Raw genomic sequence first — 57,671 nt, 5'->3', positions numbered from 1 at the left:
GTGGTTACGGTGACGTTGGTAAAGGTTGCGCTCAATCATTGCGTGGTTTGGGAGCAACTGTTCTTATAACAGAAATCGACCCAATTTGTGCTTTACAAGCAGCAATGGAAGGTTTCAAAGTTGTGACATTGGACGAAGTTTGTGATCAAGCTGATATTTTTGTAACAGCGACAGGAAACTTCAACATCATTACTTATGACCACATGAAAAAAATGCGTGATCAGGCAATTGTTTGTAATATTGGACACTTTGACAACGAAATTGACGTTGCAAGTTTGGAAGAAAAATGTCAATGGGATCAAATCAAACCACAGGTTGATCATGTGATTTTTGAAGATGGCAAAAAAATCATCTTATTGGCGAAAGGTCGCCTAATCAATCTGGGTTGTGCAACCGGACATCCCAGTTTTGTAATGTCCAATTCATTCACTAATCAGGTTTTAGCTCAAATTGAGTTATTCTCAAATGGTGAAAATTACCAGAACCAAGTTTATGTTCTTCCTAAAAAACTGGATGAAAAAGTTGCCAGACTTCATTTAGCCAGAGTTGGTGCGAAACTGACACAACTCACTGAAAAACAAGCAGCTTATATTGGTGTTACAACAGATGGACCGTATAAACCGGAACATTATCGTTATTAATTGACACGACACGAAGTGAGTAATATCACTTCGTGTCTTTCAACTTGAATGGTGTTAAAGTTATGAGAAAAGCAAAAATCAGTTTTGAATTCTTTCCTGCGAGAACTGACGAGCAAAAAGTTATTTTGCAAGACACTCAGGAGAAGTTGCGAAAACTCGAGCCTGATTTTTTCTCAGTTACATTTGGTGCCGGTGGTTCGACGATTGATGCAACGATTGAAACTGTATTGGAATTAAAAAAACACCCCAATCCAATCGTTATTCCACATCTGTCGTGCATGGGTGGAACTCCGGAATCTATAAAGAACCTGCTACAAAATTATCTCGATCATAACATCAATGACATTTTGGCTCTCAGAGGTGATGTTCCATCTGGCATGGGTTCTATTGGTTATTTTCGTCATGCAAATGAGTTGATTGAATATATCAAAAGTGAATTTAACGATCAATTCAGAATCACTGTCGGTTGTTATCCTGAAATTCATCCTGAATCAGAAACCATGGAAAGTGAACTCAAATTCTTTAAGAAGAAAGTCGATGCCGGAGCCACACAAGCAATCACACAATTCTTTTTTAATGCCGATTCCTATTTCGCATTTGTTGATGAATGCAGTAAAAAGAATATTGATATTCCAATCATCCCTGGAATTATGCCAATAACAAATTTCAGCAATATCAACCGTTTTTGCGGATTCTGCGGAGCAGAAATGCCACGATGGTTGAGGTATAAATTACAAAGTTATGGAGATGATAGAAAATCCATTCAGCAATTTGGAAACGATTTTATTACCGGGCTTTGCGAAAACTTGCTCAATCAAGGCGCCCCCGGACTGCATTTTTATACACTAAACCGTTCAAAAGCAACTTTGGATATTGTTGAAAATTTAAAACTTTGAAGTAAAACCGGGAATAATTTTAGGTTCATTTAAAAAATTTAACTCTGGGAGTTGCTCTGAACTTTGCAGATTGAATCAAAACTCTAGTCAAAAACAGTCCCAGAACAAATCCAATCACTCCGCCAATATCGCCATTCAATCCAGAAATTGAAAAGACGGTATATCCGCTAATCAGAAAAAATACGATTGCTAATATGGGCATTCCATAAAGCATCAATGCATATTTAAGCAGTTGAAACTCCTGTAATTCAATTCCGATGATGTCATTATTCTTGAAAGAATTTTCAGCAAAAAAATGCTCATAGTCGTACAAATGCGAACTTAGAGTGCTATTTTCTGAGTGTTTACCGACTTTCAGGATTCCGTCTGAATCTTTTTTGAAGAGAAAACTTAAAAAGCCATCTGAGCAGCCGTTTTTACAGTCTGCACATTTGGCTTTTTTTTCAAGTTTTAAAGTAACAATCTCAGAATCTATACTGAGAATTTTAGCAAGTTTTATCACTCACTAATATCCTTGACTGTCATTGGTGTTTGTTGATTATTATCTTTTCCTTGCTCATTTTCATCAACGTAGAAAATATATGAAACCACTGCCGGTTGTGAAAAATTATGCGCATAAACATTGTTTGAACGCGTAGCAGAAACAGATGGAAAACGACTTAAAGACGGAGGAGGAACCAGAATTTGTCCACCACTGGCAGCTGCTAAATTAGCCGAAATATTTGTATCCGGGGCAGTCAACCCTTCTGAGTTTTTATCATTAACGACAATGATATTGTTCCCGTTTACTTCTAACTCATTAATTCCGTTATTTATCGTACGATTTTGAATCATCATCACTGATAGAAATGCCACGCTGGCAGCTATTCCCATTCCCAAAACAGGTTTAAATGACTTCATCCATCTTCTTTCTTTCACTTGAGCTGTATCATGGCCAGTTGTGCGTTGTTCTCTTCTCAATATATTTCCAACTTCTGAAGCTATATCAAAAAATAACGGCTCATCCTTTTCTTTTTGTAAACAAGATTTAATCAAATGATAATTATTCCATGTTTCCGATAATGAATCATCGGCAGCCATGCGTTTTAACAGAAATTTACTGGCATTAATTTCTAATTCGCCATCCATTAAATTGGAAATCTGTTGTTTTGATTTATCTGACATAATTTGCTCTCTGTTGTTCTTTTTGTAACACAGGCTTGAGTGCTGCTTCAATAGCATCTCGCGCCCTGAATATTCTGGATCGGACGGTACCGACCGGACATTGCATTTTTTCAGCTATTTCCTCATAACTCATACCATCAACTTCTCTGAAGATTATGGCGTTCTTTAAGTTATCAGGTAAGGAATTGATTGAATCATGAACGACTTTTTCGACCTCTTGGCGTTGATATTCAGCTTCCGGAGTTGCGAAGTTTTGTTTTTCAAAACCACCTGAATAATTCTCCGCTTCAGTAGGCTCGATATCACTGTTTTGAATGCGTCTTCCTTTAGCCACCAAATGGTTCTTTGCTGTGTTAATGGCAATTCGATAAATCCAAGTGTAAAAAGCCGAATCACCGCGAAATTTTGGTAGTGCTTTATAAACCTTAATAAAAACATCCTGCGTGACATCCTGAATCTCATGGTAATCCTTTATCAGTTTCGAGACAACGCCTGCAACTTTCTGTTGATAACGCTGAACCAACAACTCAAAGGCTTTAATATCGCCTCTTTGAGCTTGTTTAACCAGTTCTAAATCCAGTGCCTTATCAGACATATCTTCAACTTGTTCCTGTTTTTCGTTCATGTTTGTGTGCTAAGACAGTGCCCTCGGTAAAAAGTTTAATATTTCGTTAAATTTATAGTTGTTTTTTGAAAAAATTGAAGAATTAACCCATTAGTTCAATCTTTTCTTGTAGGATTCGATCAATTTCATTTTCTGGCAATGGTCTGGAGAATAAAAAGCCCTGAAAATACTCACAGTTTCTTTCTAACAGGTACTCTCGTTGCTCCTCTGTCTCAACACCCTCAGCAATCAATTTTCTGTTTAACCTTTTGGCGATACCGATGGTCGCATCCAAAATGGCTTCATCCTCAGGATCAAGACCGATATTTGCAACAAAAGTTTGATCAATTTTGATAAAAGTTGCAGGAATTTTCTTCACATAATCCAAACTGGAGTGACCTGTACCAAAATCGTCAATGGACAAAGTACAACCAGTTTTTACTATTGCATTTAGTGTCTCAACCAGATTCGGTACCGAGTTGATATCAATAGTTTCGGTGATTTCAAAATCAATATTGCCCGGCATGATACCTGTCGAGTTTATGATTTTTTCAATTTTCTTAGGTAAAGTTTTATCTTTAAGTTGTACAGGTGATACGTTTATTGAGCAATTCAAATTCAAATTAAACCTATTCTGCCATTGAATCAGTTTCTTACAAACTGTTTGAATAATAAACTCACCTATTTCATTAACGAGTCCTGTTTCCTCAGCCAGAGGAATGAAATGCCCGGGATTTATCATTCCTAAAGTCGGATCAATCCAACGCACCAATGCCTCAAACCCGATAATATCCTCAGAAAGAGCATCAATTTTAGGTTGATAAAATACTTTAATATGGTTGTCTCGAATCGCTTTCTTAAGGTTCTCCTCCATTTGGATTTTTTTCTGAAGTGCTTTTCCGGTTTCTGAAAACTTGAAGATTACAAAATTGTTTCTCCCTGACAATTTCGCATCATACATTGCCAAATCTGCATTTTTCATCATGCTGGAAACGGTTTGACCTTCATCCGGGAAAATGGAGATTCCGATATTCACATCGACTTTCTCCTCTTCGCCCGAGCTCATTAATATCGGTTGACTAAATGATTTGATAAGAGCTTTTGCCAATGCTTCAGAGCGACTCTTTTCATCATGAGGATTGAGCATTATCATAAATTCGTCACCGGATAGCCGATAGGTCACACCGGCTGAGCGAACTGTTTTGCTAATGAGTTGTGAGAAACTACGAAGCAGTTGGTTGGTTAAATCAATACCAAGACTTTTGTTGTAAACATTTAATTTATGAAGATTGATTATCATCAACGATATGTATTTATCGTCTTCAACTCCATGCTTGTTTAGTTCAGCAAACTTCTTCGTTGCTGCATTACGATTTGGCAAACCGGTTAACTTATCGAGCATGCCTTCCATTTCTTTTTGCTCGATGATTTTTTTCTGAAACAGCTTAAATTTACAGCGACCGACCAAATTATTGATCACAAAGCGAGTTGACAACCAGTCAACTTTGTTTAATTTACTTCCAACAACTATCGCTCCATAAGGAACTGTGCTATCAACAATTGGGAAGAATCCAAAACTTTTAAATTTCAACCCCTCAAGCATGTGAATACTAATTTCTTCATTTTCAGCTTGTAAAGGATAAATGACTTCTTCCGCGCTTTTCATTAGCTTAAGCAACTCCATATTATTCGCTTTGATAAAGTCAATAATCTGTTTGGTATCACCGGCAAATGACGGTTTCAGGAGCTTATTGTTGTTAAACTCAAAAAATAAAAGAAAATCTACAGCTAGAAAGTTCCTAATTTCTTCAAATAATACAGTCGCTTTTGTCGATAAAACATCTGTGCTCTGAATTTGTTCAATCAAATCAAAAATTTCATCTGAGACTGATTTCTGGGCGCAATTATTTATATAACCATGATAAACAATTTCAGAATTCAAAATTCCGGTTTGATATTCGACATTGTAATCCTCAATTTTTCCATTAACAGGGAATGATGTCTGAAAGCTCGTTTTTTCATTGACAGTTAACTCCCTGGTATATTCGGAATAAGATGCTTGATTTTCTTTGATATCTAATTCAAACCACTTTTTACCTACCAATGTGCTTTTGTCTGTCTGTAAAAGCTCACATAGCGCCTGATTAACATGAGTGACTTTTTGGTTTTCAGCTTTTACAATTATTTGTGCTTTATTGGAATCTGTAAACAATAACTCCCAGACTTCATTACTTTGCAATTCAGGTTCGGGGTTTAAGAGCTTTACTGCCTGCCGGCTTGGAGGGCTTTTTACTTCTTGTTTAACACTCGGCTGTTTATCCGGTGTACTTGACTCCTTCAAGCAAGCTAGCAATTGCTTCTGCTCTAATGGTTCATTTATTATTGCATTAGCTATCTGCTGATACTGTTTTAGAAAGGCTTCTTGAACCGGGTAATTTTGTTTAATAACCAGTATCACTCTAATATTTTTAAACTTATGAGTCAATCGGTGTAACTCTTTAGGGTGATTGACAAACACTTCTGAACACTCAATGACCAACAAATTAATCTCTGCTGTAGACAATATATCTTTGACTTCGTTGAGGTCTTCAGCCGTTTGCGACTTTAAACAACCTGCTTGTGATAATGTATCTTCACATATTCCAACAGAATCACGGTCAGTCAGACAAATCAAAGGGGTCAATGAATGTAAATCAGTCATCTGCGGGAACCCATTTTGAATCTCTCAGTTTATATCTTTGCATTCCTTTACTTGAGAGCTCGACTTCTTCGGCATGTTTAAAGAGGAAATTTAGTTGGCTATCTTCATCAACCAAAAACAAAAGGCGAGTGTTCTGATCCGTTTTCAGCCACATCATGGCTGATGGCAGAGTCATTTTTATTTCATTAAAATTTTCTTCTGTGTAAGCAGGAAAAACATAGACTGCGAAATAGTGGTTACGCTGAGCATATTTTAAAGCTTCCAGCAACCCTTTGGTTCCCGGAAGTGGAGCCTCACCGGATTTGATATTTTTTAACCCCGAACCAAAAGTCCAAACATAAATAGTCATACCTGAGTGAACAGACATCACTCTGAGGGTTTCAATGAGTTCTTCAGAACGATCACTGATAATGTACTGACAAACATCCGCCTCGCGAAGACTGTTTTCGATTTTTTGCGAGACTGAAAGCGGGAAGCGTGACATATTTACATTGTTTCGGTTGGAAGGTTGTCTCCTTTATAAGGGGCGAGCATTGTTTCAATCTTCGTCCTGATTTGTTCCATATCCGCATTATCTGCAAACTGAACTCCGATACCTGCATGTTTCATTCCACCGGAACCTAGTGGTGTAATCCACACTACTTTTCCGGTTACCGGAACTTTTTCCTCTCCTAACAAGGACAATAATAAAAAAACATCGTCACCTAAGTTATAAGAGTTTTGAGTTTTTATAAAAATTCCGCCATTTTCAATAAACGGCATGAACAATTTATGCAGTTCAGCAACATCTTTTATATCACAGGATAATATTCCTTTTTTTGCCATCCCGGCACCCATAAATGCCATATCAAAAATGTCCTCTCATTGGTTTAAAACAATACATTAACTTACGTATCATATTACTTTTATGGTTATTGCACAACTTGTGAGGATTGAATACTTTCAGAAAATAACCTTTATGTTGGAAACGATTGCTTCCAACTAATAAGTAGTTCTTCAATAAGTAACTCGGTCTTAAGGGATTTATTATTCAATTTTAAAAATCGGAAAAGATTTTGAACCAAACTATATAATTGTTGATTGCTGAATTGAGTGAATTTGTCGATTGTTGTTGTATCAGCAAACATTTTAGTTTTTATAATCTGCATAAGATGATTTGCAAGATAAGGTAACATTTGTAATGCGTCTTCTTCAAGCCAGTTTTTGGTAACTTCAAGGATGTTTTTTGCTCCTTGAGCGAGCGCAAAAAGCTCTTCCAACATCTGTTCACACTTTTCCAAATACTCAAGCTCAAGAAATTGTTTTGTCGCGAGTGGTGCCGAATTCGTATAACTCAATGCTTGTTCAATTTGTCGCTCATGGAATTTTGTGCAATCCAACAACCATTGCTTTGAGATTAATCTTTGAGGCAAATCAATATTAATTTTCAGACAACGACTTTTAATCGTTGGTAGCAAACGACCTGTATCATCAGTAGTTAAAATGATAACTACATTTGCCGGAGGTTCTTCCAAAGTTTTCAACAAAGCATTAGCTGAGGCCGAATTCATTCGCTCAGCGTTTTCAATAATTGCAAAGCGATAATGTCCACGGGACGAACTCAAGATTAGATCTTTTGACAACTGGCGAATCTGTGCGACTTTGATTACATCATCTTCGGTCGAAATTATCTTCAAATCAGTATGGTTGCCGGCATTGAATAACTGACACGATTTGCAGGATTCGCAAACCTGGATTCCCTGCAAATTATCACACAACGCCATTTTTGCCATTTGATAAACCAAATTTTTCTTGCCAACTCCTTTTGAACCACTCACCAATAAAGCATGCGGAATTTTATTCCCAACAAGCAATTTTTGCCATTGTTCAATTCGCTCAACAAGCCAAGGAAATTCATTCATAACAAATGCCTTTTGTGCTTATCAAGAGCTTTCTGGATTAAGGTTTTAACTTCAGGAATTGACTTTGCAGCATCAATGACGGCATACCTTCGAGGATGAATCTTCGCTTTTTTGCGATATCCTTCGGCAATTCGGTGAAAAAACTCAATGCCTTCTTGTTCAATACGATCAGCTTGGCCTCGTGATTTGATTCTTTTAAGCCCAATTTCAGGGTCGATATCCATTAACAAAGTCAAATCAGGCTGCACATCACCAACGATAAAGTCATCAAACCATTTAACTACTTCGAACCCAAGTTGCCTGCCCTCTCCTTGATAAGCGTAGCTGGCATCCACATAACGGTCAGAAACCACCCATTGTCCTCGTTTTAGTGCCGGTTTAATCACATTTTCAATATGTTCATTTCGTGATGCAAACATGAGCAATAACTCTGTTTTTGGGTGTAAATGCTCAGAATGAAGCAATATATCACGAATTTTTTCCGCATTTTCTTCACCACCCGGCTCTCGTGTAACAATATAATCCACGTTCCATTCATCCAGCGTTTGACAAAGAGTATTGAGAGCCGTGGTTTTACCCGCTCCTTCTGAACCTTCCAAAGTAATCAAGCGGGATTTCATAACTTTTGCCCTTTCAAGTATTTTTCAACAGCTCTCAAATGCTCTTCGTAAGTGTCCGAAAAATAATGACCGCCTCGGTTATTAGCAACGAAATAAAGTTCTTTTCCATCCGCAGGATGGGAGCTGAAGTGGATAGACTCAGCACTTGGCATTGCAATCGGCGTTGGCGGTAAACCGTGACGGGTATAAGTGTTATAAGGTGTATCGGTTTTCAAATCCTTGCTTTTAATATCACCATCGAAATTCGGACCAATTCCATAAATAACCGTTGGATCCGTTTGCAAACGCATATTTTTCTGCAATCTACGAACAAAAACTCCGGCGATTTTATCTCTCTCATTTGCATGTGCACTTTCTTTTTCAACGATGGATGCCAAAGTTAGCAGTTGATAGGAGTCTTTTATCGGTATATCCGGTTTGCGATTTTGCCAATTCTCTTCTAATACTTTGGTTAATGCTGAATGTGCCCTTTGCAAAATATCAACATCCGAGTCACCTTTCACAAACTGATAAGTTTCAGGCAAAAACATTCCTTCGGGAGATGGAGCGTCAATTGACAGTTTTTGCAAGAGTTGCTCGTCAGTGAAATCAAACAGTGTGTGAATTAACACCGAATCATCAAGCAATTTTTCTTTCAATTCCCACCAATTGATACCTTCAACAATGGTAAATTTATATGTGATAACATTGTTTGCCTTTATTTTTTGCATCATTTGCAAAGGCGTTAATGTGTTATCAATTTCAAACTCTCCAACCGTTAACCAGCCTCCGGTTTTTTCAATTTTTGCAAAAAGCATCCATTGCCAATTTTCACCATTGGCATTAAGTTTCTTGATATTTTTGGTAAAATTTTGAAAATGCTGACCTTTGGCGATTTCAACGATGGTTGTTTTTGAGAAAACAGGATTTTTTATAAATTGCTGATATTGTTGAAAAAAATAACCACCAACAAGCAAACAACCCGTGCCAAAAATAACAAAAATCAGAAATATTTTTTTCTTCAAAACTTAAACAGCTGTGACCAAGAGGATTTTATTTTATCAGCAATTGGTGATTTGTGTGAGAATTGAACTTGATTATCAACATTTTTAATTAAGCTAAAACCCTGAATACTATTGCAGGTCATCATTGCTTGATAGTCGCTGAGTTCAGATAATTTGATTTTCTTCCACTTGAATTCAATAGAGTTTTCAACACACCAGTCCTCAAGCCAAGACAACGCAACACCGTGCACACCCGAATTATTCAACTTGGGAGAATAAATTTTATTGTTTTTTATAAGCACAATATTTTTATAAGTGGTTTCAATAATATTTTTACCATCAGTCAAAATGGCATCAGAGTAGTCGCTACTATTCAATTCGTTAGCTGCAATAACCTGTTCCAAACGATTGAGGTGTTTAATTCCTGCCAGAGTTTTACTTCGAGATAATTTCACTGAGCTAACAGTTAATTGATCACATAATCGGAATGATGATATCGGATTGATTGTTATGAAATAATCACATTCCTTGGATTGTGAGGAATAGCCACGATGATAATCTTTACGAAACACAACTAATTTGGCAATACAGTCGGCATTATCTTCTGCTAAAGCCATGATTCTATTGTGTATTTCTTGGGTGTCAGGAGGTGTTATTCCCAACCTTTGCAAACTGCTTTTTAATCTTTTTGCATGATAGTCAAATAATGGAATTTGTCGGTTAACAACCCGAAACGTTTCAAAAACACCGTCGCCATAATTGAGTGCACGAGACAATAATACTTTCTCAGGGGTCATTGAAAAAGTGGAAAAAAACTTCACGGTTTTCTCAACTATTCTTATGCTTGAATGTGATGAGATAAGTACAAATCATTGACAAAATCACATATACACTAAAATAGTAAATACCAATTTGTAAGTTGGCGTCAGTTTGCCCATTAGTTTTGGTCGAAAAATAAGTCACTATAATCGCAACCACAAAAACATCCAGCATTGACCATTTGCCAATATGAGTCAGAAACTTAACTTTTCTGACAGATAAATGCAGTTTTTTCTGAAAACTGAGAATAAGTAATAATATTGTTTTAATGATTGGTGTAACAACCGTAAATAACAAAATGATTCCCGCAATAGCGTATTGTCCTTTGTCCATGATTTTATACAAGGCAGAAACAATACTTTTGGATTCATATTGAAAAATAGTATTGCCAAGAACCGGAATATCTTGATAGGCAGTGATTTCAAGTATGGGTGAGAACCAACCAACCACCAGACTGGTGATTGAAAGAAAAATCATACTGAGCAATACAACTTGCTGGCCGGATATGAAATAAATCACAATGACTAATAAAACAATTCCAACAAATGCCTTCGTGAAACGGTAAGCATTAGTATCATATTTTTTACTTTTGGCTTTGAGTTCTTTTAATTCGTTGACACTTTCTGTATAGCCCTCGTAAAGACTGAAAGTGATTGTTTCCAGAATTTTCTTACCGGAGTTCTTCAAATTATCTTCCATGTGAAGTTTTTCGGTTATTTTATTGACTGTATGCGAATATCCAACGGCATTTCCCCATGATTCATAGGCGATTGCTGCTGCCACACAAGCAATAAAAATAAGATAAACTAGTCCTGCAATTTTAGCTTTCATCAGATATTTCTTCTGTCTCAATAATTTCGATATTGGGTTGATCCCAAGTTCCGGTGACTTTATATACTATTTTACCTACGTTTTTCAAACCTTTGTTAAACATTCCCTGAAATAGAAATCCGGCAGCAGCTCCAACAGCTCCACCGGTGATGGCACCAATTGTTGGAAGAATTTTTCCCACTCCAGGAGTTACAATAACAATTTGATCATAGTCCTGCTGTGCCAATCCGGTACGGCCCTTGATTGAAATCTTCGCACTTGCCGCATCAATGATGAATTCTTCACTATAGGCATTCCCGTCATTGAGTGTAAAATCACCCTTCATCGACTTAAAGTGCAATCCCTTACCAAACACATCTTTAAAATCAAGAATCAATCTTCGAGGCAAATTCGTCAAACTGAATAACCCCAAAATTCGACCAACTCCGGGTTTTGCATCAACCACCTCACCCTCACCAACTTCGATGTGCAAGTTTCCGCTAATTTTTCGCACCTCGAATTGACTAGGGAAACCGCTCCAATTGGCTTTCATATCAATAATTGTGTTTGCCTGACTGATTGGAGCTGAAAAACCAAGACTCACCAAAAACTCGGCAATGTCCTGAGATGTGAGAATGATATTAAACTCAGAAGTTCCCTTGTCTCCTTTATTTTTATACCAAATACCGTTTATATTGAGCTTTAGTAAATCTGAGTTGGTAACAAATTTCTCAATACGTAAGCCTTCAACAATTGGTCTGACTTCAATTCGGGATTCTCCCAATGGAATTCCGTCATAGATGAAATCTCCAATCCAAACATGTAATGCCAGATATTTTTCAGAAACTTTTTCAGCTTTTTTTGCGGCGATTTCATCGTCAATTCCATGCCAGTGTAAGCGCTCCAGTTGCACGATAATGCCTCTGTTTTCAATATCGTTCGGCACAACAACACGACCTTCGACCTCTTCTCCCTTAATATCAAAATTCAACCCGTCTCTGTCATGAGTAAACTCAACCTCAATATGATTCAACCGACGACTCATGAAAATCAGCGAACCAATATCCAACTTCATATTCTGAAATGGAATTTTATGCTCTTTGTGATTGCCTTTATCTTTGACTAAAAGTTCAAGCCATTCATCGAGATTGAGCTCATCAATCTTTCCGCCAAAACTATCTTGCAGTTGATTTCCAAAGTTGAGTGATTTAAGTACAAACTCACTCTTATCTGTTGCCAATGAAAAATCTGTTTTCAAACGATTATCAAAGTCCATCGACCAATTAGAATCCAGACATGGCAATTCACATCGAACTGAAAATGGTGCAACTTCCTCTGATGACTTGTTGAATGGAGCCGGAATATTCAACTGAGTTCCTTCGAGATTAGATTTTGCAGTAAACGCTAATTTTGAATCATTTTCATCATCGCTTTCAGCATTTGAAATTTCAAAGTCCCAGTTAGATTGTCCCTGAGCGGGTAACGCAAAACCAGTTAATGATTCAAAATCAACAGTGCTGTAATTTCCTTTCAACAGTATATCAATTTTCGGTGATTGATTTGGTTCATTGATAATGCTTCCATTCAGAAAGGTTTCCTGGTTGAGAAAAATCGCTTTCAAGTTCTCCAAGTTAATAGAAAAACCTTTATAATCAATTTTTCCTTTCATATCATGAAGTTGGAATTGGTTCATTTGAAAGTCGGTTTCATGAAACTCAATATATCCTTGAGGAATAGCTTTCGCCTGTGGGCTATTCAAAGGTAATGACAAATCCACTTTGACGTTCTGTCGTCCTTTAAAATCAATTTGATTGGCCAATGCCGGAATTTCTTTACTCATTCCTGATTTTTGCAGAATATCCAGCAGGAAATTATCTTTACCCGAAGCCCAAATATCAGTTGTCAATACCGGGTTTTTCAAGTTAGATATTTGAGAATGCACCTTATTGATATTTGCTTGCATCACTTTGGCTTTAGAAACATCAACCCAAAGTTTGCGGTTTTCGGTTTCTACCAAAGCATTAAAGTCACGGGATACAGGCCACTCTTTCTGGTATTTAATTGTCGCATCAACCAAGTTGGAACGGGTTCGAAACACACCTTGTTTAGATCTGAAAGGATATTCATTAACCAAGCCATGATATAAAATCATTCCTTCTTTCACAGCTCCATCAATCAAAGCCGTATCGAGATAATCAAGAACCTTAGGTTTCCATTTATTTGCCGGCCAATATTTATGCAATTGATTCACCTGAGCCTGATAGACACCGAATGTTAAATCCAGAAACAAATTCTCGTCGTAGTTAGCCCGAGCCGCTCCGTCGAGGATAAAGTCCTTGCAATCACACCAAAGTGAATTGATTTTAATATCCAGGTCATCATCTTGCATGGAGGTTTGAGCAGTCAATAACAATTTGTCCCAATCTGCAATTCCTCGAATCACTCCCGGAACTTCTGCTGTTCCGGAATCTGAATCAATGAGCAAACGTATTTGTTCATCTTTGAGGCTGATTTCACCCGATATATTAGATAAGTTTGCCCATGGAGATTTGATATCTAAATTTTGAAAATTCAGACTCGCATCCATAATCCGTCTTTCTTTGAAGTCATAAACTATAGAAACATCAGACAAATGTCCGTCTATGTTGAAATCTTTCAACGGCAATTCATCTGAAAACTCCAGAGTTTCAAGTAAAGCATTCAATAAAGGAATATCCAAAGCATCAGCATTAAATATCAATCGGTTTTGGATTCTGCGTATATCAATTTGTATGTTTTCCTGAGAAATATTATTAGTTTCAATATCAAATAAATATAAACTGGCTTGCCAGTTTTGAGGCTCGCCGGAATAAACCAATTCAGCATCGCCCGTGATATCATACTTCTCTGATTCTGAAGCAAAAAACTTATCTTTGAGCTTTGCCTGAGCAATCAACTGAACGATGTTTCCATGTTTGGTCGAAAACCACGACTTCACATCAATCAACGCTTTGGGAAGATTTTCACGCTGAACGAGGTTCCCTAAATTTTGTAATGATAAATTCTTACTTTCAACATACCAATTTGCCTGACGACTGAAATCATAATCTTTTTCCGCAACTGATAGTATTTTAAATTCATCAGCAACTTCTTTGGCATTCAACTGCAATTCAAAAGCTCGCTGCAAATCACTTTGTTGTACTGTGATTTTAGATTTCAATTGATAATTTTGATTCAAGTCTTTCGATTTAAAATTGAGTGATAAGTTATCAATTGACAAAGACCCACTGGATAATATTTTATCCAGTTTTTCGGACAGGCTTTCATGGGTTTTACGCTCGCCGGCAAGAACGATTTTTCCGGAGTCTTTTTGCTCAAAATCAACATCAATCTCATTGACACTCAGATTGATTCCGGTTGAGCCTTTGGGAATGAGATATTCCAGCAAATTAACATTTAAAGTCGCCTGACTAATTGTTACCTCATCTTTATCCTTAATTTTCAGTCCTTTGATTGCAAATCTGGGACCAAAGCCTTTCCAACTACCGGAAATTTCTGAGATTTCCACCGGTTTATTCCATTGTTTGGACAAAAATCCACTCAGGTGTTGCTTGTAAAGTTCGCCATTGGGAAGCACCAAAGAAACCAAACCAACAAATATGCCCAAAATGACAATAGTAAGTGCCAAAAATCCCCTTACATGAACCCAGATTTTAAAAAACAGAGAATGTTTGTCCGTTTTGGTCATAATTGATTACATCAAAACCACATCAAACTGTTCTTGAGAATATGAACTTTCTGCTTGCAAGCTGATACGTTTACCTAATTCTTCTTCCAGTTCAGATAATGACTCTGTTTGCTCTTCGTAAATATACTCAATGAGCTGAGTTGATGCCAGAACCATAATTTGACCTGTTTTAAACTGCCTGACAGTTCGTATGATTTCACGAAACAACTCATAACAAACCGTTTCAACCGTTTTAACCAATCCCAAACCATAACAATTTTTACATTGCTCCGAGAGCATGTGTTGCAAACTTTCAGTCGTTCGTTTTCGGGTAATTTCCACAAGTCCCAGTTTAGTAATTCCATGAATGTGTGTGCGTGTCGGGTCTTTGCTAAGGCATTCTTCCAGGCTTTCCAAAACCTGCTGTTTATGTTCCTCTTCTTCCATATCAATAAAGTCTGCAATGATAATTCCGCCTAAATTTCGTAAACGAATCTGGCGAGCTATCATTTGCACCGCTTCCAGATTGGTGCGAAAAATTGTTTCTTCCTGATTTTTGAAACCGATGAATTTTCCGGTATTAACATCAATGGTCGTCATGGCTTCATTTTGGTCAATAATCAGATTCCCACCCGATTTTAATGGAACAAACTGTCGAAAAGCCCGATTAATCTCATCATCAATATTGTGATAATCGAAAATCGGTCTCACTTCCTGATAATGAATGAGTTGCCCCTGCCATTCAGGCACATAATCAACTATGAATTTATTCAGCTTGGTGTAAACTTCGTGAGAATCTGTCTTTATCGTTCTAACTTTATCGGAAATAAAATCACGAACGACCCGAACCGGTAAATCAAATTCATGATAGACAAGTTGTTTAAACTGACCATCTTTTATGCGTTGTGAAACCACTCGCCATAATTTTTGTAGAAACTTATAATCACGAACCAAGTCTTCTTCACTACTGTCTTCGGCATTGGTCCGGGCGATAATTCCGTGTTCGCTGTTTGAGTTGATTTTTTCCAATAACCCAATCAATCTTTGTCTTTCGGTTTCATCAGTAATGCGAATAGATAAAGTGTTGACATCCGGTTCATTCGGCAACAACACCAAAAAACGACTCGGCACACTCAATTTACATGTCACTCTGGCTCCTTTAGAACCGATGGCATCCTTATAAACCTGAACAACGACTCTTTGACCTTCGTGAATGATTTTTGAAATTGGTTGAAAATTATTTTGCTCGGAAATCGCTTCGTCATCAATGCCGTCAATTCGAGCAATTTTCTTTTGCGAACAGATATCCGTGACATGCATAAATGCCGAACGTGACATGCCAATATTAACGAATGCAGCTTGCAAACCGGGAAGAATTTTTTCAACACGCCCGATATAAATATTGCCGACAATCGAGCCATTGCGATTTCGCTCCATGAAAACTTCTTGCAACACACCATTTTCAACTAAAGCCACACGGGTTTCATTGGGAGTTGAGTTAATCAATATTTCTTCATTCATAAAAACTCCTCAATATTTTCCCGGTTTCAAACAAAGGCAGACCCATAATTCCTGAATGACTACCGGTGATTTTCTTTATCCATAATGCCGCATGACCCTGTATCCCATAGCTTCCGGCTTTGTCCATTGGTTCACCGCTTTCAACATACGCCTTTATTTCATCGACTTTGATATATTCAAACTGAACTTCGCTGATTGAGTACTCTGTTAGTTGCTTTTCTGCAAACACCACCGCAACTGCTGTAATCATCTGATGTCTCCGACCTGATAATTTAGACAACATTTCTATCGCGTGCTGTTCATTCTTCGGTTTTCCAAGAATTTGGTCATCATAAACCACAACTGTATCTGAACCTAAAACCGGTAAATTCTTCTCTGATAGCAACCAACCCGATTGAGCTTTTTGCAAAGCCAAACGATTGCAGTACTCCAAAGGCATTTCATTGAGATAAACGGACTCATCAATATCAACCGGCATACAAACAGGTACCATTCCAATTTGTTCCAGTAATTGCTTTCTTCTTGGAGATTGAGACGCCAGAATTATTTTTTGACCATCAAAAATCATGTTATTCTCTGTGGTATGGATGGTTGGCTAACAAACTGTAAGATCGGTAAATTTGTTCCATAAGGATTACCCGAACTAAAGGATGTGGAAATGTCAAAGCACTCAATGACCAAGTATTATGTGCCTGTTTCTTAATGCTTTTATCAACACCATCGGCGCCACCTATGATGATAGCGATATCGTCTCCATTCATTTGCCATTGGCTAATCGATTCCGATAAATTACGAGTGGAAATCATTTTGCCTTTTTCATCCAGCAAAACAATTTTTTCATTGTTTTTAACAGAGTCCAAAATAGACTGAGCCTCCAATTGTCTGGCTTTTTCGGTCGATACGGACTTACTTCTGTGAATCGGTGCAATTTCAACCAGTTCAATTTGTTGCTTGAGCGGAAGTCTGCCATTATATTCAGCAAAAGTCTGTTGCACCCAAGTTGGCATTTTTTGACCGACTGCCAGAAGTCTGATTTTCATTGGTGATTTTAGCTGTCTTTAGGATGTGAAGAGATTTCCCATAGCCCTTCAATATTGTAATGTTCTCTGGCAGCGGGAGACATCACATGCAATACCACATCAACAAAATCCACAACCACCCACTCAGAATGACCAAGTCCTTCTGTTGCCGGTTTATCATAACCATTTTCTTGTGCTTTCTTCATCGCGAACTCAGCAATGGTCTGAATATGACGACTTGATGTCCCAGAGGCAATAATCATATAATCCAATAATTGCGTGTGATGAGAAACATCAATCACTTTGATGTCATTACCTTTTGCATCATCAATTGCTGACAATACAAGCTCTTTTAAACTTTCCTGATTAGCTGCTGTTGCTTTCTTTTCAGATGTTTTTTGCAAAATAGACTCTTTAAAAAAATTAAAACGAGTCCAAATTTTAACCTATGAATGCAAAATAAGGAAATTTATATGAGTTTTCATAAAGTGGAAAACACTGAATAATGCTCGTGAAAACATCAAATGGAAGGAGTTAACTATGCCATTAGTCACTTTTTATAATAATTTTTTGAATACATAGCACTTTTTGACAATACCATTGTCTTTGCAAAGTATCTTATTTAATTAATTTTGGAGATTTTTAATTATGTTCAAAAATAAATTTCACTCAATTATTTTTCTGACCTCATTGGTTATATCTCAAGCAGGATTTTCACAGAAAAACAATCTGCCGGATTTTACATCTTTAGTTGAAGAAACCGGCGCGGCAGTTGTAAATATCGCAGCCCGACAAAATGCAAAAGAATTAACACGTCGTGAGCGAAGTCAAAGAGAAGATATGCTGGAACGCTTTTTTGGAGTTCCACAATATCCACAAGAAAGAGACAGCGTCGCCGGTGGTTCCGGATTTATTATTTCAGAAGACGGCTATATTCTCACTAACAGACATGTGATTCACGATGCTGATGAAATCTTGGTGACATTAATCGACCGACGTGAATTTGATGCTAAACTCATTGGTGAAGATGAAGCCAGTGATGTCGCATTACTGAAAGTCGATGCAAAAAATCTTCCGGTTCTGAAAGTCGGAGATTCCAATAATTTAAAAATTGGTGAGTGGGTTATGGCAATTGGTTCGCCGTTGAGTTTTGAGCATTCGGTCACCAAAGGAATCGTATCTGCCAAAGGCAGAGACTTGGGAAGACAGCAATATGTTCCTTATATCCAAACTGATGTTCCTATCAATCGCGGAAATTCCGGTGGTCCGTTAATCAACATGAATGCCGAAGTTGTCGGTATCAACACCATCATTGTTTCCAACACTGGCGGGTACATGGGATTATCGTTCTCAATTCCAATCAATACAGCGATGTCAGTTGCTGAACAATTGAAATCCGGCGGAAAAGTACAAAGAGGTTTACTTGGTGTGAATATCGAACCGGTCACTCAAAAAATGGCGGATTATTTAGGTCTGAAGAAGCCGCAAGGGGCACTCGTCAACAATGTCAACAAAGGTTCATCTGCTGAAAAAGCCGGAATCGAAGTGCAAGATGTCATTGTTAAGTTTAACGGACAAAAGGTTGAAACATCGGCTTCATTACCACCACTTGTTGGCTCAGTGATGCCCGGCACTAAAGTTGAAGTTGGAGTGATTCGTGATGGAAAACGTATCAATCTCGAAGCTGTACTTGATGGTTTGACTGATAACGAAGTTGCTCTCTCATCCAATGGAAATTCACCAACAAGCAAATTAGACTTAGGCTTTGAAGTGGCTAATCTGAATGATGATGAAAAAGATGATAATGATGTCAATAACGGAGTTCTCGTCAAAGAAATCACCAACAGGGACATAAACAGGTCTGGCCTTAGAGAAGGCGATGTCATTATTAAAATGGGCAAAACTCCGGTAAAAAATGTCAAACATTTCAAGAAATTGCTATCTGAACTGGAAAAAGACAAGCCAATTGTGCTGTTAGTGAAACAAGCAGGTGTAAATCGTTTTATTGTGATTGAACGAAACTAAGCCATTAGGTAAAATAGCTGACCATTTTTTACATAAAAATCCCGCTCCTCTGGGCGGGATTTGTTTGAGAACTAAACTTAATGCAAAAACACATTCGCAATTTTTCAATTATCGCACACATCGATCATGGTAAATCCACTTTGGCGGATCGCTTCATTCAACATTGTGGAGGCTTATCCGACAGAGAAATGGAGCAACAAGTACTCGATAGCATGGATATTGAAAGAGAACGTGGCATCACTATCAAGTCACAAGCAGTCACTCTCAACTATACAGCGAAAGACGGCATAACCTATCAATTGAATTTTATTGACACACCGGGTCATGTGGACTTCTCTTATGAAGTTTCACGCTCGCTTGCAGCTTGTGAGGGAGCTTTATTGGTTGTTGATGCCGCACAAGGTGTGGAAGCACAAAGCGTTGCCAATTGTTACACAGCGATTGATCAAGGTTTGGAAGTTCTTCCTGTGATTAATAAAATTGATCTGCCATCAGCCGATGTGGATAAAGTTAAACAGGAAATTGAAGACATCATTGGAATTGATGCCAGCGAAGCCACATTAACCAGTGCGAAAACGGGATTAGGCATTGAAGATGTGCTGGAAGCCATTATTAAATTCATTCCGCCACCGAGTGGAGATGCCAATTTGCCATTACAAGCATCAATTATTGACTCCTGGTTTGATAATTATCTGGGTGTTGTTTCATTGATTCGAATTTTTAATGGCACTTTGACTAAAAAGGACAAAATCAGAATCATGTCTCTGAAGACTGACCATGTTGCTGATAATATTGGCGTTTTTACACCAAAAAGATTGGAGAAAAACTTCTTAACTGTCGGACAAGTTGGTTTTGTTTCAGCTTCGATTAAAGACGTTCATGGTGCTCCTGTTGGTGACACAATCACCTTAACAAACAATCAGGCACAAAAACCTTTACCCGGATTTATGGAATCCCAGCCTCGTGTTTTTGCCGGTTTGTTTCCGACATCAGCCGATGATTATCAAGATTTGCGTGAAGCTCTGGAGAAATTACGCCTGAATGATGCTGCACTTCATTTTGAGCCAGAATCTTCATCCGCCTTAGGATTTGGTTTCCGTTGTGGTTTTTTAGGAATGCTTCACATGGAGGTTGTTCAGGAACGTATAGAGCGTGAGTTTGACATTGACTTGGTTACAACTGCTCCAACGGTTATATATGAGCTTATCACCAAAAAAGGTGAAACTGTCATGCTCGATAATCCGGCGGATTTACCTGAAAATTATCAAGAAATTCGTGAACCAATAATTACTGCAAATATATTGTTGCCTAGTGACTATGTCGGGGCTGTCATAGGACTTTGTATTGAAAAACGCGGAGTCCAGAAAAACATGCAATACTTGGGTTCGCAAGTTTCCTTGCAATTCCAAATGCCGATGAGCGAAGTCGTTCTGGACTTTTTCGACCGCTTAAAATCGGTTTCCAGAGGATATGCCTCTTTTGATTATGAGTTCAGCCACTTCGAGCCGGGTGACTTGATTCGCCTGGATATTCTGATCAATGGAGAATTAGTTGATGCCCTTTCAATTCTAACACACAGAAGCAACTCCAGAAAACGTGGTAAAGACTTGGCAGATAAACTCAAGGAATTAATACCAAGACAAATGTTTGATGTTGCCATTCAGGCTGCTATTGGTTCACAAATCATTGCCCGAACAACGGTTAAAGCACTTCGTAAAAATGTAACCGCAAAATGTTACGGTGGCGATGCCACGCGTAAACGCAAACTCTTGGAAAAACAAAAAGCCGGGAAAAAACGCATGAAGCAGATTGGAAGAGTTGAAGTGCCGCAATCAGCATTCCTCGCTGTACTAAAAGTAGATTAACAGGAAATTATTATGAATGAACTCCATTTCGATTTTGAGGCCTTTCTCACTTTAGCCAGTTTAATTACCGGTCTATTGTGGGCTTTGGCAAAGTTTTTACGAAAAAAAGAATCTGTTCCCAGTAAAAAACACAGCGTGGTGGAGCAAATTGGTTCATTCTTTCCGGTATTGTTTTTTGTTTTGGTTGTTAGAACATTTGTATTTGAACCATTCCGGATTCCATCATCTTCAATGATGCCAACTTTATTGACGGGTGACTTTATTTATGTGAATAAGTTTTCATACGGTCTAAAACTACCTGTCTTCCATGACACTATTATTGAAATCGGACACCCTGAAAGAGGCGATATTGTGGTATTTCGATTTCCGGAAGATCAATCTGTTGATTATATCAAGCGTGTCATAGGTTTACCGGGAGATCGAGTTCGTTATGACGTTCGTAAAAAAGAAATCTATATTAATGACCAATTGGTTAATCAGGACTTGGTTGGACCTTATGAAGGTTTAATGGATAATGTCAATGACAAGGGTTTGATTGAAAAGTTGGAGCAACTGGGTGATAGAAAGCATAAAATGTTCACCCAAAACTATGCCATGCGCCCTCCGTATAAATATCTCGATATCACCGTTCCTGATGGTCATTATTTTGTTATGGGTGATAACAGAGACAATAGCTCCGATAGCCGGGTTTGGGGGTTTGTCCCTGAGCGAAATTTGGTCGGTGAAGCAAAATTTATCTGGATGCATTGGCGAACTGATCATTTTTGGCAGGGATTGAAGAGGATTGGAACCAAATTAATCTAGAAATTCAGTTTTAACATGCTAGAATATTGCAAATTGATTTATTGAGGGTGATTTCATTATGAAACTAAAAAACAAACAAAAAGGAATGAGTATGATTGGTTTGCTCATTGGTATGTGTATCTTGGGTTTTATCGTTTACACTGGCATTCGAATTGGTCCTATTTATAGTGAATACTACTCTGTTGTAAAAGCAATGAAAGCCGTTGCTGGAGAGCCCGGTGCTGCTAACAAAACTCCCGGACAAATTCAGGAAGCTATGTTAAAACATTTCTATACCAGTTACGTTGAAAGAGTCAAAAAAAATGACATCAAGGTTCTCAGAGGCCGTGGTAAACAATTACAAGTTAAATATGACGTGCAAGAGCCTTTCATAGGCAATCTTGACCTATTAATGCACTTTGAGAAAACAATTCCTCTCAATTAAGATTGTATCTCTCTAGTGAAAATACTTGGGCAAAAGATTGAGTTCAATCAACCTGAATTACTTGAAAGAGCCCTGACACATCGTAGTGCCGCCAAGAAAAACAACGAACGTCTGGAGTTTCTTGGCGACAGCATTTTAAGTTTTGTTATTACCAAATGGTTATACGACAACTTTTCACATCTGCCGGAAGGTAAATTATCACGGATGCGTTCCACATTGGTAAAAGGAGCTACCTTAGCTGAAATTGCTAAAGAATATGATTTATCCAACCAACTTATTCTTGGTGCCGGAGAACTAAAATCCGGTGGTTTCAATCGTTCCAGCGTGCTGGCTGATGCCGTTGAAGCTGTTTTTGCAGCCGTGTTTCTGGATCAGGGAATTGAAAAATCAGAGAACTTTATACGAACTGTCATGAAAAAGTGGTTAGACAATGTTGATCCGGATGTTACAGACAAGGATGCAAAAACTCGATTACAAGAATATTTGCAGAAAAACGGACACAATATTCCTGAGTATAACTTGCTCGAAACTTCCGGCAAAGATCATTTGCAAACCTTTAAAATACAATGTCTGGTTCAAGAACTTAATTTATCGACAACTGCAATTGATCGCAGTCGTAAAAAATCAGAACAAAAAGCTGCCGAACAAATGCTCAATCAAATCACCAAATCAACCTCATGAATAAATGTGGATATGTAGCAGTTATTGGCAAACCCAATGTTGGCAAATCAACGTTAATAAACAACATTGTCGGTGAAAAAGTCAGTATTGTGACTGCCAAACCACAAACCACACGCCATCAAATATTAGCCATTGCTACCAGCGAACAAGGACAGATTCTTTTTATTGACACACCGGGAATTCATACCGGTCATAAAAAAGCCCTCAATAAATTCATGAATCGAACCGCATCAACCGCTGTCAATGACGTTGATTTGATTTTATTTGTGGTTGAATCATTGAAGTGGAATAAAGATGACGAAAAAGCATTGTCTGCTCTCAAACATTGCACAGCACCGGTTTTATTAATCATTAACAAAGATGATTTAGTTAAAAAGAAAGAGACTTTATTAGCTTATGCTAATGAGCTCTTTGCCAAATTCAATTTTACTGAAGTTTTTTATCTCTCAGCATCCAAAGGCAAAGGTGTCGAACCATTAATAAACAGCATTTACCAACATCTTCCGCAATCAGAGAATTATTTTTCGGATGATTTATTAACTGACAAACCAACAAAGTATCTGGTTTCTGAATTAATTCGTGAACAATTAATGCTTCGTTTTCACCAAGAACTTCCCTACAGCCTGACAGTTGAAGTGGAGTCATTCAAAGATCAGGGAAATATTGTTCATATTCACAGTGTAATTTGGGTCGAGAGACCGATTCAAAAAAATATGGTAATTGGCAAACAGGGAGCTTCTCTGAAACATGTTGGTATTCAATCAAGGAAAGAAATCGAAGATTTACTTGGAAAAAAAGTCAACCTCAAGCTCTGGGTTAAAGTTAAATCCGCTTGGGCAGATAACGATAAACTCCTCCAACAGTTGGGTTATAAAGACGAATATTAATGTCTTCCTATCGAGAAACGACCGGATATCTCATTCATCAAAGAAAATATCGTGATAGCAGTCTGATTTGTGAGTTTTTTTGTAAGGATTCCGGTCGCCTCAATCTGATTGCAAAAGGTATCAGTAAAAACAACTCGTTAAAATCACAGCTCAAACCATTTTGCCTGCTTAAAATCCAATATTTTGGCAAGTCAGAACTTAAAACTTTAAATAGCTGTAATGTGATTATGAACAGACATTTCCAGAATCTCAAAGACAAAACGACTGGATTATACTTAAATGAGTTGTTACGCTATTCGCTTTTTGAAAATGATACCGCTCAGGAACTCTTTACAATCTATGATTCTGCGCTCAATCAAGTGGGTGTTGAAAAACTCTCGAAACTTTTAAGAAGATATGAACTGGCAATTTTGAAGCAAAATGGTTTTCAATTATCACCCGAAAGTTATAAATCATCAGACTGGTTATCCATTCAGGAAAACAAAGGGGTTTATGTTTCTGAAAGCGAAACCACTGAATCATGTTTGGTATCTGATTTAATCAAGTTACACAACTTTGAAAATTTAGAAAAAATCGAACTGATTCGAGTCAATAGATTTATGCATAAAGCGATTGATATCTGCTTTTCAAACCGAACTATCTACTCCAGAGAACTACTGAAAACCTTATAAACAAAACCTCTACAGGTTGTATCAATTGAAACTTCTGTATTATAATCAGAGAAAATGCCTGACAATCGTGGGATCAAGTGAAAAAGAATAAAGACCAAAGAAGTCCGCAGTCAAAAATGTTATTGACGCTGTCTATGGGTACTGCGATTGGAATTCTTCCCTTTGCCATATACAGAATGATACACAATGATTGGTCGGTTGCCATTCTTGACATTATAGTTTCATTTTTTATGTTAGGAATTTATTCCTATGTGTATCAAACGGATAAGGTTAAAAATGCCGGTGTGGTACTCGTCATTGCTGCATTATTAGCAAATGTGATTTCTTTTCATCTCAAAGGAATTAATCAGGTTTATTGGGTTTATCCGGCGATGATGTTTGCTTATTTCATCACACAACCTTTAAGAGCCGTACTTATCAACTCAATAATGCTGCTATTTTATATACCTAAGCTGGTTGTCAGCCACGAATCAGTCAGCACCGCAACCGTCATTGTCACTATTATTGTTACAAATATTTTTGCCTATCTTTTCGCGTCGGGACTTAGAAAGCAAGAGAAAAAATTGATAAAACTAGCGTCAGAAGACTATCTGACCGGAGCGGGAAACCGCAGGTCTTTGAGCAATCATTTAGAGAATCTCCACACCGTATTAAAGAATCACGATAAAACAGCATCTATAATGCTTATTGATTTAGACCATTTTAAAAATGTTAACGACATGTATGGACATATCAAAGGCGACGATGTATTGGTTACCATTTCTAACAATTTGAGAACATTTTGTAACGAATGCAGCAAGCTGTTTCGTTTTGGTGGTGAAGAGTTTTTACTAGTGTGTCAAAATGTTGATATTGATTTTGCTTTTGATAAGGCCGAAGAATTGAGAAAATATATTAAACGACAAATCATCGTTCAAGGCATTGAATTAACTATTTCTATTGGAGTTGCAGAGTACATCAAGGAAGAAAGTATCAGCGACTGGATTCACAGAGTCGATTTGGCTTTGTATCAGGCTAAAAACGAAGGTCGCGACCGGGTGATTAAAGGCTGATTATAAGGTTACTCACAAACAATGCTTAGGTTTAGGTAAACCGGCATATTTACTGGCAAGCCTGACAGGACCATCAGGAAACAGACGATAAAGATATCTTGAATTTGCTATATCTTCCGAAAATTCTTTTTTCATCAACTTAATCAAAAGCCTCATCGGCGGAGTGGTTTCTGTTTCAAGATAAATATCCCTAACCAAATTGATAATTTGCCAGTGCTCTTTATTCAATTCAAAACCATCATTTTCTGACAAAACTTTTGCAACTTCCAAATTCCAAAATTTGTAATCACTCAAGTGACCATTGGCATCCAGCTGTAAATCTGTTATTTCCATGTGTATATTTTCTCGAACTTCTCAGTTAATTCAACCCACTGCTGATGCGAAATCGTTGGAATGTTTCCAAAATTATTAACTAAAATAATAGATACATTGATTTGATATTTTGAAACTGTTTTCATAATTTTATTATAGCCATCCGAACAAATTTCATCGGCATAAATCAATAATTCATCTTTTTCCACATCAATCAACTGACAATAGAAACTAAAGTCAGATATTTCATTCCAATTGCACTGATGAAGGGTTTGCTTTTTCATATAACAATATCTGCCTGAGCGATTAGCTCTTTGATTTCAGAGATTGTTATCACCTCATACTCAAGGTGAGTATCAGACTCAACTTCCTTTTCTACTACATACACCTGATTAATTTCCATTAAATTCAAGATGTTCCACATTTTACTTTGCAACTGCGAAACACCCTCATTCATGAAAACCAAACTCACATCATAATCATATGACAGTAATGCCATCACCCTGTCATATTGCCATTGAGCGTTAGGACCCAAATGATGTTCTGTAACAAATATCAGGGCTTTCATGAAAACTCAATCATCTTATCAGAGCTTTCGATGGATTCAAGCCATTGACCCAAACCTGCTAATTGAAATCCTTCAGCTACTTGTTTTTTTTCAGACAAATAATCATCCGCAATCGTTGAGCATGCTAATAGTTTGACACTCTTCTTTGACAACTTAGACCACTCGGGGCTGCTTTCAAAAGCATATTTCACAGCATATCCATGAAAAAAAACACTCACAATCTCATGGTTCAACTCAAACAATGCAGTGGCAAACTGTAAACATTGCTGTGCAGCGATTGAGTTTTTACTAAGAGGACTTATAATTAATGAATATTTCACAGTTATAATGCAATTTAACAATTTTTTAGCTGTCTGAATTATAAAATAGCTCAATGAGATTTGAAATGATTAAGGCGTATTACTTCATGAAACCTATTTACGGTTTAGTACAAATTCAAACAAAATCGATCAAGGCAGTGATAGCATTGGTATGCTTAGCCTTCTTTCAATCAAATTACGCTTATGACTACAATCTCCCTGATTTGGGAACACCTTCAGATGCGGTGATGTCACCGGTTAAAGAAAAGGAAATACGCGATCAAATTGTTCAGCAGATTTATGAATACAATTTGGTCATGTCTGATCCGGTGGTCATGAGTTACATCGAACAAATTGGTTTCCGACTAGCTGCCAACTCAGAAAAACCAAGCTCTTCATTTGATTTTTTCATGATAAATGATAATACCGTGAATGCTTCAGCCTATCCCGGTGGATTAATTATAGTTCATAGCGGTTTATTTCTGCGAACTGAAAATGAAAGCGAACTTGCAGGGGTCATTGCACACGAAATTGCCCATGCAACTCAAAGGCATATTTCGCGTTTTTATGCCGATGCCAAGAAAAATACTTTGCCAACAATTCTTGGAATGCTTGGAGCAATTGCGGCCTCACAAAGCAGTAATTCGGGTGATGCTCCAATCGCTATATTAGCGACAACAACAGCGATGCAACAACAGGCAATGATTAATTACACGCGCTCCAATGAATACGAAGCCGATCGTGTAGGAATCAATACGCTTATTAATGCGGAATTCAATCCCAATGGAATGGCGGGATTCTTTGAAAAACTAATGCGTGAAACTCCGATTGATGAAAGATATCAAATGCCTGAATATAATCGAACTCATCCTCTTTCAATCAATCGTGTTTCAGAAGCGAAAAATCGCGCCCAAAATGTTCAGAATAAAGATTTCCACGAATCTGATTTATATCCTTTTCTGAAAGAAAGAGTGAGAGTTTTAACAAAGAACACTGAAATAGACAGCCTTAGTTATTATCAAAAACTGTTTAAAGAAAAACTGAGTGCTGATATTACCAATGCCGAAAAATATGGTTATGCGCTTTCCCTATATAATTCAAGCGACTTTGATAGCGCTCTGAAAATTATTAATCAAACCAAGTCAACAGCTCAAACCATGTTGCTCGTGGCTGTTCTGAAAGCACAAATCATCTGTGAATTGGACTTTCAAAGTGGAAGAAAGCAGTTTGAAGAACTCTATAAATTTTATCCTGAAAGCCCGGTAGTATTGGAAAGCTACATTCAATCTTTATCAAGAAACGGAAGTTTTCCCAGTCGTGAAAAAGCAAGAATGTTGGCTCGAAAACTGGTCTTACTATTCCCGGAAAATGCTAACTACTACTCTTTGCTGGCAATATCCAATCAAAACCTTGGAAAAAGCATTGAGGCCAATGAGGCACTGGCAATGAAAGAACATATCGTCAACAATAATTACCGCGCTGTTCGTATATTGAAAAATATTCTCAAAGAAGACTTGGATTACTATCAAAGAGCAAAGATTGAGTCAAAAATTACACAATATGAAGCATTGATAACACACTCTGAAAGAGACAGAGAAATTCAACAAGAACGAGAAAGCCGCCGGAGAAATTAATACATTGAGAGTTTATCAACTTGATGACAATTATGCCCAATTGCGCAAACGGGCATGGCCAAAGGCATTTAAGTTTGCATTGGTTTTTACCGGAATCTTATGGAGTATATTTTTCATTGATTGGCTGATTTCATTCTTCAATCCTTTTTTTACTCTTCGTGATTTTGGCGTTCATCCACGAAGAATCGAATATCTTTTTGGGGTTATCACAACAGTTTTTTTACATGGCAGTTTATCTCACATTGTGAGTAATACCCTGCCCTTATTATTGGCAATGACCGCTTTATTTGGGAACTATCCCAAAATAGCAAGAAAAGTTTTTGTTTATGGAATTTTGCTGACAGGAATTCTGGTCTGGAGTTTTGCCCGTGCAGCAAATCATATCGGTGCCAGTGGTCTGCTCTATTGTTTGCTATCTTTTTTATTCTTTAGTGGATTTATCCGCAAAGATGTACAATCTGTTGGGATATCCATTATCATCGCATTTGCCTATGGTTCCCTCATATTCGGCGTGATACCGGACAAGGAACACATTTCATGGGAGTCTCATCTATTTGGGTTCATCACCGGAATTTTATTGTCATGGTATTTTCGCAAGACAGAACGACCAGTTTTTAAAACTTATGAAGACTGGGATGATGAAGATTGAAACGGCGAGTGATAGAAAATTATAGAAATAAAAAACCCTCATTCCTGAGGGTTTTCAATATTTGGTTCGGTAAAAGATAGAATTATCTTTGACGCGCTTTCAGTTTTGGATTTGATTTACAAATTACAAAAACTTTACCACGACGACGAACTACTTTACAGTCGCGACTGCGTGTTTTAGCTGATTTCAATGAAGATAAAACTTTCATGACAGTACCTTATCTGTTTGTTTAAATGATTTAAGGACGAGGATTATACGGATTTGAACCATGAAATTCAACCAGATTATTAAATTATTTTGGATAATATTCAATCCACCGCATGATATAATTTCACCAGACTGTAATTGGAGTTCTCTGTGAGCGATACCTGGTTTTATTCAACACTGAAATTTTTTGTTCTGCTTTTTGTATTTATCATCGGATTGATAATTTTGACATCAATCATTTTCTACATTATTGATAAAACTCAAACCAAACATACCATCCGAAGAAACTTTCCCGTCATTGGTCGTTTTCGTTGGTTATTTGAATATTTGGGTGAATTCTTTCGTCAATATTTCTTTGCACAAGATCGAGAAGAACTGCCTTTCAACCGTGCACAACGAACATGGGTCTATAAATCGGCTAAGGGAAATAATAACACCGTTGCCTTTGGTTCGACACGGAATCTGGATCGACGAGGAGCGATGATTTTCTTGAACTGTGCCTTTCCGGTGATGAAAAAAGATTCAGTTGAAGCCGAACACATGATTATTGGACCTTTTGCCCGAAATCCTTTTACAACAAGCAGTTTCTTTAATATTTCAGCGATGAGCTTCGGGGCTTTATCCAAGCCGGCGGTTCAATCTTTATCACATGGCGCAAAAAAAGCCGGAATCTGGCTCAATACCGGCGAAGGTGGATTGTCACCTTACCATCTTGAAGGTGGTTGTGATATTGTTTATCAATTCGGAACAGCAAAATACGGTGCTCGAACAAAAGATGGAGAGTTTGATTTTGATAAGCTCAAAGAAATAGGAAAAATTCCACAAGTTAAAATGATTGAGTTGAAACTAGCACAAGGTGCTAAACCCGGAAAGGGAGGAATTCTTCCTGCCGAGAAAGTCACTGAAGAAATTGCCAGAATCCGTGGTATTGAACCCGGAAAACCCTCAATCAGCCCAAATCGTCATCCGGAAATTAAATCTGTAACCGAATTGCTAGACATGCTCAACAAAATTCGCGAAACCAGCGGTTTACCCGTAGGATTTAAAATGGTTATGGGTACAGATGAGTGGTTACATGAATTATTTACTGAAATCAGGCAAAGAGGCATTGAATCCGCTCCTGACTTTATTACTTTAGATAGCGGAGATGGCGGAACCGGTGCTGCTCCACAGTCACTGATGGATGATGTTGGAATGGTTATCAAAGAATCCCTACCAATGCTGGTCGATTTACGCAACGAATACGGCCTCAAAGACAGGGTTCGAATTATTGCTTCGGGTAAACTCATCACACCCGCAGAGGTTGCCTGGGCTTTGTGTGCCGGAGCGGATTTTATCAACAATGCCCGAGGATTTCTTTTTTCCTTGGGTTGCATTCAGGCTCTTAAGTGTAATAAAAACACCTGCCCAACCGGAATCACTACTCACGATCCCAAACTGCAAAAAGGACTGGTTGTTGAGAATAAAACCGAAAGAGTTGCAAACTTTGCCAAACACATGATAAGTGAGGTCGGTATCATAGCTCATGCTTGCGGTGTCACCGAGCCTCGGAAATTGAAACGCTCGCATGTTCGTATGGTTTTTTCAAATGACCTTTCCAAGCCATTGAATATTTTATTCCCCGATAAACAAAGCAAATATGATTAAACTCGCAGTCAGTGCCTGTCTTTTAGGACATGATGTTCGTTTTGATGGAAAAAGCAAAAGGATTGACTTGAGTTTACTTTTTCCAGCAGACGAATTTACGCTAACCGCTATATGCCCTGAGGTGAATATGGGAATGAGCATCCCCAGAAAGCCAATTCAAATCATCAATCACAACAATCAACTACAATTAACTCAGGTCGAGAACCCGAAAATTCATTTTGAAAGCCAAATGCAAAACTGGTTTAATGAAAACATTGAGTTTTTTAAAAAATTTTCAGGCTTTATTCTGAAAAGCAAATCTCCCAGTTGCGGAAACCAAACGACTCCACATTTTCAAACAGATGGAGAGTCCAATATTGGAGATGGTTATTTCGTTTATTTACTCAAAAAAATCAATCCACAAATCGCCATAATTGATGAGAAAAATCTCCTGCAAACTGAAACTTTGAACAAATTTAAGAGAAGCCTACTTCATTTGTAATTAAACTCATATTACAAATGAGTTTCAACTCAAAACACAATTCACAATATCAAACAAAAAGTAATTTATTGATTTAGAAGATAAATATCTGACTTTGTCTCAATTCTAACAATACTTGTCCTATTTTAAGAACTATTATTCCAACTGGTTTTTATAATGAACACATAAATAATTTAACTTATTTGATAAAGTTTTTGAATATTTTACGCGTATATAGATAAGAGCAATATTTGATTATATTAAATCCCATTCTTCTCTTTGACCCATTTAATTTGACTAAAGTCTGTCCTCCCAAATTGATAATTTGGCCAAATGGGAGGATAGGCTTTTTTAATTTCAACTAAGGCTTTCACAAATCGCAGGCAAAAAAATGCAACCTTCCTTGGCTGCATAGGGGACACATCTTGGGCAAATGCCCTAATTTGTGATTAAGCGGCTTTCTTGTTCAATTCTTTTACAAGAGTATCCACTTTAGAAGTCAGAGCTTTGATATCTTTAACTGAAGGAATTTCAAATTTTTTCAGTGCTTTTTCGATACGAGTCTCAAACAAATTCTCAACTTTACTGAACTGTTTATCAGCAACTTTACGAATTGTGTTTAATTTCTTCTCAGCTTTACCTGACACTTCTTTAACAGTTTTCTTAGACTTAGTTTCCAAGTTTTTGCCTTCTTTCAATAAAGCGTCATACGCTTTAACAGCTTCTTTTTGTGCTAAAGACACAACACCTAAGCCAGCTAACCAAATATTATTGATTGAATTTTTGAGTTCTTTTTTCATCTTATCCACCACTAATGTATGTGTTTATTGTTTCGTTGTGGTGTATATTAAGGAGAATTTCTAGAGCAAACACACTAAAAAAGAAATTATTTCATTTTTTAAAGAAACTGGAGTTTTTATACTTGAATAATTAAGTTACAACTCGATTTTATCACCCACTTTTGCAATATTATATCCTTCTGATTTGACGTGATTGCTTTCGGGACTTTCTGAGTTAAGTAGTGGATTTGTATGGTTCATGTGAATAAACCAAACTTTGCTTTTGTCGCTTTTTGGTAGGTGTTGAAGTGTTTGCATCGTTTCTGTCACAAAAGGATGTGGAATTTGAGACATGTCCCGACCCGGAATTTCACCATTTGCATAAAAAGTAGCATCAAGAAGTGCATAATCAACTGACTGAATCAGTTCAGAAATACTAGTTTTCCAAATATTCCATTTGTTTATATCCGGTATAAAAATAGCGGATTTATTAGGGCCTTGTATTTTATATCCAACTGTTTCTGAATACTCATCACGATGAGGAACCAGAAAAGGAGTCACTTTTACTGTATTTAAATCAACTTCTTGCTGATGCAGAATTGGTTTGATTGCAATATTCTGATAGCTGACTAACTGACTCCAAGGCCCATTTGTTTTCAAGAACTCCGACATTTTAGGCATTGCAAACACAGGAACTTGAGTTGCTCCCATTGATTCATGCCCTAAAAACATCAAACCGGTATAATGACCAATATGAGCGTGTGTCAGGAAGATTCCAGAAAATTCATACTCACGCGTTGGAGCTTCGACTTCCAACTCGTACAATTGCTCAGGGAAATTAGGTGTCGCCTCGAACATGTATTTCTTTTTTGACTTCGGGTCAATTAGTCCCAATGAAACCACTGGTTTACGAAGTTCTTTATCTTTCCAACCGGGAATACAATGAGGTTTATAGCAACCAGCTTGTGGATATCCAGCGTCCTGAGTAACTCCCAGAACATATAAATAAGGCACTGTGTCGCTATCTGCTAAACAACTACCATAAAACAGATAACATAATAAGATACAACTATAAAGTTTGTTTTTCATCGTAAATCATTATCTGATTTTTTTGAATAAAATCAATACTAATAAGTACCGAATAATCCCTTTCCTGAGTTGGCCTTACATAAATCACATATTCACTTTGGTTCAGATATACAAATACTTTTTCTTTATTTTATATCTAACAGTACTGTTCATCTCAAATATAACAATGTACTTACAACTGAGTGAGTTGCTCTTTTGTATAGTGTTCTACAGCATCTAACAATACTTGATGAGATGGTTCATTAAATTGGGTGCGTAACAAGCGGATTTTTTCAAATAACAATGCCGCATTTTCTCCAAAACGATACGTCATTCGGGTTTGAATATCATTTAGCCATTGACTGGCTTCTGAACTTGTCAGGCCGTCAGGACAATTTCTGGCCCGATAACGAAACAATAACTGATTGGCTCGCTTATCTTTGAAATTAAACTTATATTTTTGTAGCTCGCTGATGTTAATTCCTCGAATCTTGTTAAACTCACTTTTGTCCTGTGGTGTGAAAAAGCCCGAATAAAGCATGGCGTCGACGTCTTCGTTATCAGAATCAAATGGCTGATTGAAAACTTCTGCAACTTTGGCCGAAATATCACCAAATTCCTTAAACTTCTCCAAGTTTGCTTTATTTGCCGGATAATCAAGTGAAATTCGTTTTAAATCCACATCCTTTAACACACTTAAAGGAGCCACAAATGGAGATTTATTGGCATGAATGGTTTTTAAAGAGATACGAGGACAATCTTCGGGAAGTTCGTCTTGAGGTGTGAAAATACGATCCCGAATATCTTCGATATCCAATTCAAATAAATCCTCAGGATCAAAAGCTAAATCATAACAAATGATTCCATTGGAATTGGTTGGATGAACAGCTAACGGCAACATGATTGCCAGACACCCTCTTTCAGCAGGAATTTTATTGGAAACATGGACAATCGGTTTCATAAATTGCCAGTTCAGCAGGCTTTTCACATAATTTTTATCCCTGAGTTTCAGACCATAGGCAAACAAATCAGGCTGGTGTCTTTTAACCAAACCGGCAACCTGAATAGTCGCTTCCACATCACTCAGTGCATCATGTGCGGCGGTGTGAGTCAGCTGATTGGATTCTGTTAAATCGGTTAATTTAAAACTCGGTTTACCGGCTTCATGTTCCGGCCAGTTGATACCATCCGGTCTTAAAGCATAACAGGCTCTGAGCAAATCAATCACGTCCCAACGACTATTACCATTCGCCCATTCTCGCAAATAAGGATCAATCAAGTTGCGATAAAAACCATAACGAATAAATTCATCATCAAAACGCATGGAATTGAATCCGGTCACGCACGTTTTAGGTTGGCTGAAAATTTGATTGATTTTTTCAAAAAAATCTCTTTCGCTCATCCCTTTGGAGTTACATTCTTGCGGAGTGATTCCGGTGATTAAACACGATTCGGGATCAACAAATGTATCCAGAGAGGTTTTACAGTAAAACATATCCGGTTCTGATATCGGATTGAGATTAATATCGGTACGAATTCCGGCAAATTGAGCCACTCTATCATACTGCGGACTGATACCGAATGTTTCCAAATCGTACCAGTAAAACGAACTCATGAATTAAACTTTATTTCGATTAATTTTGTCTCAACAGCATCCTCATCCTCTTCCTTGTGATAAGTTCTTACAGGAAGACATTGACGAGTCTTATCGAGCCAGGTTTTGGTTACTCTGGATGGTTTTGAATGAACTCTATCTATTTCAACAATTCCGTTTTCTTCACTGATAATTTTGAATTGATACAAGCTGATTTCACCATTCTTCAATATTGGATAATTCAACTCGGTTTTACCATCACAAATATCATTTGCTAAGTTCAAACTCACTAAATTTGGGGTGCTATAAGCATCCTTTGGAATTTCTAATTGCCACTGGTTGTCTTTTGTTATTCCTTGAATGGTGTTGGTTTCAACATCAACATGGTATTCTGAGGTGCGTTTGTTAAAAGCCACTTTTTGAGTCATTTTGTAGGATTTTGGTTGGAAAACGCCTTCCGCATCTAAAAATACAGTTTCTTCTGAGCGTTTAAACCCAAGAAATGATGCCATTCCGTGAGTTCCGTCTGTTTTATCAGACATGACAAAATCAACTCCCTGTTGACTGAGCTGTAATGTGTTGTAGCCAATTTCTTTTCCATCTTTAAAGACCTTATAATCGGCCTTGAACAAATCCAAAGCTGATAATGAGAAAGACTGAAAAAGAAATAATATGAGTATTGGTTTATTCATTAAAAATTACCGGTTCCGTTAATTTTTCACCATCAAGGTACAATTCATCATCTTGCCATGTTACACGATTGGCAGCAATAAGCCCTATTGTATAAGGGAAAAGTGAATGTTCCCTGACTAAAAGCCGTGTTGCTAAAGAATCTGCATCATTACAGCCTTGTGTTTCAATAATAGTTTGTGAGATTCGTTGTCCGGCATCCAGTTCTTCATTGACATAATGAACTGTTGCTCCGTGAAATTCATCACCATTGTCTAGTGCTCTCTGGTGAGTGTGCAATCCCGGATATTTGGGTAATAAGGAAGGATGAATGTTGATAATTTTATTTTTATACGCTTTTGTGAAAGCTTCGGGCAAAATCTTCATAAAACCGGCTAAAACAATCAATTCACATTGCTGTTGGGAAATTTGTTCTTGTAAATGCTGAAGCTCTTTATCTTCTTTATCCCATTGAAATGTATAAAAAGGAATATTGGATTCATGGGCAAAGTCCAAACCTTTGGCAGATTCTTTATTACTGACAACCAAAACCACTTGATAGTTGTATTTTGACTGATTACGAATAATCGATCCCAGATTACTCCCTGTTCCTGAGATAAAAACAGCAATTTTAAGCGGAGAAGACATTAGTCTTGTAATTCCACTTCGGCTGTATTTGATTCATGAGAACGAACGAAGCCAATTTCCCAGCAATCAATTCCTGATAAGAGGAGTTGTTTCATACACTCTTCACTATCCGATTTTTTGGTAATAACAACCATTCCGATACCACAATTGAATGTTCTTAGCATTTCAGTTTGTGATAAATTGCCTTTTTCCTGTAACCAGTTAAAAATTTCAGGCATTTGCCAAGACGATAAATTCAACGTGATTGCTAAACCATCGGGAATTACACGAGTGATATTTTCCAACAATCCACCACCGGTGATATGAGCAATGCCATTGACTTCAACGGCTGAGTCTAATAACTCCAGGATGGGTTTGACATATATTTGTGTCGGTTGCAGTAACTTCTCGCCAATTGTGCTATCACCCATTGGAGAGTTTAAATTGGTATTATTGACTTCTAATACTTTTCTGATTAGCGAATAACCATTGGAATGCGGACCGGATGAAGCAAGTCCAATTATCACATCATCTTCTTCAATGTTTTCGCCGGTAATTGCGTTGTCTTTTTCCACAACTCCAACTACAAATCCTGCTAAATCGTAATCTCCTTTGGCATACATCCCCGGCATTTCTGCAGTTTCTCCACCAATCAGGGCACAACCCGACTGTCTGCAACCATTGGCAATGCCTTGAATCACAGAAGCCGCCTCATCAGTGTTCAACTGACCACAAGCATAATAATCAAGGAAAAATAGCGGTTCAGCACCTAAAACTACAATGTCATTGACACACATTGCTACTAAGTCAATTCCAATAGTTGAATGATCATTCATCATTTCTGCTAGTTTTAATTTTGTTCCGACACCATCGGTCCCGGAAACCAAAACGGGGCTTTTGTAGTTCAGTTTGGATAAATCGAACAAACCGCCAAAACCACCTATGCTTCCCATGACTCCTTCACGGTTTGTGGTCTTGATGGCCGGTTTAATCTTTTCAACCAGCTCATTCCCTGCATCTATATCCACACCGGCATCTTTATAACTGAGAGATTTTTTATTCTCGTCGCTCATATTTTGTATTTTTAATAAAAAAGCAAATTTTACCTTTTAGACTGATGGATGGAAAGCCAAGTAACTATCTAATTGGAAAAACATAAACAATTTCACCAAAGCAACTCATGCTTAAATGTAATTTACCAAGCAATTTGGTATTATGCCGCTTGATTTATTTTTGATACTAATTTTATGACTGTTGTGACCCGATTCGCTCCTTCTCCAACTGGATATTTACATGTTGGAGGTGCCAGAACCGCATTGTTTTCTTATCTTTTTGCCCGAGCAAACAAAGGAAAGTTTATTTTGCGTATCGAAGATACCGATCGTGAGCGCTCTACTCAAGAATCGGTTGATGCGATTTTTCAAGGAATGGAATGGTTAGGTTTGGAACATGATGGTGAGGTATATTTTCAAACACAGCGATTCGACCGTTATAAAGAGAAAATTCAACAATTGTTAGACGAAAGTAAAGCCTATTATTGCACTTGCAGTAAAGAAAGACTGGACGAAATTCGTGAAAAGCAAATGCAAAATGGAGAGAAACCTCGTTATGATGGCAAATGTCGTCACTTAAACTTGCCAAACAGTGATGATGCGGTGGTTCGGTTTAAAAATCCGACTGACGGCGATGTGGTCTTTGATGATTATGTTCGTGGAGTGATTACTACATCTAATAAGGAACTGGATGATTTGATTATTGCTCGTCCGGATGGCACACCGACTTATAATTTTACAGTGGTTATTGATGATGTGGACATGCAAATTTCACACGTCATACGAGGTGATGATCATATCAATAACACTCCAAGACAAATCAACATTTATCATGCCTTGGGCGCTGAATTGCCGAGATTTGCTCATTTACCAATGATTTTGGGTGACGATGGTGCTCGTTTATCCAAACGTCATGGAGCAGTGAGCGTGATGGAATATGCCAAAAACGGTTATTTACCGGAAGCGGTATTGAATTATCTGGTGCGTTTGGGTTGGTCTTATGAAGACAAGGAACTGTTTACCAAAGATGAAATGATTGAGCTGTTCGACTTGAAAAAAGTCAATCGAGCTCCCTCCTCTTTCAACACTTCCAAACTGGATTGGATTAACCAACAATACATCCAAAATGCTGACACATCTCGTTTGGCGGAGTTATTGAAAAATCGTTATAATGACTCAGGAATCCAAGTTCCTCAGAACTTAAATCTCAATCAAGTTGTAGAAATGTTCAAAGCTCGTTCAACAACTATCAATGCGATGGCGGATTCTTCGCTTTTCTTGTTGCAGGATATCACCGAATACGATGAAAATGCGGTTAAAAAAGTTTTCAAAGAATCTGCTATTGAACCATTACAAACTTTAATCACAAAGTGTAATGAGATAGACGATTGGAGCAATGCAGACTTGCATGGATTGATTGAAGAAACTGTCAATGATTTACAAGTTGGTTTTGGTAAAGTCGGACAACCGCTTCGTGTCGCTTTAACAGGACAATCATCCGGACCTGCCAATGATGAAATCATGAAAATTCTTGGTAAAGAAGAAACATTGAAACGCATTCAACAAGCGTTATCTGTTGTCAAAGAAAATATCACTAATCAATGATTGCAATGAAGCCCGATACAATTTCTGACAGAACTTGTCCAGAAAGCGAAACTCTAAATGAAGTTCTTGATTTTGATAACAAAAACATTTTGGAATTGGGATGTGGAAAAGCTCAAATCACTCGTCAGATTGCCACTACGGGTTTTGACAGAAAGATTGTTGCCACTGAAGTTGATACTATTCAGCATGAAAAAAATCTGGAAATTTCAGATTTGCCAAATGTTGACTTTATATTGGCTGGTGCTCAGGATTTGCCATTTGATGATAATAGTTTTGATATTATTTTAATGTTTAAGTCATTACACCATGTTCCACAAGAGTTAATGCAAAAAGCTCTTTCTGAAGTTTCTCGTGTATTAAAGCCAAAGGGAAAAGCCTATATTTCCGAACCGGTCTTTGCCGGCGATTTTAATGAAATCCTCAGGCTTTTTCATGATGAAGAAATAGTCAGAAAGGCTGCTTTCGAGGCGATTGTGGAAAGCATTAATAAAAAAGAACTTTCACTCATTAAACAAATCTTTTTTAACACTCCCAGAGTTTTTAAAGACTTTGAAGAATTTGAGCAAAATGTCATCAATGTCACTCATACCGAGCATCAAATCTCCGATGAGTTGATGCAAAAAATCAAATCCAAATTTAAAAATCACCAGACTGAAAAAGGTGCATTTTTCACCTCGCCTATCAGGGTGGATTTATTAACAAAGTAGATGTAATCATTATCGGTGCCGGAGCTGCCGGTTTGATGACGGCAATTTCTGCCGGCAAAAGGGGCAAAAATGTTCTGGTACTCGACCATGCCAATAAAGCCGGAAAAAAAATTCTGATGTCCGGAGGTGGTCGATGTAACTTCACCAATCTGGATATTCAGCCGGAAAATTATCTTGGATCGAATCCGCACTTCCATAAATCTGCATTATCACGATATACACAATGGGATTTTATCTCTTTGGTGGAAAAACACAATATTCCCTATCATGAAAAAACTCTGGGGCAATTATTTTGTGACAACAAATCCAAGGACATTCTGGAAATGCTTTTATCCGAGTGCGAAGATGTGCAATCCAAAATCAGACTCAATTGCAACGTGCTTGAAGTTGTAAAAACAGACAATCAATTTGAGCTCAAAACATCACTTGGTTTATTTACCTGCGAATCTTTGGTGATTGCAACCGGTGGGTTGTCAATACCAAAGATGGGAGCCAGCGGTTTTGGTTATGAAATTGCCAAACAGTTCGGTCATACTGTTATGCCAACATCAGCAGCTTTGGTTCCCTTTACGATCACAGACCAACTCAAACAATTTCTCAATGAATTATCCGGAACGTCTCAGGATGTTTCTGTCACTTGTAACGGACAAAGCTTTCGTGAAAACATGCTTTTTACCCATCGTGGTTTAAGCGGACCGGCAATCTTGCAAATTTCAAGTTACTGGAATTCGGGAGATACTATTGAAATCAATTTGCTACCTGATGAAGACGTTTTAGCGTTTGCTGAAAACAGTTCGAATAAATCGTTGGAACAAATTCTAAACCAACTTTTCAGTAAAAAGCTCTCCACTATTCTTTGCGAATTATTTTTCAACCAAATCCGCTCGAAAAATTTTGCAGAAATTTCAAAACAAAAAAAAGCAGAAATCCACAAACAAATTCATCATTGGCAAATCAAACCTAATGGAACGGAAGGCTATCGAACTGCTGAAGTCACCAAAGGTGGAGTGAACACCGATGAGGTCTCCTCAAAAACTTTTGAAAGCAAACTCGTCAAAGGTTTATTCTTTGTTGGTGAAGTTCTGGATGTCACCGGACATTTAGGCGGATACAACTTCCAATGGGCCTGGTCATCAGGGCATGCTTGCGGTCAGTTTGTATAAGTGAATTAACACATTCATTTGACTTGATAAATTATCGCAAACTATAATGTTTATTCAAATTTTAGGGTAGAAAAATAATGACAGAGTTAATTGCTTCACAGGGGATTAATTTCACTTCCATTTCTCGTGGCATTATTGGCATGATTGTTTTGATTGTCATTGCTTATATTTTTAGCTCCGATCGCAAATCCATTTCATGGAAAGTCGTTGGCATCGGGTTATTTATGCAGTTGCTAATTGCTGTCGGCGTGCTGTATGTTCCATTTGTTGCTGCATTTTTTGATACCGTCGGACAAATGTTCGTTAAAGTAATGGATTTCACCAAAGCCGGAACCAGTTTTTTATTTAACTCTTTCACATCCGGTCAAATTGAAAGTCCGCTGATTAATTTTGCAATCATGATATTGCCAACCATTATTTTCTTCTCTGCGTTAACATCAGTGCTTTTCTTTCTGGGAATCATTCAAAAAATCGTTAAAGCATTAGCTGTAGTATTAACTAAAACTTTAAATATTTCCGGCGCTGAAAGTTTATCGGTCGCAGGTAATATCTTTCTCGGTCAAACGGAAGCTCCTTTGATGATTAAAGCGTATCTGGAGCGTATGAACCGTTCAGAAATACTGCTGGTTATGATTGGTGGTATGGCAACCGTTGCCGGTGGTGTATTGGCTGCTTATGTGAGTTTTCTCGGTGGGGATGACCCAGTTCAACAGGCTTTTTATGCCAAGCACTTGCTCAGTGCATCAGTTATGGCAGCTCCTGGAGCCATTGTGGTTGCTAAAATTCTCATGCCACAAACTGAAAAAATTGACAGCAACATTGAGGTTTCAAAAGAAAAAGCCGGTTCTAACTTTTTGGATGCTATGGCATCAGGAACAACTGATGGTTTGAAATTAGCTGTAAATATCGGTGCGATGCTTTTGGTGTTCTTCGCATTTATTGCTATGGGTAACTATATTTTACAAGTCTTGGGACATTTTACTTCATTCTTGCATTGGATTGTCGCTGCCGTATTCGCAGCCGGCGTTAGTTATTACAAGCGTGAAAATATTCCGGTATTCAGAAACTTCTTCATGAACTTCTTTGGAGTTTTAGTTGCGGTCGTTCTCTATCGCTACATCATGGTACTCAATGTTGATGGTTACACATTTGGAAATTCTATCAGTCAATGGATTGCTACTCATACCAACTATGACAAGTTGTCTATGGAGTTTATTCTTGGATATACTTTTGCACCTTTAATGTGGCTGATTGGCGTTGCCAAAGAAGACATTACCATTCTTGGACAGTTGCTTGGTATTAAATTGATTGCTAGTGAATTTGTCGGTTATATCAACTTGGCTGAGTTTAAAAATGTAGCTTCAGCCATGCATTTGTCTTATGAAAAATCAGTACTGATTGCAACGTATATGCTTTGCGGTTTTGCCAATTTTGCTTCTATCGGTATTCAAGTTGGCGGAATCGGACATTTAGCTCCAAATCAGCGAAAACGTCTTTCTGAGTTTGGCATTAAGGCTTTAATCGGTGGAACATTGGCATCATTACTTTCTGCCAATTTCGCAGGAATGTTAGTCGGATAATTTATCAGTTAATCTGTAATGTCGGAAAAGCAAGCCTATCTCATTGATGCTAGTATTTATGTTTTTAAAAGTTATTACGTCAATTACGGAAACTATACTGCCAGCAATGGAGAAAACATCAATGCGGTTTATGGTTTCACACGATTTCTGACAGATTTCATACACAAAACAAAAGCACAGCATATCGCCTGTGCTTTTGATGAATCTCTGGAATCCTCTTACCGCAACGAAATTTATCCTCCGTATAAAGCCAATCGTGATCCGGCTCCTGAAGATTTAAAGCGTCAGTTTAAATTGTGTCAGGAAGTTGCCAATGTTTTAGGCATTAGCACTTATAGTGATGGATATTACGAAGCCGATGACCTGATTGGAACTTTGGCACATCACCACCAGAAACAAGGTTTTCGTAACCACATCGTTTCAGCCGATAAAGACTTAGCACAATTAGTTGGCGAGAATGATACTTGGTGGAATTATGGAAAAGACGAGCCTATGAACCCTGATCTCATCAAACAAAAATTTGGTGTTTATCCACATCAAATTGCAGATTATCTGGCACTTTGCGGAGATAGTGTCGATAACATTCCCGGGGTCTCAGGCATTGGCATTAAAACAGCAATTCACTTAATCAACCATTTCGATACTTTGCAGGATGTTATGGACAGAAACAAAGAAATCGCTTTTTTAAGTATTCGGGGAGCTAAATCCTGCCAAAAGAAAATTGCCGATAATCTTGATCAGGCAAAACTGGCTAAATCACTGACTGAAATCAGAACGGATATTCCACTTGAGAACATAGACATTCGCCGTAAGCGAATTAATACTGAAAGAATCAATCAGCTATTCGATTTTCTACAACTCGGGCCAATGTTGCGAAGACGAATTTTGGATTTGCAAAAAATTTAGGTTTTAAAAACTAACATCATGCAGTAAGATATTATATTAAGCAATATTCACTCAAACAGTATGTCAAATGTTAAGATTTTAGTTGTCGATGACGAACCGGATATTTTGAAGCTCCTTGAGATGACCTTGAATAAAATGGGTCTGACAGTTTATACGGCTCCAACTCTGGGAGCTGCAAAAAGTGTGCTTGAGAAAAACACTTTTCACTTTTGCTTAACTGACATGAAATTGCCTGATGGCAATGGTATCGAACTGGTTGAGCATGTACATAAAAACTTTCCTAAAACTCCGATTGCTGTAATCACTGCTTATGGAACCATTCATCATGCAGTTGAGGCATTAAAGAAAGGTGCTTTTGATTTTATCAGCAAACCGATTAGTTTGCAGGTATTAAGGAATTTGGTTGCCAATGGCATCAAAGAATTCGAGTCACCAACAAATGAAAACTCAACACCCAAAGGAAAAACCAAACTGGCAGGTTCTTCTGAATATATTCAATCCATTAACAAATCCATTGCAAAATTAGCAAAATCACAATCGACTGTTTATATCGAAGGACCCAATTGCACATCTAAGAAATTCATTGCTCAGTGCATCCATAATTTATCTCGAAGAAATGATAAAGAGTTCATCAGCTTTGATTGTATAGAAGATCAAAATGATTCTCCTGAGATGAGTGAATATGAACGCTTAATTGCTGTTTTAACCGAAGCGAATGGCAGTACCTTGTTTATGGAAAACATTGGATTTCTCAAAATTTCCACGCAATCGAGTTTAGCTAAAATTCTTCATGATAAATCATTTACCAATGAGGACAACGAGAAAGTCAATCTGGATGTCCGCTTCATCGTCACTTGCAACCATAATATTGATGAAGCAGAAAAGCTGGATAAATTCAACAGTGAACTGATGGAGAGAATGACCGTCATAAAACTTTTCACTCGACCATTGGCTGATCATAAGGATGATATACCTGGATTGTCTAAAGCCATTCTGACTGAATATGCTGAAAAATGGCAGCAACTTCCGTGCAAAATTGATTCTCAAGCGTTGCATACGCTGTGTTCTTATAATTTCCCCGGGAACATACTGGAACTTAAGAGTATTCTTGAGCGAGCGGCGAATGTTTGTGAGAATGATATTATTCGCGAAACTGATCTTGGGTTCGATGATAATCAACAACCTAAATTGCTTTCACAAAGACATAATAAAAATCTTGAAGAGTACATTAACGAAATTGAAATTCAGGAAATCACCAATGCTTTAAAACTGACAAACAACAATAAAACAGCAGCAGCTAAGGTATTGGGAATTAGTTTCAGAGCTTTAAGGTATCGTATTAAAAAACTGGGACTGTGAGAATAAGGCATCCCATTGCTGAAAAACAAAATCTTCATTGAAGTTTTCTTTGTATTCAACTTTTGGCAAGTCATTTTGCCAGCTTTTCAGCGTATTAATAATTTGTTGTGAGTTTGTTGCATCAATCAAATTATTATTCGAGTGCAAAATTTCTCGTGCTGAACCGATATCATGTGCCAATACCGGTATGCCAAGAGCATTGGCTTCGGCGTAAATCAGCCCAAATGTTTCCGCAAAAGTGTTTTGTGGATAGAAAATACAGAGTGATTCTGCAACATGTTTCATCATTTCATGATAAGGCAGTGAACCTAAGACAATAATATTCTTATTCTCTGCTTGAATATCAGAAGTTTTATAACCTGGATTAGCTATGAAAAGTTTCATTTCCGGCATTTCCCTGATGACTTCGTTAAAACAGTTGATGACCTGTTCCAAACCTTTATTCGGTGATGAAAAAAACAACAGCTTATTTATATCTCTCGTTTTTTTCGGTGATTCTGGTTTAGTTATTGGATTGTAGCAAAATTTAACATTTGTTTTTTTACAGATTAGTGTAAAAAATTTACCTAATATATTCTGATTTAATATCCTGTTAATACTTTTTTTGTGAGTTTCTGAATTACAAATTACAGTAACATCATTTTTGGCAAATCCACATCTCTTAAATATATATTCAAAATTTTTATATGTATGAATCCACAAAAACAATTTGGCGTGAGGAAATAATCCTCTGATTTCTTTTAATACCTGATATTTCCGTAAGACAACCACATAGTCTGCATTGTGCTGAGAAATACTCCTTTTCGAAATAAATGCCAGAGAATCACTAACTACCTCATCTTCTTCCCTGTATTTTTGAGCTACGAAAACTTTATATTTATTTGATAGAATTTGTGCTGTTTTTATGATACTGGCTTCTGTTCCTCCAATCGCTTTTTCTTGAAGTGTTTTGAGGTTATATGCCTGTGGATAAGTATTATCTAAAAATAAAACAGTTTTCATATCAATAATTTGGGTTCTATCTACTCCAAACAAAAAAGGCTGAACACAATAAACGGTTCAGCCTTTTTAGATTAAGTAAAAAGTAACTAAATCTCTTTGTTATTTTCTTCAGATTCAAGAGTTTTCTTAGTTTTTTCTTCAAGTTCAAATTGACTTTTTTCCAGGTCTTCAATCAATTTAATCTCTTGTAAAGTATGCTTTTCCCAAGCTCTCGCATCTTTCAAAATCGATTTTGTTTCTTTAGCTTGTCTGAATGCCTGCAATGCATTGTGGTGTTGTTTCAGATTTGAATACGACATTCCCATTAACAAATAATTGTTCCCGGGATTCTTTAATCCACCTTTCTCTGCCGCTTTCTTAGCTGCTTCGGCTGCTTTTTTATAATCGCCGGCATCAAAATATACACCTGCTAAGCGAGCAAACAATTTTCCGCTTTCTGACAATCTTGCTGCTTCTTCCAAAACAGGAATGGCTTTATCATGCTGATTCGCTTGTGCCCATGCATTACCCAGTGTTTCGATATTCTTCTGTGTTTTCTGGATAATACCGTCATTCATGCCTTTTTCTATGATTTTTGCAGCTTTGTAAGGAACTTCAGCACCAAGAAACATGTAAGCCAGATTGAGGATTTCATTTTCTTTTTTCAAAGAATTATTTAAATAGATTGAATCGAAAACAGTCAAGCGACGCATGTCTTTACCCATCTCTCCATACATTCCTGCAAGCTGTTTTAAATAATCAACTTTAGGATAATATTTAACGAGATCTTCGTATGTTTTTGCCGTATTTGGATAATCCCCTTTGTCATAATATAAAGCTGATTTCAGACGTAACCAATTTTCCTTGACTTGTCTTCCGGCGGCTTTTTCCAGCTCAATCGCTTTATCAACATTAGACAATGCCAAATCAAAATTTCTTTTCTGATAATGCGCCTGAGCTAACATGATATGCGCTGTTGGAGTTGGCTTTTCCACGCCTTTTAGCCATTCGTTCATGTATTTAATGCATGAGTCATAATCTTCTAACTGAAAATAGAGCTGTGCTATGGTGTACTTTGCCTGAAGAACCAACTGATCGGGAGTTTCCTCAATTGCAATCACTTCCTTATAGGCTTTAATAGCATTTGCATAATCTTCTTTGGAAGCATAGATGAAAGCATAAAAGTTCCACATTTGGGCTTTACCATAACCTTCAACTTTGCCACGGTTTTTAATCCCATCAAGAACTCCCAAAGCTTCATCATGATTACCAGCTTCTGTTAGTTCTTGAGCTTTCATCAACTTCTCAAAAGTCTGAGCATCAATAGCACCAGTCGCCTTTGATTTTTCATCCCGAGCTGCCTGTACACTAAATACAGTTAAAAAACAGGCTATTAATAATACTTTGATTGATTTCATAGACTACTCCGCCAGTTTAAAGACGATTCGGGTTCTGACACCATGAACTTCTTGTGGCACTCCGTCAACAACACGAGGTTTGTATTTGTAACGAAGAGCAGAACTGATTGCAGAACGATTAAAAATACTTGCCGGTTCTGCTTCAATCACTACAGGATCTTTCACTGTTCCTTGTTTTGTTACTGTATATTCCAGTATTACATAACCTTCAATCCCACGAGATGCGGCACGTTGTGGATATTGTGGAGCCACTTTAACAATTGGTAAATACTCTCCATCAGAAGCCGACAAACCGGTTCCAATACTCAAATCCAAGTCTGCTTTCATATTTCCCGGAGCACTGATCGCACCAATATTGGAGTCGGCATCAATTTGATCGAAATCCTGTTGAGGAATCTCCGGTGGTGGTTGTTCATCCGGTTTTGGTTTTTCAGGTTTCTGAACCTCACGGTTCGCCATTCTTTCAGCCTCAGGCATTAGAATTTCCGGAAGCTTGATACGAGCTTCTTTATCCAATGGTGAGTCACTGAACTCAATCAACGCAACCATCAAAGTGATTAAAGCTGCTGTTACAGCAAAAGCTACAGGAAAAGTAATTAAGGCTCTTTTCATTACCATCTTATTCTCCTCTTACTTTTTATCGACTGCGAGTGATACTTTTTCGTTCCCCACAACTTCTCTGGCTGCATCTAATACTTCCGTGAATGTTTTCACGGTTGCATTCTTATCAGATTGTATAACGACGCCGCCCTCAGGATTTTCTGCATGAAGACGTTGAATATTCGCCTTAACTGAGCGCACATCCACACGACGTTTATCAATCCATACAGAATTATCGGAATTGATTGCAACCAAAACGGTTGTATCACTTTTTTCATTCGCAGTGCTGGCTTCCGGACGATTGACTTCAACTCCGGATTCCTTGATAAAAGTTGCTGTCACAATGAAAAATATCAACATAATGAATACAACATCAAGCATTGGTGTCAAGTCAATGGCACCTTCGTCTTCACTGGCAGCTTCAGAAATAAAACTTCTACGCATAGTTTTTCTCTTTTAGTTTCTCTTAAAATTAGAGTATCTGCTATTCAAAAGTCAGATGCTCTTCTGTTAATTTATTTTCTTTCTCAGCTATTTGAGTCACAAAAGTGTTGGCAAAAACACCTGACAATGCAGCAACCATACCTGCCATTGTCGGAATCGTTGCTCTTGATACTCCGCCTGCCATAGACTTAGCATCTCCGCCACCTGTGATAGCAAGTGCGGAAAACACTTCAATCATACCTGTAACCGTCCCTAACAAACCTAATAACGGACAAAGCGCAATCAAGGTTTTAATTAAAGGAATGTTTTTGTTAATTTTAATCTGAGTTTCAGATACGAGTTTGTCCCGAATCGCATGAGCATTCCAAGATTTATGCTCACCACGAGAGTTCCAGGTTTTTAAGACTTTGTCAAAATCGTTTCTATAACCAAATTTAAAATATAAAAGTTTATCAAGTATCATGACCCACATAATAAAGGTGGTCGCGGCAATGACATACAATACCGGACCTCCTTTATTAAAGAAGTTGTTTATAGCCTCAAATGCATCTTGTAATAATAAAAGCATGGCCGTCCCTCCGGGTTATTTCTGCTCTGATCTCTCAGCCAGAATTCCGGCACTTTGCTCTTCCAAAATATGCATAATTCCTTTAGCTTTACCGCTCAAGAAAGTATGTAACAACAAAGTTGGAATCGCTGCGACCAAACCAAGAACCGTAGTAACCAATGCACTGGAAATACCACCCGCCATCGCTTTTGGATCGCCGGCACCAAATATTGTAATTGCCTGGAACACAATAATCATACCTGTCACTGTACCCAACAGACCGAGGAGCGGAGCAACCATTGAGATGATTTTTAACAAAGGAATCCCCTTGTTAATTGCCGGTTTTTCTTTCAGAATTGCTTCACCCAAACGCAGTTCCAAAGTTTCGATGTCCGTATTATGATGAGCCTCTGCTGCTGAAAGAACTCTTCCAAGCGGATTATTATTTGATAACTCTTTAGACTTAAGTTGTTTGTTTACTTTTGCTGATATTCCACTCAGTACAATAAATCTCCAGATAGCCAGTAAGATACCAAATACTGCAATACCGGTAATGATATAACCAACCAGCTTACCTTGATGCCATCTCTCTTCAATTGTTGGAGAATTGATTAAAGCACTCAAATATCCGCCACCGGCCGGACCTGTCGGATCAATCCCAAGTGGAGAAACGCCAGATGTTGATGATTGGAATGCAGCAGCACCGGCTTGATAATCTTCAGGCTGTCTTGCCAGTACTGACAAATTACCGGTATCCGGTTCATAAGACAAATAGTTGCCATTGGAAACTAAATTAAACAAACCAACTCTGACAACTTCCTGACTGCCTTGAGTTCCGACTTTGGTGTTGTATTTAACCACACGACCGGATTCAGTAATTTCTCGGTGCATTTCAAACCAGACCTTTTCAATTTCTTCCATGGAAGGCAAGTCTGTTGAACTGTTCATTTTTTTAATCAAAGTGTCAAGAAATTCAACACGTCCCGGAAATTGAGTACTGGTTAAAGAGCCTTTGAAAGTTTCACGCAGTGCGCCAGCTGTTGAAGTCAAATGACCAAAAAGTTCTTTCAATGAACCTAATCTTTCGTCGCGCTGTTTCCTTTTTTCTTCAACGGCAAGTTCATTTTCGTTGAATTGTTTTTCCATCTCAGCAGATTTACTTTCCAAAGCGGCTATTTCTGCTTTGGCTTCACGAATCATACGTTCTTGTTCTTGCTTCTGCTGAATGAACTCTTGTTCTCTTCTCTTATTATCTTGATTATCTGCGGCACGACCTGCTTTGACTTTGTTGAGCAAATCATCCATAGAAAGGCTTTCATCAGCTATAGCGAGTGATGATACAGAAAATAAGAAAGCTGCTAATGTCATAATTTTTGCGATTTTCATTATTTTGCCACCCCTGGAGCTGCAATTGGTAAAGTCATGACGTCAATTGTGGCTTGTTTGTTCGCCATTTTGATGCCATTTTTGATTGAATTTCTGTAAGTGCCGTTATCTAAAGCTATCCATTTTTTAGAATCCTTATCATAAACAGCACTCAATTTTGTGTCTTTAGTTTGAGCAACCATTGCAATGCGACCAACTCTCAGGATGTCAACCTCATGCTCTTGCCCATCAACATTAATAATTTTTGAATAGGAATCAATCTTACGACCGTATTCATCTTCAATTTGATAAACTTCAAGAATTTGTCTGAATTTTTCTGAAATATCTACATCAGCTCTTTCGATATTTTCCTGCATGAATAACACTCTTTCTGCACGTTCTTGCTCGTTAAACGGCATGTCTAACTCAACAAATTGAGCAATTCCATCAATCATTTTCATGATTAATGGCAACATTTGTCGCTCAATAACCGCAACTTGTGCCGTTGACGCTTCAAATTTTTCAATTAATTGAAGTTGACTGTCGATTTGTGTTTGCAATTGATTGTTATAAACTTTTAAACCTTCAATCTGTTTTAGCAAGCTGCGATATTCAACCAGCCTTGCTTGTGAAGAATCGACAATGGCATCAACCTTTGCTTGTGACTTGCGTGCCTCTTCTACTTTAGCTTCACCGGTTTTTACCACATCTTCCAGTTGTGCATAACTGACTGATGTCACACCGACAATCATTGCTAAAGCCAGAGACTTTCTAAAATTAACAATTTTTGTGCTTATCTGCATTGTTTTCTCTCTAAGTTTCTTGAAATTATTTTGTATTTTTAAGATCGCGTTATTCTAAACTATCCCACCCACTTAAAAAAGTGCCCGTTGAATACAAACAACAGGCACTTTCAATTATTATCGATATGTAACTAAAATGTCAATAATCTTTAAAGTTCATATCTCAGACGGAAGTAGTAGAAACCACCACCAAAACCTCCCGGTGAAGCCTGACCATAAATATTACCGGCACCGCCGAATACTTCATCAGGATATTCATCAGTTACGTTTTGAGCTCCAACTGTCAATGTATAATGCTCATTGAAATTGTATGCAGCTTCTACATCTAAGAACAAGTTGTCACCAACGAAGACATTGTCACCGGTGTCATAAATACCACTGTAGTGATTTAAACGACCTAGGAAACGCCAGTCTCCAACTGTGTGATTCGCAGAGAAACTCCAACGAGTTTCAGGTAAACCTCTTTCTTGCTCCAAGACTCTTTCATCACCTAATAATGGAATATCACCTATAACAGGATTTCCCTCAACATCAAATAGTGGATTGCCCATGTCATCACTTAGTTGCCCTCTATAAGTATCAACATGTACAACATCCGTTTCAGTATGGTTAAACGATAACACGAAATCTGTATTACCATTACCAATTTCTGTCGAGTAAGTTGCAACCACATCAATACCACGAGTTTCTGTATCATAACCATTTGTGAAGTAGCGGAAATTTCTTAGATTTGCCGCGCTGGTTACACCGGATGCAATCAAAGCATCAACTTCTTCTTGTGATAATGCATGATTTTCAGAAAGCGTTAAACGTCCATCCAAATCAATTGCAAAGTAATCAACTGTCAAATCGATACCTGCAAAATTCACTACCGCACCGAATGTAAAGTTAGTTGATTCCTCTGCATCAAGAGGCTGTCCTCCCTTTGATAAAGCCACAGGATTTATTGAAGGAATTGTACCGTTATTGACTAACTGACCATTTTCAAACTGAGTCGAGACATTAAAGGCATTGGATTGACCAGGAGTCGGGGCTCTGAAGCCTGTACTCCAAGCACTACGCAATGCAAAAGCATCTGTAAACTCATAGCGAGCTGCCACTTTACCATTGGTTGTAGTACCAAAGTCTTCAAAATCTTCGAAACGCAATGCTACACCTATCAACAAACTTTCAGTTACATCTGCTTCTAAATCGACATAAGCTGCATAGTTAGAACGCTCCCAACTACCAGCTGCCAGATTTGAGAAACCCGGAAAACCATTTGAAGCTGAACTAAATCCTTGAGCCGCATAAGGACCAATCTCGAATGATGCTTGATCACCTGTTGTAATCTGGAATGTTTCTGAACGATACTCAAGACCCATTGCTACGTTTAGGTCTGAAGCAAAACTTCCAACTGCAAAACCTTTAGACACATCAAAGTTCAAATTCTTTTCAGTTTGAGTGTATGAACCCGGATAAAATTCAGTCGGCGTTTGTGGACCTAAAGAAGCATTTACGGTATTGCGAATTGTGAAGTCTGCACTACTGCGTCCATAAGTTCCACTTAAATCCCAATTCCATCCGCTTCCGGACTCGCCTCTTAACCCGACAACGGTCGAGAAATCTTCAACATCACCACCGAATCTCGGAGTGAATCCGCCAGGGAACATCTTTTGGAATGTGAAACAGTTTGGATTTGCCAAAACTTCAGCCAATCTTTGAGGGTCAGGTGCATTATTAACAATAGGAACAACCGGACAACCTGCAGAACCATCTAAAATACCATCAGCAGCATCCAATACGTCACCAACCAATAAAGTTTGGCCACCATCATTGCTGAATACACCACCGCGAGTGTTTGGATTTCTGAAGTAGAATCCGCCATCAACAGATTTGGAACCATAATTTCCAAATGCATAGAACTCTTTATCTTCATCCAGCTGCAAGCCCATGTTATAAACGAATTTTATATCGTTATCAATTTTGGGTTGTCCCCAAATTTGTGCCGGATTTGCAACAGCTGTATTTCCTGCAGCAACTAACGCCGCAGCATCCGCTCTTTGATAAGAACGGTTTGTGTCATCGGCTTCACCGTATTCAAAAGTCAGGTTAACAAAACCGTTATCGGTGAAAGGCAAACCAATATTACCGGCAACTGAATATGTATCTCCGTCACCTTCATAGAAAGAACCATATCTGACTTCAAAACTTCCACCCTCATTCGCATCTTTTAATTGGAAATTCATCACACCGGCAATCGCATCAGAACCATACTGAGCAGCAGCACCGTCTCTTAATACGCCAACTTGTTTCAATGCAATTGCCGGAATTTGTGAAATATCTGGACCTTGTGCACCATCAGCAACACCATTTCCTAACCAGGAAATAACCGCAGCACGATGACGACGCTTATTATTAACCAACATCAATGTGTGATCAGGAGCCAAACCACGGAGGTTAGCCGGACGTACCAAAGTTGCCGCATCACTAATTGCCTGTGTGTTCACATTGTATGACGGAACAACATTACGTAATAAGTTACTTAAATCAGTTTCACCTTGATTGACAAAATCGTCACCGCCGATGACATCAACAGGAACTGCAGAATCAGTCGCTGAACGAGGAGCACGGCGAGAGCCCAATACCACCACCTCTTCAACTTCAGCTTCTTCTGCTCCATCCTCTTGAGCAACAGCTTGGGTTGATAAACCAACGGTGAACGGTGCAAACATTGCTAAAAACAATGCCGTTCTTTTGTTAAATTTATTTTTCATTATTTCAGTCTCCCAGACTGGTTGTTATTATTTAAGTTAAGTTTAATGTTATACGAATATTTATTCGTATCAGTAAATATAGCAGGCAAAAAAATCAAGTCAAGCATGAAATTAATTAATCTTTTTAATAAATTTTATTCATCCAAAAAATAAAACGAACATTTTCATTAACAATGGTGTCGATGAGTTTACCAAGCCGTCATCGCAATTGATGGAGTTTTTTTAAAGTTTATGTTATTTTGAATAACACTGGATTTAACAATTGTAGAATGAACTTAATCAAACAGCTTGTTGATAAAATATTTTTCGCCACCGGGGTTATTCTGTTTCTTCAACTCCCTCATTTTATTGATCAATACACACAAAGAGTTGGCGGGTATTCCGAATCACAAAATCAGCAACTAGACAAATATCTGTCAATTGCTACAAATGGCTATGACGGAAACATTCAAAAATTGATTGAGAGCTTTAAAAACTCAAAAGATGAAGCGATACGAAAAACAGGAGAAAACATTGAAGAAGTTCAACTTGATGTTAGAGATTTAAAAGAAGAACTCAATGTGCTCGAAACCGAGGGCTTATTCAAAAAAATACTATTTCTGACAACGCATACACGTTTTGATTTAGCAAAAGGCACATTGAAATCATTTCAGCCCGGAGTGCCTCTCAACCTCTGGACCTTTGTATATGGCTTATTTGGCGGAATATTATTTAGCATGTTTTTTAACGGGGTGATTTTTCTTCCTAAGAAAATGATTCAAAAAAGACAATTAAAAAGAAGCCGAACCTTTGCCAGCTAACAATTAAAAATCAATTATTTGGATTGCTTGTAGTTCCTTTTTACAATCACCATAAAGATTCTTATCAAAACATAAAATAAAAAACCGGCGACTGCGAAATAAACTCCCCAATGATTGATTATCACCGCATTAAATCCATAATCAATCGCACGTGCATAATCCCAGACCATTGGCACAACTCCTACCAAAGCAATTGCAACAGCAAAAAATGTCAGCATTTTGAATCGATACATCTTATCGCGATAATCACGATATTTGATGACCTTGAGACGTTCCATCTCTTCCTTGTTTAAATTAAAGGAAAAACCACATTCGGGACATTTTTCAGACTTATCTGAAATTCTCTGCTTACATGAAGGACAATTAATTAATGCCATTTAGTACCGCTATTTAAAAATTGTCAGTTTAACAGCAGAGTCACATACATTGCAAAATATTTCATTCATCTTAAGTAAGCCTCTTGTTGATATTATTAAATGATTATAAATCATTAATTTCTTAACAAACCATTACGAAAATGTTTAAATTATCCGAATTTACAAATACTCAATCTAACAGGATTAAAGTGATAAAACACAAAACAAAAATCGTCGCCACATTAGGTCCGGTGAGCAACAACCCAAGAAAAATAAAGGAATTAATCGAAGCCGGGGTCAATGTCTTTCGACTCAACTTCTCTCATGGCTCTCACGAACAACACAAAAAAAGCTATGATGCCATCCGATCCGCTGCTGATGAACTGAAACAAGTCGTAGGAATTTTGCTAGATTTGCAAGGTCCTAAAATACGCATTGGAAAATTTGAAAAAGGAAAAATTAAATTAGTTGAAAATGACTCATTTATACTCTCTTGTTCAGATGATTGCATAGGCAATGCTGAGCGCGCCTGCGTCAGTTATAAAGATTTGTACAAAGACGTCAAAGAAGGAGATGAATTGTTGCTGGATGACGGCAAACTTAAGGTTATTGTAACAAAAATCGAAAACTCTGACATTAATACCAAAGTCATTGTTGGCGGCAAACTTTCAGACAATAAAGGAATCAACATTCCATCCGCAGACCTATCGGTCGCTGCCCTCACCAAAAAAGATATTGAAGATTTAGAGTATGGCGTGGCACTTGGTGTCGATTGGGTTGCACTCAGCTTTGTCAGAAAACCGGAAGATTTACTTCTCGCCAGACATTATCTCAAACTTCATGGTTCCGATGCCAAACTCATGGCAAAAATTGAAAAACCAAGTGCGATTAAGAATTTTGATGAAATTCTAAAAATTGCCGATGGCATCATGGTGGCACGTGGTGATTTGGGAGTTGAATTATCTCCTCAAGAAGTCCCCATGTTGCAGAAAAAGCTCATTCGCCTTTCCAGACAAGCGGGTAAACCGGTTATTACTGCCACTCAAATGCTGGAAAGCATGATTGACAACCCGATTCCAACACGAGCAGAAGCCAGTGATGTTGCCAATGCCATATTTGACGGAACTGATGCCATCATGTTATCAGCCGAAACCGCGGTTGGAACTTATCCCATAGAAGCTGTCAGCACCATGAGAAAAATTGCTAACACCGTTGAGAACGACATGGAATACATTGTTCGTATGCAGGAAAGAACATTGGATACTGAGGAAACCACTCCGGATGCGGTTGCATCAGCAGCGTGTAATATTGCCAGTAATATCAAAGCAAAAGTCATGGTTTGTTTCAGCAGTTCCGGAGCAACAGCTCTGCGTGTCGCTCGCAACAGAATTCAAACCAATGTCATTGCCATTTCGCCAAAATTAAAATCCTGTCAGCAATTAGCACTCAGCTGGGGAATTCACCCGATGCTCTCACCGGATGCCAACAATACCAGTGAAATGGTCGATATTTCTGAGGCAATTATTCGCAAATGCGATGCCGCAAAAGTTGGCGAGCGTTATGTTATCACCGCCGGTGTTCCTTTTGGAAAATCAGGCACAACGAATGTTATCAGGGTTGAAAAGTTGAAATAGCTTATTCGAAAATATAATTCTTGGATTCAACAGTCACATTGGGGGGATATCTTTTTTCTTCAAAGTAATCATATCCTTGTTTCAGATTTTGCCAAAAAGTGTACCATTGGTTATTGGAATGCTTTTGCAGGTTTTCATCGGACATTTTGAAAGGAAAAATATGCACTCGAAAAAATGATTGACCATTGTTTAAAGCAGAATGGACTATGGTGTATATCTCTTCAATTTTATCATCTGTCATGGCATAACATCCAATGGACACACAATCACCGTGAACCATCAATGCGCTTCCCGTTCGCCCATACGCACGATCAAAAGCATTGGGGTACCCCAAGTTAAATGATAAATGGTAACTACTGTATGGATTTAATTGTTGAGGAGTTACAAAATAAAACCCTTCAGGAGCCATGCCATCACCTTCGGATTGCTTGGGTCCCAAACCACCGAACCCAAATGTACAAATCGGATAAGTATTAAATAACTCAAATCGAGAATTATTTTGCACCCAGATTTCCAATTTGGCTTCTTGTTTAAAAATTCGGATAAAAACCGGTCGTCCCAATTGCAATCCTTTTTGTGTAAATTCCGTTTGTAATAATGGCGTGTATTTATCAACTGCGGCTTTGGAACGTGAGCTTTCTGGAATTACTTGCGACATTATGGAAAATGATAAAAACAGGAGAACAATAAAATACTTCATAAAATTTCTGACAGTAGCTCAATCTATTTGTTCCTTTCACGAATAAAAAAGCCCGTGATGAACACAGGCTTTGATTTCTTAATCAGTCTAAGATTTTTTATTTGATAGATAAATCTGTCAACCTTTTTTCTGTCAACGATGAATAATAAGTAGCAACATTGACAATATCTTCATCAGTTAGTGTTGCAGCAAAACCGGACATGATAGGGTTTTTTCTGGCGCCGGATTTATAGTCACTTAATGCCTGAATCATATAATCAGCAAATTGACCTGATAATTTTGGATAAGTGTCATTGATACCTTGTCCGTCCATACCATGACAAGATTGGCAAACTTGCTTAACTTTCTCTTCACCTTTGGCTTTATCGCCACTCAAGTTATCACCTTTTGCCAGCACACCTGAAGAAACAAATAAGCCTAAAACCAACAACATTAGTGTTTTAATATTTTTCATGATTTTCCCCTATTTATTTAAAGATGCGAAGTAAGAAGCGATATCAGCAATATCCTGATCTGATAAGCTACCGGCCTGAGCTTTCATAGTTGGATGAGAACGCTCACCGGAACGATAAGCCTTCAATGCCGCTG

The 57,671-nt window shown here is 37.8% G+C and carries 61 protein-coding genes (2 of these 61 running past the window's edge); 22 read left to right on the top strand and 39 right to left on the bottom strand.

The features are described 5' to 3' along the window. Positions 1-641: the 3' portion of an adenosylhomocysteinase gene (ahcY, locus tag R3F25_11020; GenBank protein ID MEZ5497337.1), read on the top strand. 793 nt of this gene lie to the left of the window's left edge; 641 of the gene's 1,434 nt are visible here — the last part of the coding sequence; its start codon lies beyond the left edge, outside the window; it ends in the stop codon at positions 639-641. 62 nt (positions 642-703) lie between these two features. Further along, positions 704-1,537, top strand: a complete 834-nt coding sequence (gene metF, locus R3F25_11015) for a methylenetetrahydrofolate reductase [NAD(P)H] (GenBank protein MEZ5497336.1) — start codon at positions 704-706, stop codon at positions 1,535-1,537. A 25-nt stretch (positions 1,538-1,562) separates the two neighbouring features. Here metF and R3F25_11010 read toward each other — a convergent pair whose 3' ends face one another. The 16 genes from R3F25_11010 to rsfS all read right to left on the bottom strand — a co-directional run bounded on the left by R3F25_11010 (position 1,563) and on the right by rsfS (position 17,789). Further along, on the bottom strand, positions 1,563-2,039 hold the full coding sequence (locus R3F25_11010) for a SoxR reducing system RseC family protein (protein MEZ5497335.1): 477 nt from the start codon (positions 2,037-2,039) through the stop codon (positions 1,563-1,565). After that, on the bottom strand, positions 2,036-2,701 hold the full coding sequence (locus R3F25_11005; protein MEZ5497334.1) for a sigma-E factor negative regulatory protein: 666 nt from the start codon (positions 2,699-2,701) through the stop codon (positions 2,036-2,038). Before R3F25_11005 ends, R3F25_11010 begins: the two co-directional genes overlap by 4 nt. Beyond that, positions 2,691-3,326, bottom strand: a complete 636-nt coding sequence (gene rpoE / locus R3F25_11000) for an RNA polymerase sigma factor RpoE (protein ID MEZ5497333.1) — start codon at positions 3,324-3,326, stop codon at positions 2,691-2,693. Before rpoE ends, R3F25_11005 begins: the two co-directional genes overlap by 11 nt. An 82-nt stretch (positions 3,327-3,408) precedes the next feature. Further along, positions 3,409-6,006, bottom strand: a complete 2,598-nt coding sequence (locus R3F25_10995; GenBank protein ID MEZ5497332.1) for a bifunctional diguanylate cyclase/phosphodiesterase — start codon at positions 6,004-6,006, stop codon at positions 3,409-3,411. Then, positions 5,999-6,490 (bottom strand): hypothetical protein, encoded by a 492-nt coding sequence (locus R3F25_10990; protein MEZ5497331.1) that lies wholly within the window; start codon positions 6,488-6,490, stop codon positions 5,999-6,001. The genes R3F25_10995 and R3F25_10990 overlap by 8 nt, the downstream gene beginning before the upstream one ends. 2 nt (positions 6,491-6,492) lie before the next feature. Continuing rightward, complete coding sequence (locus R3F25_10985) at positions 6,493-6,843, bottom strand: PilZ domain-containing protein (protein MEZ5497330.1); 351 nt, start codon at positions 6,841-6,843, stop codon at positions 6,493-6,495. 119 nt (positions 6,844-6,962) lie between these two features. Next, entirely contained in the window at positions 6,963-7,907 is a 945-nt protein-coding gene (gene holB, locus R3F25_10980; GenBank protein ID MEZ5497329.1) for a DNA polymerase III subunit delta', read from the bottom strand. Beyond that, positions 7,904-8,527 (bottom strand): dTMP kinase, encoded by a 624-nt coding sequence (gene tmk / locus R3F25_10975; GenBank protein ID MEZ5497328.1) that lies wholly within the window; start codon positions 8,525-8,527, stop codon positions 7,904-7,906. Before tmk ends, holB begins: the two co-directional genes overlap by 4 nt. Beyond that, positions 8,524-9,531: an endolytic transglycosylase MltG gene (mltG, locus tag R3F25_10970; protein MEZ5497327.1), complete on the bottom strand. Its 1,008-nt coding sequence runs from the start codon at positions 9,529-9,531 to the stop codon at positions 8,524-8,526. Before mltG ends, tmk begins: the two co-directional genes overlap by 4 nt. After that, a complete protein-coding gene (pabC, locus tag R3F25_10965; GenBank protein MEZ5497326.1) occupies positions 9,528-10,331 on the bottom strand; it encodes an aminodeoxychorismate lyase in 804 nt (267 codons plus the stop codon). Before pabC ends, mltG begins: the two co-directional genes overlap by 4 nt. A gap of 7 nt (positions 10,332-10,338) precedes the next feature. After that, entirely contained in the window at positions 10,339-11,160 is an 822-nt protein-coding gene (locus R3F25_10960) for a paraquat-inducible protein A (GenBank protein ID MEZ5497325.1), read from the bottom strand. Continuing rightward, a complete protein-coding gene (locus tag R3F25_10955) occupies positions 11,150-14,806 on the bottom strand; it encodes a YhdP family protein (GenBank protein ID MEZ5497324.1) in 3,657 nt (1,218 codons plus the stop codon). The genes R3F25_10960 and R3F25_10955 overlap by 11 nt, the downstream gene beginning before the upstream one ends. A 66-nt stretch (positions 14,807-14,872) precedes the next feature. Continuing rightward, positions 14,873-16,366: an Rne/Rng family ribonuclease gene (locus R3F25_10950; GenBank protein MEZ5497323.1), complete on the bottom strand. Its 1,494-nt coding sequence runs from the start codon at positions 16,364-16,366 to the stop codon at positions 14,873-14,875. After that, on the bottom strand, positions 16,359-16,934 hold the full coding sequence (locus R3F25_10945; protein MEZ5497322.1) for a Maf family protein: 576 nt from the start codon (positions 16,932-16,934) through the stop codon (positions 16,359-16,361). The genes R3F25_10950 and R3F25_10945 overlap by 8 nt, the downstream gene beginning before the upstream one ends. 1 nt (position 16,935) lies before the next feature. Beyond that, positions 16,936-17,406, bottom strand: coding sequence for a 23S rRNA (pseudouridine(1915)-N(3))-methyltransferase RlmH (gene rlmH, locus R3F25_10940; protein ID MEZ5497321.1), 471 nt, complete (start codon positions 17,404-17,406; stop codon positions 16,936-16,938). Positions 17,407-17,414: 8 nt separating this feature from the next. Next, entirely contained in the window at positions 17,415-17,789 is a 375-nt protein-coding gene (gene rsfS, locus R3F25_10935) for a ribosome silencing factor (protein ID MEZ5497320.1), read from the bottom strand. A 244-nt stretch (positions 17,790-18,033) separates the two neighbouring features. On the opposite strand from rsfS, the gene R3F25_10930 reads away from it, so the two are divergent. The 8 genes from R3F25_10930 (at position 18,034) to R3F25_10895 (ending at position 25,794) form a co-directional block, all read left to right on the top strand. After that, positions 18,034-19,410, top strand: a complete 1,377-nt coding sequence (locus tag R3F25_10930) for a DegQ family serine endoprotease (protein ID MEZ5497319.1) — start codon at positions 18,034-18,036, stop codon at positions 19,408-19,410. 80 nt (positions 19,411-19,490) lie between these two features. After that, positions 19,491-21,275, top strand: coding sequence for a translation elongation factor 4 (gene lepA / locus R3F25_10925; protein ID MEZ5497318.1), 1,785 nt, complete (start codon positions 19,491-19,493; stop codon positions 21,273-21,275). Between the two features lie 12 nt (positions 21,276-21,287). Beyond that, the gene (lepB, locus tag R3F25_10920) at positions 21,288-22,079 is read left to right on the top strand and encodes a signal peptidase I (GenBank protein MEZ5497317.1); all 792 of its coding nucleotides are present in this window, start codon (positions 21,288-21,290) and stop codon (positions 22,077-22,079) included. A 58-nt stretch (positions 22,080-22,137) separates the two neighbouring features. Next, positions 22,138-22,503 (top strand): DUF4845 domain-containing protein, encoded by a 366-nt coding sequence (locus tag R3F25_10915; GenBank protein MEZ5497316.1) that lies wholly within the window; start codon positions 22,138-22,140, stop codon positions 22,501-22,503. A 15-nt stretch (positions 22,504-22,518) separates the two neighbouring features. Beyond that, positions 22,519-23,184: a ribonuclease III gene (rnc, locus tag R3F25_10910; GenBank protein ID MEZ5497315.1), complete on the top strand. Its 666-nt coding sequence runs from the start codon at positions 22,519-22,521 to the stop codon at positions 23,182-23,184. Continuing rightward, the gene (gene era / locus R3F25_10905; GenBank protein ID MEZ5497314.1) at positions 23,181-24,071 is read left to right on the top strand and encodes a GTPase Era; all 891 of its coding nucleotides are present in this window, start codon (positions 23,181-23,183) and stop codon (positions 24,069-24,071) included. Before rnc ends, era begins: the two co-directional genes overlap by 4 nt. Next, positions 24,071-24,742 (top strand): DNA repair protein RecO, encoded by a 672-nt coding sequence (gene recO, locus R3F25_10900; GenBank protein ID MEZ5497313.1) that lies wholly within the window; start codon positions 24,071-24,073, stop codon positions 24,740-24,742. The genes era and recO overlap by 1 nt, the downstream gene beginning before the upstream one ends. Positions 24,743-24,819: 77 nt before the next feature. Then, entirely contained in the window at positions 24,820-25,794 is a 975-nt protein-coding gene (locus R3F25_10895) for a GGDEF domain-containing protein (protein MEZ5497312.1), read from the top strand. A 12-nt stretch (positions 25,795-25,806) separates the two neighbouring features. On the opposite strand, the gene R3F25_10890 is transcribed toward R3F25_10895, so the two are convergent. Genes R3F25_10890 through R3F25_10875 form a run of 4 tightly spaced genes read right to left on the bottom strand, consistent with a single transcriptional unit; the run spans position 25,807 to position 26,994 of the window. Beyond that, positions 25,807-26,127 (bottom strand): TusE/DsrC/DsvC family sulfur relay protein, encoded by a 321-nt coding sequence (locus tag R3F25_10890; protein ID MEZ5497311.1) that lies wholly within the window; start codon positions 26,125-26,127, stop codon positions 25,807-25,809. Then, on the bottom strand, positions 26,118-26,390 hold the full coding sequence (locus tag R3F25_10885; GenBank protein MEZ5497310.1) for a hypothetical protein: 273 nt from the start codon (positions 26,388-26,390) through the stop codon (positions 26,118-26,120). Before R3F25_10885 ends, R3F25_10890 begins: the two co-directional genes overlap by 10 nt. After that, positions 26,387-26,674: a DsrE family protein gene (locus R3F25_10880; protein MEZ5497309.1), complete on the bottom strand. Its 288-nt coding sequence runs from the start codon at positions 26,672-26,674 to the stop codon at positions 26,387-26,389. Before R3F25_10880 ends, R3F25_10885 begins: the two co-directional genes overlap by 4 nt. Next, the gene (locus R3F25_10875; protein MEZ5497308.1) at positions 26,671-26,994 is read right to left on the bottom strand and encodes a DsrE family protein; all 324 of its coding nucleotides are present in this window, start codon (positions 26,992-26,994) and stop codon (positions 26,671-26,673) included. The genes R3F25_10880 and R3F25_10875 overlap by 4 nt, the downstream gene beginning before the upstream one ends. A 65-nt stretch (positions 26,995-27,059) precedes the next feature. Between R3F25_10875 and R3F25_10870 the strand changes: the two genes are divergently transcribed. Beyond that, entirely contained in the window at positions 27,060-28,607 is a 1,548-nt protein-coding gene (locus R3F25_10870; protein ID MEZ5497307.1) for a M48 family metalloprotease, read from the top strand. A gap of 4 nt (positions 28,608-28,611) precedes the next feature. Next, positions 28,612-29,256, top strand: a complete 645-nt coding sequence (locus tag R3F25_10865) for a rhomboid family intramembrane serine protease (protein MEZ5497306.1) — start codon at positions 28,612-28,614, stop codon at positions 29,254-29,256. Between the two features lie 82 nt (positions 29,257-29,338). Here the strand turns inward: R3F25_10865 and ykgO are convergent, their stop codons facing one another. Next, positions 29,339-29,464: a type B 50S ribosomal protein L36 gene (gene ykgO, locus R3F25_10860; protein MEZ5497305.1), complete on the bottom strand. Its 126-nt coding sequence runs from the start codon at positions 29,462-29,464 to the stop codon at positions 29,339-29,341. 149 nt (positions 29,465-29,613) lie between these two features. Here ykgO and R3F25_10855 point away from each other — a divergent pair, with 149 nt between their 5' ends. Together R3F25_10855 and R3F25_10850 are read left to right on the top strand one after the other, a co-directional pair. Then, positions 29,614-31,110, top strand: coding sequence for an FMN-binding glutamate synthase family protein (locus R3F25_10855; protein ID MEZ5497304.1), 1,497 nt, complete (start codon positions 29,614-29,616; stop codon positions 31,108-31,110). Then, entirely contained in the window at positions 31,103-31,591 is a 489-nt protein-coding gene (locus tag R3F25_10850) for a DUF523 domain-containing protein (protein ID MEZ5497303.1), read from the top strand. Before R3F25_10855 ends, R3F25_10850 begins: the two co-directional genes overlap by 8 nt. 428 nt (positions 31,592-32,019) lie before the next feature. On the opposite strand, the gene R3F25_10845 is transcribed toward R3F25_10850, so the two are convergent. The 6 genes from R3F25_10845 to purM all read right to left on the bottom strand — a co-directional run bounded on the left by R3F25_10845 (position 32,020) and on the right by purM (position 37,380). Beyond that, on the bottom strand, positions 32,020-32,370 hold the full coding sequence (locus R3F25_10845; protein ID MEZ5497302.1) for a phasin family protein: 351 nt from the start codon (positions 32,368-32,370) through the stop codon (positions 32,020-32,022). 135 nt (positions 32,371-32,505) lie between these two features. Next, positions 32,506-33,438, bottom strand: a complete 933-nt coding sequence (locus R3F25_10840; GenBank protein MEZ5497301.1) for an MBL fold metallo-hydrolase — start codon at positions 33,436-33,438, stop codon at positions 32,506-32,508. A 172-nt stretch (positions 33,439-33,610) separates the two neighbouring features. Continuing rightward, complete coding sequence (gene sbcB, locus R3F25_10835; protein ID MEZ5497300.1) at positions 33,611-35,032, bottom strand: exodeoxyribonuclease I; 1,422 nt, start codon at positions 35,030-35,032, stop codon at positions 33,611-33,613. Then, positions 35,029-35,703 carry a hypothetical protein gene (locus R3F25_10830; protein MEZ5497299.1) on the bottom strand — a complete coding sequence of 225 codons (675 nt, stop codon included), beginning with the start codon at positions 35,701-35,703 and terminating at the stop codon, positions 35,029-35,031. The genes sbcB and R3F25_10830 overlap by 4 nt, the downstream gene beginning before the upstream one ends. Then, complete coding sequence (gene purN / locus R3F25_10825; protein ID MEZ5497298.1) at positions 35,696-36,328, bottom strand: phosphoribosylglycinamide formyltransferase; 633 nt, start codon at positions 36,326-36,328, stop codon at positions 35,696-35,698. The genes R3F25_10830 and purN overlap by 8 nt, the downstream gene beginning before the upstream one ends. After that, positions 36,328-37,380 carry a phosphoribosylformylglycinamidine cyclo-ligase gene (purM, locus tag R3F25_10820; GenBank protein MEZ5497297.1) on the bottom strand — a complete coding sequence of 351 codons (1,053 nt, stop codon included), beginning with the start codon at positions 37,378-37,380 and terminating at the stop codon, positions 36,328-36,330. Before purM ends, purN begins: the two co-directional genes overlap by 1 nt. 174 nt (positions 37,381-37,554) lie before the next feature. Between purM and gltX the strand changes: the two genes are divergently transcribed. The 6 genes from gltX (at position 37,555) to R3F25_10790 (ending at position 44,679) form a co-directional block, all read left to right on the top strand. After that, a complete protein-coding gene (gltX, locus tag R3F25_10815; GenBank protein ID MEZ5497296.1) occupies positions 37,555-38,964 on the top strand; it encodes a glutamate--tRNA ligase in 1,410 nt (469 codons plus the stop codon). Further along, entirely contained in the window at positions 38,961-39,671 is a 711-nt protein-coding gene (locus tag R3F25_10810; protein MEZ5497295.1) for a class I SAM-dependent methyltransferase, read from the top strand. Before gltX ends, R3F25_10810 begins: the two co-directional genes overlap by 4 nt. Continuing rightward, the gene (locus R3F25_10805) at positions 39,659-40,834 is read left to right on the top strand and encodes an NAD(P)/FAD-dependent oxidoreductase (GenBank protein ID MEZ5497294.1); all 1,176 of its coding nucleotides are present in this window, start codon (positions 39,659-39,661) and stop codon (positions 40,832-40,834) included. Before R3F25_10810 ends, R3F25_10805 begins: the two co-directional genes overlap by 13 nt. Before the next feature lie 77 nt (positions 40,835-40,911). Then, on the top strand, positions 40,912-42,414 hold the full coding sequence (locus tag R3F25_10800; GenBank protein ID MEZ5497293.1) for a nucleoside transporter C-terminal domain-containing protein: 1,503 nt from the start codon (positions 40,912-40,914) through the stop codon (positions 42,412-42,414). Positions 42,415-42,432: 18 nt separating this feature from the next. Further along, a complete protein-coding gene (locus R3F25_10795; protein ID MEZ5497292.1) occupies positions 42,433-43,320 on the top strand; it encodes a 5'-3' exonuclease H3TH domain-containing protein in 888 nt (295 codons plus the stop codon). Between the two features lie 60 nt (positions 43,321-43,380). Beyond that, complete coding sequence (locus tag R3F25_10790) at positions 43,381-44,679, top strand: sigma-54 dependent transcriptional regulator (GenBank protein MEZ5497291.1); 1,299 nt, start codon at positions 43,381-43,383, stop codon at positions 44,677-44,679. On the opposite strand, the gene R3F25_10785 is transcribed toward R3F25_10790, so the two are convergent. From R3F25_10785 to R3F25_10750, 8 genes are all read right to left on the bottom strand, one after another. Continuing rightward, positions 44,647-45,681: a glycosyltransferase gene (locus R3F25_10785; GenBank protein MEZ5497290.1), complete on the bottom strand. Its 1,035-nt coding sequence runs from the start codon at positions 45,679-45,681 to the stop codon at positions 44,647-44,649. The two genes, R3F25_10790 and R3F25_10785, sit on opposite strands and share 33 nt — an antisense overlap. Positions 45,682-45,767: 86 nt before the next feature. Then, complete coding sequence (locus R3F25_10780; GenBank protein MEZ5497289.1) at positions 45,768-47,078, bottom strand: tetratricopeptide repeat protein; 1,311 nt, start codon at positions 47,076-47,078, stop codon at positions 45,768-45,770. 3 nt (positions 47,079-47,081) lie between these two features. Next, complete coding sequence (locus R3F25_10775; protein ID MEZ5497288.1) at positions 47,082-47,690, bottom strand: energy transducer TonB; 609 nt, start codon at positions 47,688-47,690, stop codon at positions 47,082-47,084. A gap of 18 nt (positions 47,691-47,708) precedes the next feature. Next, entirely contained in the window at positions 47,709-48,122 is a 414-nt protein-coding gene (locus R3F25_10770) for a biopolymer transporter ExbD (protein MEZ5497287.1), read from the bottom strand. A 40-nt stretch (positions 48,123-48,162) separates the two neighbouring features. Then, positions 48,163-48,690 carry a MotA/TolQ/ExbB proton channel family protein gene (locus R3F25_10765; protein MEZ5497286.1) on the bottom strand — a complete coding sequence of 176 codons (528 nt, stop codon included), beginning with the start codon at positions 48,688-48,690 and terminating at the stop codon, positions 48,163-48,165. Positions 48,691-48,705: 15 nt separating this feature from the next. Further along, positions 48,706-50,055 carry a MotA/TolQ/ExbB proton channel family protein gene (locus tag R3F25_10760; GenBank protein ID MEZ5497285.1) on the bottom strand — a complete coding sequence of 450 codons (1,350 nt, stop codon included), beginning with the start codon at positions 50,053-50,055 and terminating at the stop codon, positions 48,706-48,708. Beyond that, positions 50,055-50,837, bottom strand: coding sequence for a DUF3450 domain-containing protein (locus R3F25_10755; GenBank protein ID MEZ5497284.1), 783 nt, complete (start codon positions 50,835-50,837; stop codon positions 50,055-50,057). The genes R3F25_10760 and R3F25_10755 overlap by 1 nt, the downstream gene beginning before the upstream one ends. 149 nt (positions 50,838-50,986) lie before the next feature. Continuing rightward, positions 50,987-53,593: a TonB-dependent receptor gene (locus R3F25_10750; GenBank protein ID MEZ5497283.1), complete on the bottom strand. Its 2,607-nt coding sequence runs from the start codon at positions 53,591-53,593 to the stop codon at positions 50,987-50,989. 269 nt (positions 53,594-53,862) lie between these two features. On the opposite strand from R3F25_10750, the gene R3F25_10745 reads away from it, so the two are divergent. Next, positions 53,863-54,393, top strand: a complete 531-nt coding sequence (locus R3F25_10745) for a DUF2937 family protein (protein ID MEZ5497282.1) — start codon at positions 53,863-53,865, stop codon at positions 54,391-54,393. A 14-nt stretch (positions 54,394-54,407) separates the two neighbouring features. Here the strand turns inward: R3F25_10745 and R3F25_10740 are convergent, their stop codons facing one another. Beyond that, on the bottom strand, positions 54,408-54,770 hold the full coding sequence (locus R3F25_10740; protein MEZ5497281.1) for a hypothetical protein: 363 nt from the start codon (positions 54,768-54,770) through the stop codon (positions 54,408-54,410). A gap of 188 nt (positions 54,771-54,958) precedes the next feature. On the opposite strand from R3F25_10740, the gene pyk reads away from it, so the two are divergent. Continuing rightward, a complete protein-coding gene (gene pyk / locus R3F25_10735; protein MEZ5497280.1) occupies positions 54,959-56,383 on the top strand; it encodes a pyruvate kinase in 1,425 nt (474 codons plus the stop codon). Position 56,384: 1 nt separating this feature from the next. Here the strand turns inward: pyk and R3F25_10730 are convergent, their stop codons facing one another. The 3 genes from R3F25_10730 to R3F25_10720 all read right to left on the bottom strand — a co-directional run. Then, positions 56,385-57,083, bottom strand: a complete 699-nt coding sequence (locus R3F25_10730) for a murein L,D-transpeptidase family protein (GenBank protein MEZ5497279.1) — start codon at positions 57,081-57,083, stop codon at positions 56,385-56,387. Positions 57,084-57,180: 97 nt separating this feature from the next. Beyond that, the gene (locus R3F25_10725; GenBank protein ID MEZ5497278.1) at positions 57,181-57,537 is read right to left on the bottom strand and encodes a cytochrome c; all 357 of its coding nucleotides are present in this window, start codon (positions 57,535-57,537) and stop codon (positions 57,181-57,183) included. Between the two features lie 9 nt (positions 57,538-57,546). Then, on the bottom strand, positions 57,547-57,671 hold the final stretch of the coding sequence (locus tag R3F25_10720; GenBank protein MEZ5497277.1) for a cytochrome c. The gene runs 187 nt beyond the window's last position; only the last 125 of its 312 coding nucleotides appear in the window; the start codon falls outside the window, past its right edge; its stop codon occupies positions 57,547-57,549.

The sequence above is a fragment of the Gammaproteobacteria bacterium genome, from assembly GCA_041395445.1.
GTDB lineage: Bacteria > Pseudomonadota > Gammaproteobacteria > Xanthomonadales > Marinicellaceae > NORP309.
Note: the sequence above shows the minus strand (reverse complement) of the source record. Positions and strands in the feature narration are given on the sequence as shown.

Bases quoted from the DNA above. Each gene is read 5' to 3' on its own strand.
- R3F25_10995 (MEZ5497332.1), bottom strand. From the start codon at position 6,006: ATGACTGATTTACATTCATTGACCCCTTTGATTTGTCTGACTGACCGT.
- R3F25_10795 (MEZ5497292.1), top strand. From the start codon at position 42,433: ATGTCGGAAAAGCAAGCCTATCTCATTGATGCTAGTATTTATGTTTTT.
- R3F25_10850 (MEZ5497303.1), top strand. From the start codon at position 31,103: ATGATTAAACTCGCAGTCAGTGCCTGTCTTTTAGGACATGATGTTCGT.
- R3F25_11005 (MEZ5497334.1), bottom strand. From the start codon at position 2,701: ATGTCAGATAAATCAAAACAACAGATTTCCAATTTAATGGATGGCGAA.
- R3F25_10785 (MEZ5497290.1), bottom strand. From the start codon at position 45,681: ATGAAAACTGTTTTATTTTTAGATAATACTTATCCACAGGCATATAAC.
- R3F25_10800 (MEZ5497293.1), top strand. From the start codon at position 40,912: ATGACAGAGTTAATTGCTTCACAGGGGATTAATTTCACTTCCATTTCT.
- R3F25_10725 (MEZ5497278.1), bottom strand. From the start codon at position 57,537: ATGAAAAATATTAAAACACTAATGTTGTTGGTTTTAGGCTTATTTGTT.
- R3F25_10770 (MEZ5497287.1), bottom strand. From the start codon at position 48,122: ATGCGTAGAAGTTTTATTTCTGAAGCTGCCAGTGAAGACGAAGGTGCC.
- R3F25_10990 (MEZ5497331.1), bottom strand. From the start codon at position 6,490: ATGTCACGCTTCCCGCTTTCAGTCTCGCAAAAAATCGAAAACAGTCTT.
- R3F25_10780 (MEZ5497289.1), bottom strand. From the start codon at position 47,078: ATGAAATCAATCAAAGTATTATTAATAGCCTGTTTTTTAACTGTATTT.
- tmk (MEZ5497328.1), bottom strand. From the start codon at position 8,527: ATGAAATCCCGCTTGATTACTTTGGAAGGTTCAGAAGGAGCGGGTAAA.
- R3F25_10760 (MEZ5497285.1), bottom strand. From the start codon at position 50,055: ATGAAAATCGCAAAAATTATGACATTAGCAGCTTTCTTATTTTCTGTA.
- era (MEZ5497314.1), top strand. From the start codon at position 23,181: ATGAATAAATGTGGATATGTAGCAGTTATTGGCAAACCCAATGTTGGC.
- holB (MEZ5497329.1), bottom strand. From the start codon at position 7,907: ATGAATGAATTTCCTTGGCTTGTTGAGCGAATTGAACAATGGCAAAAA.
- R3F25_10885 (MEZ5497310.1), bottom strand. From the start codon at position 26,390: ATGAAAAAGCAAACCCTTCATCAGTGCAATTGGAATGAAATATCTGAC.
- R3F25_10830 (MEZ5497299.1), bottom strand. From the start codon at position 35,703: ATGAATAAACCAATACTCATATTATTTCTTTTTCAGTCTTTCTCATTA.
- R3F25_10880 (MEZ5497309.1), bottom strand. From the start codon at position 26,674: ATGAAAGCCCTGATATTTGTTACAGAACATCATTTGGGTCCTAACGCT.
- sbcB (MEZ5497300.1), bottom strand. From the start codon at position 35,032: ATGAGTTCGTTTTACTGGTACGATTTGGAAACATTCGGTATCAGTCCG.
- rpoE (MEZ5497333.1), bottom strand. From the start codon at position 3,326: ATGAACGAAAAACAGGAACAAGTTGAAGATATGTCTGATAAGGCACTG.
- R3F25_10950 (MEZ5497323.1), bottom strand. From the start codon at position 16,366: ATGAATGAAGAAATATTGATTAACTCAACTCCCAATGAAACCCGTGTG.
- R3F25_10765 (MEZ5497286.1), bottom strand. From the start codon at position 48,690: ATGCTTTTATTATTACAAGATGCATTTGAGGCTATAAACAACTTCTTT.
- R3F25_10750 (MEZ5497283.1), bottom strand. From the start codon at position 53,593: ATGAAAAATAAATTTAACAAAAGAACGGCATTGTTTTTAGCAATGTTT.
- lepB (MEZ5497317.1), top strand. From the start codon at position 21,288: ATGAATGAACTCCATTTCGATTTTGAGGCCTTTCTCACTTTAGCCAGT.
- R3F25_10945 (MEZ5497322.1), bottom strand. From the start codon at position 16,934: ATGATTTTTGATGGTCAAAAAATAATTCTGGCGTCTCAATCTCCAAGA.
- gltX (MEZ5497296.1), top strand. From the start codon at position 37,555: ATGACTGTTGTGACCCGATTCGCTCCTTCTCCAACTGGATATTTACAT.
- ykgO (MEZ5497305.1), bottom strand. From the start codon at position 29,464: ATGAAAGTTTTATCTTCATTGAAATCAGCTAAAACACGCAGTCGCGAC.
- metF (MEZ5497336.1), top strand. From the start codon at position 704: ATGAGAAAAGCAAAAATCAGTTTTGAATTCTTTCCTGCGAGAACTGAC.
- recO (MEZ5497313.1), top strand. From the start codon at position 24,071: ATGTCTTCCTATCGAGAAACGACCGGATATCTCATTCATCAAAGAAAA.
- lepA (MEZ5497318.1), top strand. From the start codon at position 19,491: ATGCAAAAACACATTCGCAATTTTTCAATTATCGCACACATCGATCAT.
- R3F25_10960 (MEZ5497325.1), bottom strand. From the start codon at position 11,160: ATGAAAGCTAAAATTGCAGGACTAGTTTATCTTATTTTTATTGCTTGT.
- purM (MEZ5497297.1), bottom strand. From the start codon at position 37,380: ATGAGCGACGAGAATAAAAAATCTCTCAGTTATAAAGATGCCGGTGTG.
- R3F25_10740 (MEZ5497281.1), bottom strand. From the start codon at position 54,770: ATGGCATTAATTAATTGTCCTTCATGTAAGCAGAGAATTTCAGATAAG.
- R3F25_10755 (MEZ5497284.1), bottom strand. From the start codon at position 50,837: ATGCAGATAAGCACAAAAATTGTTAATTTTAGAAAGTCTCTGGCTTTA.
- R3F25_10890 (MEZ5497311.1), bottom strand. From the start codon at position 26,127: ATGGAAATAACAGATTTACAGCTGGATGCCAATGGTCACTTGAGTGAT.
- R3F25_10745 (MEZ5497282.1), top strand. From the start codon at position 53,863: ATGAACTTAATCAAACAGCTTGTTGATAAAATATTTTTCGCCACCGGG.
- R3F25_10930 (MEZ5497319.1), top strand. From the start codon at position 18,034: ATGTTCAAAAATAAATTTCACTCAATTATTTTTCTGACCTCATTGGTT.
- R3F25_10840 (MEZ5497301.1), bottom strand. From the start codon at position 33,438: ATGAAAAACAAACTTTATAGTTGTATCTTATTATGTTATCTGTTTTAT.
- R3F25_10915 (MEZ5497316.1), top strand. From the start codon at position 22,138: ATGAAACTAAAAAACAAACAAAAAGGAATGAGTATGATTGGTTTGCTC.
- R3F25_10810 (MEZ5497295.1), top strand. From the start codon at position 38,961: ATGATTGCAATGAAGCCCGATACAATTTCTGACAGAACTTGTCCAGAA.
- R3F25_10775 (MEZ5497288.1), bottom strand. From the start codon at position 47,690: ATGAAAAGAGCCTTAATTACTTTTCCTGTAGCTTTTGCTGTAACAGCA.
- R3F25_10790 (MEZ5497291.1), top strand. From the start codon at position 43,381: ATGTCAAATGTTAAGATTTTAGTTGTCGATGACGAACCGGATATTTTG.
- purN (MEZ5497298.1), bottom strand. From the start codon at position 36,328: ATGTCTTCTCCGCTTAAAATTGCTGTTTTTATCTCAGGAACAGGGAGT.
- rlmH (MEZ5497321.1), bottom strand. From the start codon at position 17,406: ATGAAAATCAGACTTCTGGCAGTCGGTCAAAAAATGCCAACTTGGGTG.
- R3F25_10870 (MEZ5497307.1), top strand. From the start codon at position 27,060: ATGATTAAGGCGTATTACTTCATGAAACCTATTTACGGTTTAGTACAA.
- R3F25_10845 (MEZ5497302.1), bottom strand. From the start codon at position 32,370: ATGAAAAAAGAACTCAAAAATTCAATCAATAATATTTGGTTAGCTGGC.
- R3F25_10730 (MEZ5497279.1), bottom strand. From the start codon at position 57,083: ATGAAGTATTTTATTGTTCTCCTGTTTTTATCATTTTCCATAATGTCG.
- R3F25_10985 (MEZ5497330.1), bottom strand. From the start codon at position 6,843: ATGGGTGCCGGGATGGCAAAAAAAGGAATATTATCCTGTGATATAAAA.